The sequence below is a fragment of the Paenibacillus sp. NPDC058177 genome (assembly GCF_042883835.1).
Classification (GTDB): domain Bacteria; phylum Bacillota; class Bacilli; order Paenibacillales; family Paenibacillaceae; genus Paenibacillus_AQ; species Paenibacillus_AQ agri.
Genome location: NZ_JBHVVB010000006.1, coordinates 332,250 through 389,920, shown reverse-complemented (window position 1 = coordinate 389,920; position 57,671 = coordinate 332,250). Strand labels below are relative to the sequence as shown.

The following is a 57,671-nucleotide window of genomic DNA, read 5'->3' as shown; positions in this document are numbered from 1 at the left end:
CAAATTTTCAAATATGAAAGGGATAAAATTAGATGCTGGCCGTGCAGTGTATTTGGCCCCAAATGAGTCTGGTGGCTATCATCCAGAGTTTTATTTCAGTACTGGAGAAACGTGTGTTATTAATATACTGACGCGTGTACTGAATGCGAGTAGAGGAAGTCTTATTTTAATTGATGAAATAGATATTACATTATATCCTGCGGTCCAATTAAACTTATTGCGTTATTTAAGAAAAATTGCTGATGAATTTCGTCACACAATAATATTATCAACGCACTCAATCAACATGATAAAAGATACCGATATACGAGATCTTTATTTTCTTCATTCCCCGGCTATGGATGGGAACATTGAGGTAGAAAACCCGTGCTATCATACATTCGCCCTTAGAGGGATAGCAACCGCAGATGATATCGATTTAGACAATGTGTTTTTCGTCGAAGATGATGAAGCGAAGATCCTGCTTGATGAAGCTATTAAAGCCTACAAGGAATTAGTAAATAAAAAAGCGTTGTACCGCATTCTTCCGATTGGTGGCTGGCCCAATATATTGATTTTCTTAAATAATAATATTGGAATTCTTAAACCAACAACACGAATTGATGTTTTTTTTGACAAGGATGTTGAGATAAGTATTAATGATCTTCGTAAGAAAAGGGACAAAGAAAAATCAGAAATTGAGAAATTAGAGATTTTGAATAAGTATAAGACCAATATCAAATACCTTCCCATTACGCCTGAATCGGGTGTAGTTAAACATTTTGAGAGTAATTATCGTGAAATATCAACTGTTTTGGGCTTGACAACGGATATTAGCAATTTATTTAGAACGACAAAGTACAGCAGTTATACAAACAATAGGCAAGGTGATAAAAAAAGATTTAGTGATATAATAGAACAGATTACACGAAATACTGGTAAAGATAAGATTGAAGCAAAAAAAGCCTTATACAGTGACTACATCAAGAAAAATATACCAATAAGTGCATTACACGAGATGTTTGGTCCTGTTTTTAGATATTAGGCTTTATGTTTGACTCGAGCTGTGTATATGCTACCTGATACAAATCGTTTGGGGAGCCGAACACATTTAGACTGAATCATGGGTGATGATAAGAGGCACAAAGTTCTTAATGTTTAAGCTAACTGGAAACGATAGCGTAATAGAACTACGAAAGCAGCTGATCAAAGTGATCGGCTGCTTTTGTTCAACTGTCGGGCAGGATACTTCAAATATGTGCTAATATATAACAGCATGTTAGAAGGTTGAAATGGGGGGGGACGATATGAAATTTTACATAGCTTCCAGTCTCAAAAACATTGAAAACGTGAGGCGAGTCGCTGAGGATTTGAAAGCACGTGGTTTTCAGCATACTTACGATTGGACTACACAATCGAACGTGGACACCATTACCAAACTTCGTAGTATTGGTCAAGAAGAGGTTTCTGGGGTCTTGGCTGCAGATATAGTAATAGTTATGATCCCAGCAGGGAAAGGAAGCCATGTTGAGTTAGGAATTGCTCTGGGGGCAGGAAAGAAGATTTATTTATACTCATTAACAAATGAATTCAATGAGATCGGAAAGACATGTACTTTTTATCATGTAGATTCAGTTCAACAGAGGATTGGTTCCTTAGAAGACTTAATTAATTCAGTCTGTCTTGAATACCCAACAATATTAAGCTAATGGGGAACGCTAGTTCAACACGCCCCAGCTGATTATTAAAACCTCTCCTTAGAAGCAAACTAGATTTAATAGCTTCTAAAGGGAGGTTTTGTTATGCAATTAAGTGAACTGTGGAGGTTGTATGAAGCTGACAAGCGTATTCAAGGATTCAGTACGAGAACTTTAAAAGCATACGCCCTTCAGCACAAAATGTTGATGCAAGAGCTCGGCAATCTCGATATCATAGAGGTAACGTTAACCCTGTTGGAGGAGTACTTGGCAAAACAAGCTGATCGTTTGAAGCTAAGCAGCCTGGGACACCGAATTCGGTTTTTTCGTTCTCTTTTCCGATACGCTTATGAAGAGACGTATCTGACTTCAAATCCTTCTCTAAATTAAGAGAACCGAAATTAGATAAGCGAATTCCAAAGTTTTTGGTTGAGGAAGACGTCATACACTTAAAAGATCTCGTGTCAATCATTCAGGGAAAGAGCACTGCTGGAGTTTCTCTACAGCACCGGCTGCCGGGATGGAGAGGTGGAGAAGATCAACATCGAGGATCTGAACTGAGAGAACTGCTCAGCAATCGTTAATGGCAAGGGAGCGAAGCAAAGAGAAGTGTACTTTACGACAGAGTGCAAAGTATGGTTAAAGAAGTACCTGGCCAGCCGTGAGGACTCTTGCATAGCCTTATTTGTTACCGATACACATCCAACAAAACGAATGGCCATACCTACGATTAGATGGGCCTTAAAACGGCTTGCAGATCGGGGGAAAATTGAAGCGAACGTATACCCGCATCGCTTTCGACATACATATGGATGCCAGCTCCTTGATAACGGTGCCTCCTTAGATTTTATCCAAGGTATGCTTGGTCATGAAAAAGCATCGACCACTCAAATTTACGCACAGCTTCGCGGCGAACGTCGGAGAGAGCTTTATCGACTATTCTTTTAAGTTTCAAGGGCAGATTTGCCCAATAAAAAAAGATAAGCTAACAACTAATAAAGGGGGAATCTAATGGGGTACTGAATCTCTTTAATTGCAAACTTCGTAAATGAATTGTTAGACGCAGCTGCCAAAAATAATTAAAAGGGGTAATGATATGAAAACTATATTTCTTCGACCTGGAAAAGCGAATACAGAAGCTTTAAATGAGATTTTGTCGGTGATAAAAACTGAAACTGAATTCATCTCAGTTGCCGTTGCTTACTTTACTCATCCTGATATTGCAACAGCTCTTATAGAAAGAACCAAAGAAAATAGAAGGACAAGATTGTTACTAAACACATCTGATATAATTCGTCCGGCTGGTTCGGATTCGGAAGTTATTATTTCAAAGGAACTCCTAAAAGTTATCAACTTTGCTGACTATCAATCCAACCTTGAAATTAAAAGTCTAGGATTAAGAGCAAAGGGGAAATATCAAAACATGCATCATAAATTTATGGTTTCGAGAAACAAAGTGATTTTCGGTTCAGTGAATTGGACATCAGCTGCACTGAATAGTAATTATGAATGTTTGGTGGCTTCAACAGATAAAAAAATAATTGCTGAATTTTTGGATGAATTTAATGAGATTTGGAGAGATGCTCAAGAGTTGTACACTGATAAAGGGCAACTTAGGAGGATAATGTGTCCAAAGTGTGAGGAATCAGATGGTGTTGATTTTGAGAGTTTCGGACCTGTTTGTACCTACTGTGGACATAAATTTAAAATGATATAATTGTGGTTTTTCGAGGAAGTCGGCAGTAAACATCTTCTAACACGGTATTTACGCGGTGTGCCTTACGACCATTAGGCTGCAAGAGGCATTTCGGGGGAATTTGGGTCAGCAGACAACTTGTACGTGGAGGGGCTACTCGGTCCTGGCGGACCTTAAGCCTCTCAAGTCTGTTACGTTATCGGAAAGATGAGCAATACTGTAATTATAATAAAGAACGAGGTGTCGGTATGCCCAACAATAATACTAGATACCAGCAATCAATAGCTGCTGAATTTATTGCATTGAAGGACAGAGTTAAGTTTTTTATTGATGATAATCATTGGGGCGAGGATGGAAGATATAAAGAGATTATATTAATGAATTTTCTCCGACGTGTTCTGCCTGATAACGTAGCCGTCGGTACTGGTTTTGTTAAAAATCGAGCAAGCCAACTAACGGACCAAATTGACATAATTATTTACAAAAAAAACGAGCCTAAACTTTTCTCGGAAGGTGACTTTGTTATTTTAATGCCCGAGAGTGTTTTAGGCATTATAGAGGTGAAATCTAAAGTTACTCCTCAGGTACTTCACGGAAGAAAAAAATATGAGAGAGAGGTTCTTTCAACAATAGATAAATGTCACCTTAACGGTGAAGTCATTGGTAGGACCGATATTTTCAATGGTATATTCTCATATGAAAAACAAATGAGTTTTCGTGGGGGAATACAATCAAATAAACTTATAGACCAATTGAAGGAGAAACAGGGCTATATTAATCACATTTGCTTTGATGATAATATCTTTATGCGATACTGGCCGGAAGGAAACCCTACCGATATGCGCAATGAGAATAGACCATCTCTTAGTTTTTATGACTTGTCTTACGAGAAAGTCTTTCATCAACCTAATACAACTCATTCAGGGCTAGCATTTGGATATTTCATATCTAATTTGCTAGAAACAGTCTACAGGTTAGTTGCATCGAACGTACTTAATGAACAATATTTTGAGTTTTTGTATCCTCTTGAGCATACCAAAGAAGTTCATAGGATGCGGGATTGTGAAATCAGATTAAACTGACAAAATTAATGAAACTAGAGGGCACAACCATCCGTTAACACTGCATTCACGTGGTTATATTGATGGAGCAAATCTAATGTATATATTAATGAACTTTAGTCGTAATTCATTCAACTAACGGGGAACGTTAGTTCAATGAAACAGCGACAGTCTAGTACTTTATTTTCTCGTCCTTGGCTGTCGCTGTTCCAATTTCTAAGGTCAGTCTAAAACTTATTTTATGAAGTCTGGCGGTATAACAATTCGAAAAGCCGCGTGGAATAATGACACCAAGTCTAGTACTTTATTTTCTTTTGACAAAAACAGTCAAATTATAAAGGATTGCATTAACCGGAATAGTCAGTAAATAGGTGATTCCGATACCCAAAATTCCAGAACATGCCCCAATAATAAAGGTTTCTGCATTAAATACCCGTGGTAATATCCTTCTTACGGGCACCCAGTGCGCGAAACACTCCAATTTCTTTCGTCCGTTCCATAACAGAAATGTATGTAATGATTGCAATCATGATCAAAGATACTACTAGTGAAATTGCTGCAAAAGCAATTATCACCAATGTAATACCATCCATAATACTGCCTGATATGTTAGTAACAATAGCCGCGAGGTCAGTATCCATCACCTGATCATTGGTATCACGTCCTTCATTCCACTTGTCTAGATAAGCAACCACCGATTCTTTGGCACTAAAATCAATCGGGTACAGCGATACTGAAGTCGGAATATCTGTTGCTCCCAATGAAGCAAGTGCCTCTTCTTTGGTTACTGAAGCAGTACCTCTCGCCATACTTTCGCCTTGTCCCATCATGCCTAATGGACTTGAACCTACTCCAGCTGCGCCACTTCCTGTAACTACTTCTGATAATACTTGGCTGGTCAATACGTTGAAGCCTACTTTAATCCATGTGATTAAGGATGGTAAGAAAACATCATATGAAGAAAAAGTACCTCAAAAAGTTATGGGTATATCTGATGATGGATTCCAATACGAGATCGCTCATGTTAATGATTGCTTGCGGAAAAAATTAAAAGAGTCGCCAATAATGACATGGAGACAAAGTTTTTCAATAGTCAGACAATGTGATGAACTAAGACGTCAGTGGGGGCTCAAATATCCATTTGAGGAATAGAAAAAATCTGACTATAGATCGGAGAAATAGCGATGAATTATGAAGCGATTAAGGAACAAGAACGGTTATTGCGATTTGATAGATTTACTTATGACACGGGGATTGAAATCGGCTTAAAGATACTTAATGAAGCTAAACGAGAGGGACAGAATTTGGCGGTAGATGTCTCTATATGTGGTCATCAAATCTTTCATGCTTCGTTAGAGGGGACAACTGCTGATAATGACGAATGGTTAAGGAAAAAGAAAAATACCGTTTATCGATTTTATCAAAGTTCATTTGCTATTCAATTAAAGTTGAAAGAAGAAGGGAAGAGGCTTGAAGACGCATTTGCTTTAAGTTCAGCTGATTTTACGGATGCTGGGGGCGGGTTTCCTATAAAAGTAAAGGGTATCGGAATTATTGGAGCTATTGTGCTTACCGGCACTACCCAAGAAGATGAGCATATACGTATTACAAGTTGCTTAAGTGACTATCTAGGTATTCTTGATTGTCCGTAAACTTTAGCGTGGCAGTATTTATTCAATTGTATTCCGTTAGTAAACTGATTAAAACATTCATATAGAATACTAAATAATATCATTAGTTCAGTAATGCCAAATCGATGTCAACCTAACATAAAAAGGTCCTGGATATTATTGGGGTTTTAATAACTCAGGACTTATTAATTATTCTCACAAGTAGAGATTTGAAGAGAAGGTTAAAAAAAAAAAAACTTAAAAACTAGTATGAATCGCGTCGAGCAGTTTAGACAAATTCACTTCTGAATCAGCTTCGTTATAGAATTTTAAAGCTGTATAAACATTTTCTGGAAAAGAGAACTCATTGCGAAAATTACCGAGAATTGAAAGCCAATGGAATGTCACAAAAGGAATTACAACTTTTTTATTTAATTCTTCCCAGTTTTCGAACGAAGAAATAAAGTGAAAGATAGCCCTATAGATTTTAAGAATATCCTTAGATGAAGGTGCATGGAATGATGCAGCCAAATAATACAAACAACGTATACACGCCCATTTATTTGATGAATTCCCCCGTTGTGCATATTCTTTATAGGAAAGTATGTTAATGAACAAGGTATCAATATTAATAATTAAGTTGTTCCATAAATCTGGAGACGAGGCATTATTTTTGAATTGTTTACATAAAGATATGAGTTCCATTGCTAAGACTGCAGTTTGTTTTGGATCTGCAGTTTGTACTTGCAATAATTGAATGGCTGCCAGAAAAACACTATACTCGGCAGCAGATTCTTCAATTCGATCCCAAGATTCACTCGGTTTTGCTCCTAATATAGTATATGAATCTCCTAAATAATTCTCTCCTTGACTACGCATCGAATGGATAATGTACATCTCATAAGCAATATCTAGTGCAATAGCATATTCTTGTTTTTGCAAGAGAATAGGAAGAGCCTGCGCTCCAAGCAACCCTATATTTCTCCTAGCACCTCGCTCTCGTGCTATATCAAACGTACGTAATGTCCACTCGGCAGCTTTATCTGGGTAACCGTAAAATTCATAGAGCTGTGCAAGATGTGCGGGCAAGAAAAAATCGTTTTCTGATTGATAGAATGCTGCTGTAAGCGGACGATGTATCAGGAAAAAGCCTCTTTCAGGTATCGTATATCGTTCTTCATCATTTAAGGATTTTGGGGGTTCCCCATTTGATACCATAGAAAGAAAGTATCCTGAAGCATGTCCGAAAATGACAAAGAGGCTTTTCCAGTCATCTATTGAAAAGTCTGCTTGTAACAGGTATTCCACAGCCTCTTCATATAAAGGGATTTCGTTTTTAATACTTCCTTCAGCCAAGGAAGCTATAAGATGCTCTCCGATCGACTTTACACGTAAGATACTAGGAATAGAATCGTTTAGCTGTGATATTTCGACTGCCTTTCCAGAAAAATAAGTTGAAAGTGCAGGATTTAATAAACCATATGCCTTACTCAATTCAAGATATGAGTGTATTTTTTGATACGGGTAAGAATCTGTTGATGATTTAATAGCATTCGAAAGCCAAGTAATAGCATCAGTAAATTGTTCTTTATAGACATATTGACTACCCATCGCGCCTCTGATGAGGAATTCAACGATTGTATCAATTGAATCCATAGAATCTGCTGTTGAATCAAAACTTGTATTTAAGGAACTTAAAGCCAATTGCTCAGCTCTAACTATTTGATCTTGGTACTCCCCTAAGACAATAATTGCACTTCTAACAGAACAGGCCCATAAGATTTTGAGTTTAAGTTTTTTAGTGCACTCTCTTATTTTTTCCAGAGATATAAGAATTTCATGCCAGTCTTGCTGTTCTTTTGGTTTGCTTGCTTCTCGAAGCCAAAGGCTGTCACAAAAGGTTATAGATGATTCTAAGTATAGATCGCTTTGTGTTGCGTATTGAAGCTGGAATTCTGAAAATTTGTGAAGAGTATTTAACCAGTCATCCAACTGCAAAGCATTTTGGACACCTGCTGCTGTCATCCAAATTATTGTACCTGGATGGATAAGATCAAATTCTTCTTGGTTATTGGTGCTTAATTGGGAGATTTTAAGAGCTCTTAAAATGTGTGCATTTGCTTTTATCGGTGAAATAAGGGCAAGCTGACTAGCAACAAATAAGCTGACATCATAAATGAAAGATTCCTGGGGATCGGCAGCCAGTAATAATAGTTCGATTTTTTCAAGAAGTTCATTTGTGGGTTTGTCCATCCTATTAAAAATGCTGATTTGTTTCATACGGATAGCTAACTTCATTTTTAACTCCATTGTTTCAGGCAAAGGAGTCTCTATCCAAATTAGAGTAAAACCCCAAATATCGTTCCAGGCTTCATGTTTCTCAACCTGCTCAAGACTTAATAATAATACTAAACCTGCTTCGTTATAAGCTTCTGCTCCAACAAAATATCCGAGAGCTCGTATTGCCTCAAAGGGATGAATATCTCGTTTACGAATGATGTCTTGACCTAGCAAAAAGCGTACTTCTTTTATCGTGGTTAAATTAAGATTCATAGGCCCAATTTGAGCGAGTAGAGGTGTGACTTGATAATTTAATTCGAAATCTTTTTGTAACCAAAGCCCTAAAACATCATTTAACCGTTCAAATGGTCTTGCAATTACTGGATTAACTCTGCTAATCATTTGGATTTGCTTGTTGTCAAAAGAAGCTTGGATCAATGTTAATCGATATAAGAATTCTCGGGTTTCGGAATCTTCAAGTTGATTCAAGAGCTCTTGCTGTATGAAGGTATTCAGGTTATTTGCATATTGTCCATTAAACAAAGCGCCAAAAGCTTCAATGTTTATCTGCCAAGTGTGCTCTTGTAAATAATGTACTGCAGCAGTAGCGAGAACGGGATGCCCTTTAGTAAGCGAAGTAACAAGAGTGACAAATTTGCTGTTTTCTAAAACATCCTTTGTAGCTCCAAATTGCGTCATTAATTCCAATAAATCATTTTCATCAAATTTTGGTGCCTCTGTAGAAAAGATAACCCTATCTAGAAGAAATGTTTGAAACGCAGGAGGAAGTGGAAGAGCACTAGTTGTTAAAAGCTTAACATTTGCGTCCTTACATGCTCGGACTAACATAATAAGTTTTTCGTCTAAAATGGTCTTTCCATTAGTTTTTGGTAAATCATCAAGTACAATGAGTGATTTATTACCAATCCTGGCACATACTTGGGCATACCAATCTTGCCAATGTTCTGTAGGAGTAATGCCTGAAATTGAAGATAAAGCTTCATCAATGCGAATACTTGCATAAATAGGAGAAAGATCACGTAAACGGATCCACCCTTTACATACAGAATGTTGATGAGCAATAAGTGATGCAAGTTGTGTTTTTCCGCTACCCAGATCACCGTGCAGAGAAATCATAGTCAGGGTATTTAGATTTTCTAATAATTGACGTACTATTATTTCACGTTGAATAACTCTATCAAATTGTGGAATATCTATCAGCGGTTTTGTTGAGTTAAATCGTAAAGAGGCGTTAAATCCGACCTCCTCTTTTAAAGCTACAAAATGCTTGTCTAAATTCTTAACTTGAGCCTGTTGTGTTTCTAAAGTTCGCTCAATGTGATCAACTCTTGTTTCGATTTCGACCCAAATTCGCTGGATTTTACTAAGCAGCTCTTCATCTTCTGAATATAAAGCGCGTTGAGCTAATACGGCAAAATCGATTTTGTTTAATCGTTTGATTCCACTTGCAGATAATAATTTGAAGACATGGAGAAAAAGTCGTTCATATACTTTGTTAGCTTCATGGTCGGAGAGAGCAATATTTCTTGAAATTAGTAGTTCTTTAATCTTATCTTCCATTTGAGCAAAAGGGGTGTTTGAAGTACTCCAAGTAAATCTCTTGATGAAATCATAAAAATCCTGTTCATCGACATGCTGAAGAAACATCATCCAATTAGACCAAGACTTTTGTTCTATGGATTCTGGTCTAGTGCAGGCTAATAAAAAGTCTTTTATTTTTTGAAGTTGTTCTTGCGACGACTGGTCGGTGATACCATTCATACGAAGCTTTTCCCAGACGGCAATACCGGATATTCTATCTTGAAAGATAGAGGGCCTTTCAATTGTAAATTCGGCGTTTGTTATAAATCGGAAAAAGAGTTGGAGTTCTGAATTTACGCGTCTATGGTCATGAAAATTTATCAAAGCTTCGATTGCTTCTGGAGATCGCAACGTTAAATTCTTTTCTCGATGCTTAATTTGATTCATGACCCGATCGGAATTATCATTTAGCATTCCAACAACGTCGATATCTTCGGCTCTCTCTAATTCAAGGTATTCATTATCCTCAAGCAGTATCCAATTTTCTAGTGACAGATCAACCTGATATACATAACCGCGAATAGTCGACCAAGCATCTCGATCTCTCTTCAAATTAAATATATCCATTGAAAATCATCCCCCTTTAGAGGCGCTCATCATATTTTTATCTGTTCTATTGCCTAAGAATAGGAAGAATATGTTTGTGCTATTATCATATCGCTTTATGTTCAAAATTTACAGTGGATCTAGTACTATGTATTGTGAAACGTACTTTTCTAAAAAGATTTGAAACGTAGAATGGTAATAAAACTGAAGTCTGAACACCTCGGGAAATTTTGATAAGTAGGTTATTTTTGCACTTACTGAATAATTTTACGCAGTATTAGAATGATTTAAATGTTAAAATATGTATAAAGGAGTGAAGATGGTATGGAAGTTGCGTATCTATTAACTGATCGTATTTACTTGGAAGAAGAACGAATATTGCTTGAGGATCAAGAGATTAGCTATAACCTAATTGTTAAATCATTGGAATCAAAATATAGAATACACTCAGATAAAAAGACTTTTACATGTATCTGTTGTAAGCAGCCGGTTAGTATGGTTCTTAGACAAGATAAATTTCATTTTAAGCACCTAGGTGAGGGGTGCCCTAGTTCGGAAAACTATGGACGATATAACAAGCAAATTAAAGAAGAAGAGAATGAACAGCCTCATCGCGTAGGCAAAACAATTATTAGAACTTATCTGGAAGGTCAACTTAGGATACATGATGTAGAGGTGCAAGAAGGTTACAGTTATCGGAAATCATTAAAAATCATTCCTGATCTAATGATTTATTTTCCAAGTGGCGATATTTGGGTTGTTGATTACATAACAGGGAAGAAACAAGTTGAAGCTTATAATTCGTTCATTAAGAAGCGAAAAGAACTATATGAAAATGAAGGATTTAAATATTTCTTTTTTATAGATAAAGCGTGGTTATCATCTGAGCATCCGAGTATAAAGGCGGTCTCACTGTACCCTGCGGAGAATCAAATGTTAATTCAGGTAAAGCAAGATCAGCTATGGGAAGTATTCATTGCAAACTTAATCGCAAAAACAGATGAGGAGTTTTTAATAAAGTACTTATTCGGTCTAGATCAAACATCTAAAGAACAGCTTACATTTGAAATAAGAAGCCTTCTTTATGTCGATCCTTCAGAAGGCACTGCTCTCGTTCAACGGCTTGTGAGACTTGATTCAAAATGGGGGCTAAATATATTCAGAACAGAAATCTCACTAGAAAAAGCTGCCTCTTTGCACTCTTCCAAAAATCATTTTAAATGGATGGGAGAAGATGAAGAAACAAAACGTGCCGAGTTAGAAAGAGAGGTGATTGCTGCTTACAGTAAATTCAAAGAAGAGAAACAGATTAAATTAAATCAAGAACTGAAAGTAAAAAAACATAAAACTGAGTTAGTTAACAAGGTTAATTTAAATTTGCCTAAAACCACTTCGCATTCTACATACCGATTAGCCAACGTTACACCACAATCCAACGCCACACTGAGTGAGTTATTTGTCAAATTGCAAGAACAAACAATTGATATTGATGAGGCTTTAGTACTTTATGATTACTATAAAGGTAGTAAGATCTATAAGAGTAGGGATGAACTCGAGGAAGTCAGGGGTTTAGCTAGAACCATGATGGGGCCAATATCTAATCCTAACTACTTGGACAGAAGGCTTAGAGAGATACTTATTAACCTTGCTCTTCTATAAAAATTGGACGAGGTGCTGAAGACATTTGAATAAAGTGATCCAGACAAACTCAAAGGAATTGTCTGCTTTCTGTACAGCGTATTTCGACTTATTAGGGATAATCTCGCTTTTACAATCTAATGGAAATCAAAAATATTCAGCAGTTCCTATACACTCGATAGGCAAAGATATTTGTTTAATTCTATATCAGATTAATAAAGATATATTTAACTCTTCCTATAAGCTAAATACAGAAATCAAAAAAATCAGGCATAAAGTGAAATTGAGTAGTAGTAACAATCAGAAGATGCATGAAGAAATTTTAGAATTTCATGTTCAGAAATATGGCGACGATGTTAATAACTTAGGTTTCTATTTGGGAGATGGAAGTCTCAAGGGAAGTACACTTTATCCTACGTACCTCTTCTACGATACAACATTATTTAAAAGTGAAAATATAAACAATGCAATCTTTTCTTTTTTTCGGAATGTAGGAGAAACAAGCATACAATTTTTGCTGCACATATCGAATCTTACAGAGGGACGACTTCCCTTTACTGTTCCAGCTTCAATAGTATTAGCGGATAACCAAAGATTTATTGAAAAAGATATTCATCACACTTCACTTTTTACCGGCGACAGAAAAACGGATAGTTTCATTACGAGGTTACTATTGATACAGCAGGAGTTAGTAACCTGCGAATGGCTTAAAACAAATGTTATTAGTGAGAGAAAACTGAATATGAGAAATTCGGGATATATTCTGTTGAGACTACTATCAATGAAAATAGATCAGGTAATGGATAACCTGGAGAACATAAAAAGATTCCTTCCAGAACACTATTCAGAGGTAAACGCAAAAAGTAGTGGTAGGCTGGAGTGTATCTTAGAAGCTTACAGGATGAGTATTTCTGAAGAATGCAGAGTACTTAGAAATTTGCTTCATTATGATGTTAATGGAATTAATTTCTATGGTTTTTTAGCACAGAGAACTGGTAGAAATGAAAATTACATTAATCTTATGGTGGATAAGATTGTTTTAGATTTTGTAACTCCTCTAAGTGATATGCTTTCTGATTATTTTAATATTGTTAATTTAAAGAGTATGGGGGATCTGGAGATGATATTAAATCGTTTGAAGAATATGCTTAGCTGAATCAGTATCAATTATTTAGGGAAATATGAAATGCATCTACGGGAAATAAAAAGTTAATCCTATTGTAATTATATAATACTGCAATCATCCGTATTTTATATTTACTATTTCTGTATTCCATTTATCATTTTTGCGTGATAATCTATTATTGGTAATTATTGTAGAACGATAGGAGAATCTTTCGATGACGGTAACAACAATCCCGGTGAAGGAATGCTTCGGTACAGTCGAACTAGGAAAGGAACTAGTCCCGTCCTTTCCATTCTTAAAAACTACGGACGACACCGCGATCCGCTTTATGAGATTACAGAGCAAAGCAGAGCTTACCGCCGATCCTAGTAGGGGCGTTTTCACCATGTCAGCAACTCATTATTCCAAGTGCAGAGAAGTACTACGACTGGCTAGGGCAGATCGGATGGAGTTACTCGTCACACCTGAGTATTGTATTCCCGGTGCCTTAATAACCGAGATGCTGGAGGATGAATCGTTACAGCCTCGTCTTGGTGCGCTTTGGGTTCTAGCTTGTGAGGGGATGACATTAGATGTCTACGATGAGCATATAATGCGGTGGAAAGACAATGCTGAGGTGGGGCAACGTGCTACAGAAGGAAACCACGAGGCTGAATTTGTCAATTTTATTCTCTATGTGTTCCGTTCGTCCGATAACAGTAAGCTCTGCTTGGTACCACAGTGGAAAATGCAACGAATGAGCGATAAGCGTTTCGTATGTGAAGGGGCTGGATTGTCCGTTGGGAATAAGGTTATCGTGTTTGGAGAAGCAGCAGCCAATCAGCTATTCACTATCGTGTGTGCCGATGCTTTTAAGCCAGGCCTTGTTAACCCCAATTTATGGTTTCCAAATCAAGAGCACAGAAGTTATATTGTACTTCATCCTCAATTAAATCCATCCCCGCGGCATACTGAAATCACCCAATTTAGAAGCTCTTTATTCAAAACAACTGCCGGCAGAGATTTGATATACATTACAGCGAATTGGGCGGAGGGTACGACCCTAACGTTCCAAGGAGGCACACATCACATAGAAAGCCCATGGTCCACAATCTATCGTAGATTCATTAATTATGGAGAGGACCAGGGTTGGATTGATCAGCTCAGGGAAACCCGAAGGCACAATTATGCTCATGGACTCGGATTGGGATTTACCGAACAGCGACTTAAAGTGTGGTACGCTCACAAAATAGAGCATACTGTTCAAATTCTTCTAGTCAAGCCCTATGACGGTGGAGCTGAGATTGCCCAGCCTAAGGAAAAGGTAAGAGTGATCCGAGCATATGTAACCTCAGAGGATCAACATAGCTGGGTAGTGAGCAAACTTCCCTTCGAAGAATCGCTTCCTGCCAGTCTCACAGAGGAGGCAACGGGTGAATTTAGCCATACTATTACTTTGGATATAGAGCAGCGAGACAAGCTGTTTGGTTATTCACTGGGTCACCTTGAGAAGGGCCAACTCGTGCTTACTGGAAATGAACAAAGTGCTAGAATGAGCTACCACATTGACGCTCACTGTGAACCTGAGCGCCAACGTAATGCGGAAATAATTGTTAAACTTATTCAAAGACTGAAACGAAAAGATAGTTTACCATGGGTGTTGAAGCGCTTTCAGGGAAAATTCCTCTATAAGCCTGTCAGTCAAAAACCATTAAATATCATACCAGAGTCTGGGAATGAGCGTAGAGGAGTATTGGTCATCTATACGGAACGGCCAGATAACATGAAGCAGCTTGTCGAGGTTCTCACAAATGAAGACTGGTATCTAGAGGACCGTATCAGCGTATTATCGCAGAATATTCAGGGGGGCGAGTTAGAGTATCCTGAATACAATGATGAGTTCACATCACCTGAGCGCAGCAGCCATAGCATTGAATATACCCATGGGGGCAAAATGAATGGAAGCAATTATTAATTATATACAACAGAGCGGATTAAGCTATATTCGACATCGACGGATGGATGAATATTCGGAGCATATTGGAGAGGTGGATGTGTATGAAGCTGCACACCTCTGGGATCGAACGCTTGTAGCCAATTATATTTTGGTTCCGGCAACTAGCCAGATGCTTTCGGTAATTGCACGTGAGGAGAGAAGCTTTCGAGAATTTGAAGACCATATCGTTGCACCGATTTACTACCGCCTAAAGGGAGATTGGAGCTGGAACCTATATATTTGCTTCGTACTGTCTAAGGATGATTTGGAAGCCATTACACTAGAACAGTTGAACCTGATCCAGCGAGGTAAGCGGTTTGGTAAAAAAATAATTTTAGAAGAAGATCAAGTCGTTCAACGCCTACCTGTAGCGAGGCTGCCAGAACAGATAGACAAAGTGTCGGTAGAGGATCCTCTGCAAGATTGGGTGCGAGCCCTGACGCCTCACGACTTGTTGTTCTGTTTAGACAGTAATAGCCCTAAGAAGATGGAGGATTACTTGGACCACAAGTTGGCTTCAGAGCAGGATAGGCACTTCGAGTATGCTGAAGTCCCTCCAGCAGTCAGGCCAAAGACGCAGATCGGTGCAATGCAAATGGGGAATAAATTCCGGCCTCATTTATTATCGAATACACCACGACTGTCTTTCGCCCAAGTAAACCTGCTAGAAGGTCCTAATGGAATGGGCAAGACCTCCATTCTTGAAAGTATTGAACTGGCTTTCACCGGGAGCATCCAGCGTAATTTACTCGCTGGTTTGGATATATCCGAAGAGTGGGATGGAACCTTGGAGTTTGTAGGTGGAGAAGAGAGCTTGAGCGGCTTGCCGAATGTGGAGGAGCAGAAACTTCGCGAAGCCACTTACTATCAACATAAGGTTGCCCCCCGCAGAAAAGTTAGCCAACTGAACCGTGCTTTTCACCAATATAACTACTTTTCTTCTGAAAAGATTCACCAGTTTTGCTTCAATGCAAGTCAGAAAATTGACTATCGAGGGGCATTCGCACGGGTGATCTTCGGTGAGCAGTTGGAGCGCCATGAGCAATGTTTGAAGTCATATAAAATAGAATTCGAAAAGGCAGAGCGTAGACTTCGTAAAGATGTAGATCAGCTAACAGCTCAAGTTGGAAAGGCCCTTCAAGAAAATAAATATGGGGGGGGACTACTACAGAAGCGTATACATACAGCCGTGGAGACATTGGTGAAATGGCTGAACCATATACACTCCAGTTATCCTCAGCCAGACGTTCCATTTGAAACAGACCAGGTAGAGCTATGGTTCCATCACATTCAGCCTTATTTGCAAGAGCTAGACCTTATAAGTGAAACAATTATCGACATCAAGGTGGATAATATAGATTCCATGACACAATGGAAGGCTGCTCAGGAGCGACTGAAAGCTGAGGAACCGGATATAGCTGAACGTTTGCTAAAGCTTAAGAGTGAATTGCAAATGATACCAAGCTCAGATGAGCTAGAGACACGATTAAGCTCCTTATGGACAAAATTTGAAATTCCTCGTTCACGACAGGAATTATTAAATGAGCTGCAAGCAAAATTTGCTAGCTACGATTACCTTTACGATCAGACCGGCTCAAGAGCATTAAGGTTACAGATAAATAAGAAACGGCACGAAATAAATGAGTTGCTGGGACCGCTTAGAGACGTTTGTGGCCTATACGAGTCACTCATAGCAACTCCCCTTCTGAGTCAGTCCGATACGGAATTTGAGATGCTACGGAACACGGCATATAATGCGCTGTTGGAGACAAAGAGACAGATTGAGGAAATAAATAATCAAGTTAGGCAACGAGAGCAGATAACGTCAAAGCTCCAGCAGATACAATCTGACCTCAAATCTACTGCCCTTTTGTATTTAGATAGCCATCCTGAGGAAAAGAGTTGCCCCCTTTGCGGACATGATCATGAATCCGCAAAGCTATTACTTCAAGCGATTGCAGCCAATATAAAATCCGAGGATGACTTCTTATCTAAGCTGTTACAAGAGGCAAAGGAGTTGGAACTGAAGCTAAGAAGTGAAGAACAAATGTATGCTCGTACTCACGAAGAATGGAGTTTGCGAGAAAAACTTCAAAAGGCAGGCCTTGAACTACGGATACAGGTAGGTCTAGAAGAGGCTCGTAGCCTTCCTGAATTCGCATCTGCGCACGAGGTACAGCATACTCTCCAACTACTTAACACAAGACTTCAATCCCTGATTGAACAGCAAAAGGAGCTGGACGAGCGGAGTTTAGAGTTGGAAGGACGGGGGATAACGCTAGCCGCAATAGAGGGCCTAGAGGAACTAAGAAAGTCTCCTGAGCTGGCATCTTACTATGCGAACGTTGCTCCTGACGAAGATACATATCATCGCCTTCAGTCTTATATAGGTCAAATTATAACAGATAATAGCCATGTCGTAGAACGAGCGAGAGTCAGCTATGTGCAGTTCAAAGAGCATGTAACTGCAATGAATAAACAAAGGGAAGCACTAGAGTCTCAACTTTCAGATGTACAACTGAGAAGCTCACAGCTTGAATTAACCCAAAAGAGACTTTTGGGGTTAGCTGAAAATTACTCAAGGCTACTGAACAAAAATATAATGTTACGTGAAGGGCAATCGTGGAGTGAATGGCGAAGAGGTTTCGATAAATTGTTGGAAGCCTCGAAACAATTAGGTGAAGCTTTGGAGCCAAGAATTCTTCAAGAGCAGCAAACATTAAATCAACTTGAGCTTCAAATGAAGCTGGAAACAACTAGTCAAAAGCTGGAGCGTTGTGTCGAAGCTATCAATATATTATCTGAGCTTAAGGAACTTGCTGCATATGGAGAAGGATTTGTTAGAAGCAATTTTGATGCTATTAGCCATATGTTCGTATCGTTACACTCACCTAATGAATTTGAACGGCTGGAATGGACTGGTGATGATATGATGGCTGTACGAAAGGGCAGTGGGAAGAGAAGCCACATCTATCAACTGAGCACAGGGCAGAGGACATCTGTCATATTAGCTATATTCTTTATCATGCACCTAGTTATGGATTCGGCCCCACCCTTTTTGCTGTTAGATGAACCTGTTGCGCATATGGACGATCTCAACGTAATAGGATTATTAGATTTCTTGCGCCAGTTGACCATTACGAGAGGCACTCAGTTATTCTTCACTACGGCTAATCCGCAAATTGCGGTGCTTTTTCGTCGAAAGTTTAGCATCCTAAAAGATCAATCCCAGGTTTTACAATTAAGTCGTGATGTGGAGGGACCACTTCGTATTAGTAGAGGCTACTTCAAACCGTATGAGGAGAAGTTGATTAAATTAACACCATAAGTAGATAAGAAGGAGCACCTTTTCAGATGAATAGATGGAAAGCTTATTTTTCGGTCGGATTATGGAAGCTTTCGTTCCGGTTCAAGAAATTTTTATCTTTTTGGTTGGCTGCATTTTCTGTTATATGGACATTTACCGAGTTTTCAGGCTACTACTTCACAGTCGACGGCTCCCCATGGAAGCCTAGTGTATGGGTTGTCATTGGCTTAGGAATTGTGGTAGCAATATGGATGAGCAGACCGCTTCTGCGACGAAAGGTGCTGCTGCCTGACCATGAGGTATTGCTGGAAATTGACGTTAATAATCTGTATGCACGGAAGGATGGTTCGTGGATTATTCCATGTAATTGTTGCTTCCTACATTCTCATATCGATGAGCAAGCAATTATTGTTCAGTTCCGCAACCGATTTTTCTCAAGCCCGTCGGAATTTGACCAAGTTTTAGCTCAGGAGCTACAGAATATACCCTACGAGCTAGACACAGTAAGGGGAAATCAAGTTAAGAAATATCCGATTGGCACTGTAATCCAGATTCAACTTCATGGAATAGGCCAGACAGTTTACCTACTAGCGACCAGTGAGCTTAATCCTCAGGGGAAAGGGAATCCGAATCTGAAACACTTGGAGGACTCCCTGAAATCTTTATGGACTTATATTGCTGAGCATGGAAATACCGAACCGATTATAATACCAGTTCTCGGTAGTGGTCGCCACCGCTTAGTTATTAGTCGTTACGTCATTATAGGCATGATTGTAAGGTCATTTATCGCTGGACTTGCACAACGCAAATTTACAAAACGATTAACAATTGTCATGCAGCCTAAAGCCTTTATAGACAACCGATACAATTTAGACGACATTGAAAGCTATTTCTCATCTGCAGGAAAGTTTGAGTGCTAACTGCAAAGGCTTTTCCTCACTCACGTGAGGAGTTTATTCAGCAAAGACAAAGCAGCGGTGGAACTTATCCATCGCTTTTGCTTTGAATATATAGGTCTAACGCCATGAAACAATAAAGTAGCTATCCTGAATAAACTTAGACTTCAGCAGATATCCAAAACATTGTCATGAAAGTCAGTTGTTTAATACGTAAAAAAATTTATACCATACACTACTTATTATCATCCAGTAAGTAATAAAAGGAAAAGCGAGTTCTTATAGAACGAGGAAGATTTGATAACATTATTTTTAGAAGAAGCTGTCCAAATGCATCTAACATTATAAACGATGTTAGGACTTGAAAAGGCTTGTCAATAAAGACCTATTTAAATAATATCTTTAGGTATTAACGAATTATCTCAATAATAATACTCGAAAATACGATTTATCTCATCTATAGTTGTTCATTGTCTCAAGCATATATTGAAAAAAACAGCCTTTTGGCTGTCTTTCAGTCTCATTTATAACCGTTACTCACATCCACAAACCTAAATAACTCTTCAACTCAACAAAGACTGGAAAATGGCGGCTTTTTAACCGATCATGTCCCAGTCTTTTTCTCTGCTTTCCGGGGACACTAAATTATATATAGCATCTTAAGTTATGTTATAATGAATGTCTTACTGCAAATTAAGACGAATAGAGGTCGATTGAGGATGAAGTGCAAAATTAACCGTAATGCAGCTAAAGTTTTAAAAGATATGCTAAACAGTCAAGAAGCTGAAGGAAAGATGATTCGGGTAATTATTACTCAGAATCATGGCGATCACGGCCACTATGATGTAGTACTTGATACACCAACTGAACATGATGAAATTATCGCAACAGATAAGGATATTAATGTATTGTTGGATACACGCGAACCGCTTTTGGATGGTGTTTGGATTCAATACTTTTATGTGCCACAGGAGGGTTTCTTCATCACGAATCCTTCTACGGGATTTCTTGAAAAATAAGCATTGAAGCTTATAGAGATTACAGCAAGCCGAGCAGATTTCAGGTATTCCTGAAGTCTCTCGGCTTTTTTAATTTTAATCCGACTGCTTGTTACCAAGACTCATCCGTGTTGTTAGCCCGCTAAGGACCAGCTGGAATGTGTCTAATAAATATCCACGACAGGGGAGGAGAGTTAGTCCTCATATATTGAACATGAAAAAGAAACCGCCCCTGATGAAATAGTTGAGGGGACCTCCATTTCACCAAAAGGGCGATTTCTTTTGTGGCTACAAAGTTTGCGAGAGCTACACAAGGCGAAGCTATATAAGACGAATAAAAGAAAATAACAAAGAGCGAGAAGGAATGAAGGGGAAGGTTTGGAACTGTAGGAGCGGAAGCTCCCGCCTGAAAGCGTCCGAAAGTCCAAACACTCACCGTAGTGACGATCGAGCCTTAAGTTTGGATCTTATGTTCGTCTTATATACATAATCAATTCGCAGTTTGTTTTCGCATAGCAAGCGATATTATTGCCGGGAGGATTGCAATGGCGACACCAATTGCGCCAACCACGCCGACTGCTTGCAGTGAGAATTTTTCCACAACTAGACCACCAATGACAGCTCCCACAGCCATTCCAAGTTGTACGATGGAGGTGTTCAAGCTCAAAAGAATTCCCGACGCTTTGGGCGCCATGCCAATCAGATACACTTGTTGAGCGGGAAAGGTAGACCAGGCGAAAAATGACCATAACATCAGCAAAGGAAAGACAGCAGCGGTAATATGAGCGAATGCAGTCATAAGGAGCAGAATACCAGCGTGGAACAGCAGGCTTCCAATCAAAGTACGTGGAATCCCCCATTTATCTGCGCCGTATCCTCCAACCTGGGAGCCAAGCAGACTTGCTATACCGAAAGCGAACAGCCCGATACTCACCAGGTTATCGCTCATTCCAGTAATGCTGAGCAGAAATGGTGTGATGAATGTGTAAATGATAGTGTATCCCATGATCCAGAAGAAACTGATCGATAAGGTTAATGAAAGCCGCGGATTTTTCAACAAGGCGAGTTGTTCTCTAAGCGGTACAGCTGCTTCTCCTTTGGACCTTGGAATAGTGAATGAAATGATCAGCATCGCGATCAAGCTGAGTACACCAATTCCGAGGAAAATCATTTTCCAATCGTAGGTGCTGGCAATAACTCTTCCCAGAGGAACGCCCAAAATAAGCGAAAGGTTAAAGCCAAGCAGAACAGTAGCAATGGCGCTGCCTTGTTTGCCTGGTTGGGCCATTTGAGCAGATACCGTTAGCGCAACCACCATAAAGACACCGGTGCCTAATGCTAAGACGACTCGTGCTACAACCAGCATCGTATAGCCGGTGGTTAAGATTGTGATCAGATTTCCTATAAAGAATAGGACCAAAGCAGCCAACATGAGTTTTCTCCGGTCTATTTTTGAGGTAGTCGCAATGAGAATAGGTGTACCAATCGCGTAAGCAATCGAGTAAACCGTAATAAGTTGGCCAGCAGTCGCAAGTATTACGCCTACATCGCTAGAGACCCGATCCAGTATCCCGGATATTACAAATTCTGAAGTCCCCACTAAAAAACTTACAATAGCTAATATATAGATTTTCCACGTGTTATGCATTATTTTGCCCCTTTCGATTTTACATTTCTAGAAACATAGAATTATTAGCTGGAAAAATAGATGTATTTTCTTTCGCATCGTATATTTTTAATCTTTTTAATACCGGAAGTCCAAACATTCCACCGTAGTGACGACCAAGCCTTACGCTCGGATCTGAAGTTCATCTTATTTAGTCAATTCCTTGCGTACAATGGGTGCTACTTTTGTGCCGAAAAGCTCGATCGTTTTTAACAAATCACTGTGAGGCAGCGTACTAAAGTCAACATACAGAAGAAAACGGGTCAAGCCCAGTTGCTGTACTGCACGCACGATTTTTTCGGCCACGTATTCTGGATCTCCAACATAAAGAGCGCCACGAGGGCTCAACGCATCCTCATACGTGCTACGTGAATACGCTGGCCAGCCGCGTTCTTTGCCAATTTGATTCATTTGATCTTCCATGATGGGGAAATACTTTTCTGTAGCTGTTTCGAACGAATTTGCAATAAAACCATGCGAATGACAGGCAATTTGCAAATCATTGAGATTATGCCCTGCTTGTTCAGCAGCTTGACGATATAACTGCACTAGTGGAGCGAAACGCTCCGGCATACCTCCAATAATGGAGAAAATGACTGGAAGACCTAGCTGGCCGGCACGGATGGCCGACTCTGGACTACCGCCAGTAGCAATCCACACAGGAAGCGCAGGCTGTTGCGCACGTGGATATACGCCCATATTTTTAAGTGGTGCACGGAGATTACCTGTCCATGTTATTTTCTCTGCGGATCGGATTTTAAGTAAAAGATCCAGCTTCTCTTCGTATAATTCTTCATAATTGTTCAGGTTATATCCGAAGAGGGGAAAGGATTCGACGAAAGAACCACGTCCAGCCATAATCTCAGCCCGGCCATTGGTTAGGTTATCCAGTGTGGCGAAGTCCTGATAGACACGAACTGGATCGGCAGAAGACAGCACCGTTACGGCACTGGATAGCCGAATATGCTTAGTTGTGGAAGCGGCAGCAGCCAAGATAACTGCTGGAGATGAACTTGTGTAGTCGTTGCGATGATGTTCACCGATGCCATAGACATCAAGGCCAACCTGATCAGCCAGTTGAATCTCTTCAATGGCTTGTCGTAGCCGCTCGGCTGGTAAAACACCTCCAGCTTCAGGTCTGGTATGAAGAAATGTTGTTATTCCAAGTTCGATGCCTTTTGAGTTTTTTTGCATTTTTGCTCGCTCCTTTTTTGTATTCTACATTTCTAGAATAATAGAATTATATCTGAAAAAAATTTACACCAAAATATATGGCGCAAATTTCTCTGCAACTTCGTGATTAACACTATAGTGAATAAACGGACCGCTCTTTCGGGACTGAATTAAGCCTGAATCCGTCAGTTGCTTGAGATGATGTGATAATGTTGAAGCTGCCACGGTTTCAAGGCCTTCACCAATAGCAGTCACACATTGATTACTTTCCCGTACCAGCATCAATGCGATTTTTAGTCGTGTAGGTTCACCTAAAGCCTTGAATACTTTAACAGCTTGCAGTATCTCATTGTCAACTTGAGCCATCATGGTCTCCTTTCTTATCATCATTTCTACTATTCTATAAATATAGAAATGATATTAACATCTTATTTCTACAGTGTAAAGATCAAAATTTAATTTATAATAAATTATGGAGGTGTCTAATGGATTCTATTCGCTTGATCAAAAGTGAAATTCATCGCAATTTAGTTATGGAGATATACGAAGAAGTTATTCAGGATCACGAAGCGATTGGCTTATTGCTTCAAGGTTCGGTAGCAAGAGGTGAATCCTTCGAAACTTCTGATTTGGATATGTACATATTGTTGAAGGAGGGGTTAAGCAGACCCTTTCTAGCAGAATTCAGACAGGGCATTTACGTTGAACTTAAATATTCAGATATAGAGGTGGCGACCCATAAATGTGAAGGTGGACCTATGGGGATGTACAATTTCTTGGATTCAGTCATCCTCCTTGATCACGAAGAGCAGCTCCAACAACTCATAGAACGATCCAAACAGCTTTTCTCCGGGTATAAAACCCCTGTCACAGAAATGAAATCGATAAAATATTGGCTTGAGAGCACTCTGATTAAAATCAAAGCGGCTCAAATGTCAGGAGATGATTTAAAAGCTGCTTTTGTTGCGGGAACTACTTCATGGAAAATCCTCGAAGGGGTTTGGGCAGCCAGCAATAAGCCGATGCCTCCCAATGGTTCAGTCCTGTTTTATCTGAAGGATATGGAGATGCTATCTGATGATCTGAAGAACTTAATTAAAAGTCTCTTCGTTGGAGAGGCCAGGGAACGGATAGAATCCTCCATCCAAATTATCGAATGGGTTACTCTAAGTTTAAATGATCTTATAAATATGCGAGAAAATAAGCCAGTCTCCCCTTAATAAACCGCCCCCCCACTGTTAGTCGTTCTAACAATCGGGTTGCAGTTCACTACCGGAAAACTGGCTTTTATAGTCTCACTTAATACTCTCCCACCAGCGCTCAAACTGCTGCTGATCCTTCCACAGTTCCACCCGCTCGCCGATCATCGGCAATAGCAGATGAAATGTTTTATCCTCACCGTGCTCAGATATTCTGCGAAAAGGCGTGTCCCAGCTATGGATGCTTAGGGCGAACTTTCCGGCATGAACGGGCAGCAGGCTTTTTGCACGCAGGTCTTGCGCTGCCTTTAGCACTTCATTAGGAAACATGTGAATAAATCTCCACTGTGTATTGTATTGCCCATTCTCCAGGATGACGAGATCAAAGGGCCCATACTGCTTACCGACTTCGGCAAAATGAGGCCCGTAGCCGCTATCTCCGCTGTAGAATATTTTTTGACCAGGTGCCTCTATGACAAAGGATAACCACAACGTCCGCTTCTGCCGGTAGTCGCGTCCAGAGTAGTGCCGGGCTGTGACCCCATGCACAGTAAAACCATCACCCAAAGCTACCGTGTCTCCCCAATCCAGCTCCGTGATTATCTCAGGCTTAAATCCCCAATGCTCCAAATGCGATCCTACCCCCAGACCACAGATCACCTGTTTGATTTTTGGCCGCAGAGCCGTGAGCGTTGCATAATCGAGATGATCCCAATGATCATGGGAGATGAACAGGTAATCGATATCCGGCATATCATCAGGGGTATAGTAATTGGTACTGGGAAAGGCTTTTGAGAATGAGACGGGAGCACCTGTCTGACTGAAGATCGGATCGAACAGCATATTTTTACGACCCGTCCTAATAAAAAAGGAGGAATGGCCGAACCATACCATCATTTCCTCATCTTCCTGAAGAACATGAAGGTCAGTCTTCTTTATAGGGACTTTTTGGAGTGGTTTGAGACGCTCCTTGGTAAAGAGTTTCTCTTTTACAACAGTATATAAGTTGGAGTTCTCACTATAGATTGGCGTGGTCAGTACGTTGTGAAACTTTCCATCCCGATAATGTGGAGACTGTTCAATACGGGCAAGCCGGCTCCCGGAGGGCAGCTTTCCAAACGGGGCTTGGTGCAAATACAGAAAGCCAATCAGAATGAGTATCAGAACTACGATAACAATCGTTAATAATAGGGTCATCTTTTCTCCCACCCACAGTAGTTAAATTTGTGTAACTATATAAGTTGAACTTAATAATTAGGCAAGCTGACTGGAGAATGCCTTCTGAATATCAGGACTTCATCAATCAGTAAGGTGTTATTCTTAAGTTCACTTTATGCATGTATTATGTCGTGATTGTATTCAAAATACACCAAATGTACTGTTACCCGACTGTCGGATCTCGATCCCGGTGCGGAAACAATTTGAATTAGGACGATTACCTGAGCTTCCTGCCTTTTGGCTGGGGCTTTTTTTGTATTAATTTAGCAGCAACCGTTGCATCCTAAAAAAATATTAGACGTGATGAAAAATATCGGAGGGCTCAGTTGTATTTAAAGTGAAAGGAGGTGGTGAGGTGTACACTTCATTTGATATCAATGAATCGGTACGACGGGCCCTGGACTTATATTCTCAAAGCATGATTAAGATTGCGTTCACTTACCTAAAAAATGTGGCTGATGCAGAAGAGGTGACGCAAGAGGTGTTTCTAACCTACCTGCAAAAACGTCCGGCCTTTGAAAATAACGAGCATGAAAAGGCATGGCTTATCCGAACAACGATCAATAAAAGCAAGAATATGCTGAAAACCGGCTGGTTTAAAAGTAGAAATCCGGTCCCGGAGGATCTGAGCTACCTCCCGAAAGAAGAAAACGAGGTCTTACAGGCCGTGCTGGCCTTGGATAAAAAATATCGTATCCCCATTCATCTGCACTATTACGAAGGCTATTCGATTCAGGAAATCGCCGAGATTATGCAAGCGAAGCCGGCAACAGTGGGCACATGGCTTGCGCGTGGACGCCTTCTTTTAAAAGAAAAGATTGGAGGTCTGGAAGATGAAGAAATCAGTTTATAAATCAGCGATGTCTCATGTGAAGACAAGTGAAGATTTCAAAGAGGCAACCTATCAGAAGCTGTTATCAGAGATGGATAATTCAAAAAACACTAATATAAATAATCCTAAGGAGCGGGTAAATATGCAAACAGCAAAGAAGAGAACAGTAAAAGGTTGGACAATTGGGATCGCAGCATGTGCCATATTAGCGGTAGGTACTTTTACAATGAACCAGAGTACACTTTTCAACACGCAGTCACCATCGGCTGTGAACACCACGAAACCCCCAGTTACAGGCAAAGCTGCAGTGAACATCGAGGGCGTAATCTCTGAGGTAAGTGCGGACGGCAAGAGCTTCAAGGTAGGTGACCTGTGGGTGACGGTAACAGATGCAACGGAACTGGGCATCAAAGGCCCGACCGCAGCGGAGCCATCAGAGGAACTTCTACAAAAAGAATTTAAAGTGGGCAATATCGTCTCCGGCTATACCTCTCAGGATGTCAGCACAGGGAAAGTGACGGCGGACAACATCTACAACAATATGGCTCCGCAAAAAGACACCAGCGGTAATGCGGCCACCACAGGCAAAGCTGCGGTCAATATTGAGGGTGTAATCTCTGAGGTAAGTGCGGACGGCAAGAGCTTCAAGGTAGGTGACCTGTGGGTGACGGTAACAGACGCGACGAAACTGGGCATCAAAGGCCCAACTGCGGCAGAGCCATCCGAAGAGTTGCTGCAAAAGGAATTCAAAGTAGGCAATATCGTCTCAGGTTATACCTCTCAGGATGTCAGCACAGGGAAAGTGACGGCGGACAATATCTACAACAATATGGCTCCGCAGAAGGACGCTCAATAAGCGGAAAGTGAGATTGCTGTAGGCGCAAATCAGGACATTTTCCTTTAGGATAAAAGATTCTCCCGTTCCCCATACTAACGTAAAGGGATGGAGGTGAATGTCATGCCCAAGAACAGTGCAGATCCGAAGTATGATCGGGCGAATAATCGTGCAGATAAGAAGAACAACCAGCAGAATCACGCTCATTTCACAGAGGAGCCTCAGACGTTGACCAACAATAAGGCTGAGGATTATGTGCCAAGTCTTAACCATATCTCCAAAAATGAATCCTAGAGACACCAAGGCTGCCCTTCCGTCGTTATTCGACAGGAGGGCAACCTTTTTTGTGCTGAATCATTAATAGGCTAAGTGGTTCATGCCATAAGAAGTTAGCGGCATTTATATTTTTCTCAGCGGCCAGAGTAGTACTTCAAGTCGCTCGGTGTAGGTCAGAAGCGAAGGCTCCGGTTCGTGTACGAGCCCTAGTGCTTGGGTTGAAGTATGGCAATCCAGATAGAGCTTGGCTTCCTGTAGAGGCCATGGTTGGTGGTGGATGTCACCGACATATAGCTGTCCTTTCGAACTGGCAGTATACAGGCAGTACCGTTCTGTTAGCCAGTGAAGGAGAGTCCCGGGCAGGGCATGTACTGGCGTGGATTGGACAGCTGAGTAGACACCGTTAAATAGGGCTTCTCCATGTGCGGTCTGCCTTTTGCTGATGTATCGGATACTCTGTCCTTCGGACTGAAGAGACATCTCTGCATATCTATACGGCAAGTAGGTGAGGGCGCGAGCACCGGTAACAGCAGGCAGACTGGAGGCATCCATATTCAGAAAAAAGACGCCCGGCTTGCCGTCTTTAATTACATAGGTACGAATATTAAGCTCCAGAAATGAGTGGACAAAAGGAAGGGGAGGCAACCCCCTGACGAGCAGCGGGTCCATCCGAAAGGGAACGACACTAATCCAGGGTCTCCCTTCCCATTGCTGCAAGTCCAGACCCGGAGGAATAAACGGAGCAACAGAAGCTTCGTTCACAGGCCAATGGGCGAACAAGACCTTATTCCAGCCTTGCTTCATCATCCACGGCCCTTTGGGCAAGGGATAAGGACGATGAGATGTATGTGCAAGAATTTTATGGATATTCAAGATGTGATGCCCTCCCAATCGTGAAGACGAGATGTGTTACTTTTAAAATCCCCAAATGCTCCGGCAACTACACAGTTTCTACATACTTGTTGGTTAAATGGTCGGAGGGGACCGAGCTTACCGGAGGATTAACGACGAAACGATACGTAGAGGAGTTCCCGAGGGGCGTTCTTTTTCTTAGTAGTTCTATAAGTCTTTCTAACTAGTAATAATTACCTATAAAAGCGTCGTTTAGTATGGTAAAGTTAGTGTTATCTATGATTTCCTGTGCTGGAATATTATTCAGGATATAGATTATTAATGATAGAGAAAATGGAGTGAGATAAGGTGAAATTTAGGAAAACAATGCAGCTGGCTATGGCCATTATCCTGCTGTTCGGAAGTTTGAGTCTTTGGGCCGGTGGGGCTAAGGCTAAGGCGAATGATATTTTGCCTGAATTTAAAGAAGGTAACAATTTTATCTATATTCTGAAGGATGGGGACGGGCAAAGCCGTGAGTTCACGTTTACAACGTATAATAAATTAACGGCTGATAATACGAAGATAAGGTTGTACAACAACCAGGTAGAAATTGATCCTCAAAACTATACTGTGGATTATGATCGTAATACCATTACGTTGAATAAAACGCCAGACCCGGGCGCCGAGCTTTATTTTACCTATAGCATCCATCCGACCTTTGAATGGAGAGAGTTGATCTCTGGATCAACCTATATTGGGAATACTTTAATTGGAGTGGACGGATCAACGAAGGTTTTTAAATTAACCACAAATTATATCCTTAATTCCAATAAGAAAGTTAGCTTATACATAGACGGTACTAAGGTGCCGACCTCGGAATTTACTTTCAATCTAGAAACTCAACGGATTACCCTTTCGGAGAAGCGTAAGGCACCTAGTGCCGAGTCCAAGGTTTATTTTTATTTTCCTGTCACTTCTATTGTGGGAACCAAAGCGTCTGGCGATGTTGCACAGGCAAATCCTTCGCTACCGCCAAATGGAATTGAAACACCAATCGGAACGGAGTCACCAGTTCCATCGGTTGAATCACCAATTGAAACGGAGCCACCAGTTGTATGGGTTGAACCAGAATTCCATATCCCTAGCGGAGAGAGTTATCCGGGTCAAATTACTCTGGGTGGTAACGGTAAAATCACCATAAATGTGACAACGGTGGTCATTCAACCAACATATACGACTTATCTTATGGTCAAAAATGCGAGTAATGAAGTTGTTAGGCAAATTCGGGTAACTCCAGGAAAATCCGTGACGTATACGCTGAACACGCAGCTAGGCCTTACTACGGGGGGGTACTATATTTATCTCAAGACCGTGAATCAATCTGGCGGATTGGCGGCATCGGTGCCACAATTTGTGCCGATAAATCTCGAGTCGAAAATTCAGGTGTTCGTAGAAGGGAAAATGCAAGCTTATACGCAAGCGCCTGTAAATGTAAACGGAAATGTACTGGTACCTTTTCGGGCGATTTTCGAATCCCTGGGTGCCACGGTGAAATGGGATAGCGCTACTCAGACTGTCACGGCAACTAAAGAAGGAAAGACGATTGTTCTTAAGATCGGATCTACTACCGCCTATGTAAATGGAGTACCCGTGACACTAAGTGCAGCTCCTCAGTTAATCAACGGCAGCACGATGGTGCCGATTCGATTCGTGAGCGAGGCACTTGGCGGATTAGTAGAGTGGAGCAAGAGCTCCAGTTCCGTTATTGTTTTTCAAAATACGCCTTCCATTCCTACAACCGCTGAGAGCGAGAAGCCTGCTCAGTCGGAAGCTACCAGTACATCACCGATCCTACAGAAAATATCTCAAGGCATTACCGCACCCACGGATATTGTATTCGTTATGGATGTGACAGGCAGCATGGGCGAAGTGATTGGTTATGTCAAAGAGACGGTGAAGAAGTTCGCTGATTCCGTTCCATCCGGTTCGAATTTCTCCATCGTAGCTTATCGGGACATTAATTATAGAAGCACATATAAAGATTTGGAGTTCTTCCCTTTCACTAATGATAAGAATGTTTTAAAGACGAACCTTAGCAAGCTGGTTGCGGCTGGCGGAGGGGATGAGAACGAATCTGGATTGGAAGCCATCCATATGGCTGCTCAGCAGCTGGCAGGACGTAAGAATGCAAAAAGGATTATTTTTATTACAGATGCACCTGTGCATGATAAAGGCGCTTCAATGGGGAAAACAAACCTCTCTCTTGGTCAGATTATAAATGAGCTGAAGACTAACAAGATTACCTTAGATGCAATTGCTCCAATGAACGGATTAGCAAATACGCAAATTATTCAGCTTGTAAATGCAGGTAAAGGAAAGATATATGATATCAAAAAGGCTTCGGTAACCTTGTTGGAAAAATAAAATAAGCTAATGAAAAAGCCGCAGAAATGATCTGCGGCTATTTTCTTCTATTACGGTCATATGTGGATACAGGAATGGAAGAACATTGCAAATTTTATATTGAAATCGATTTCATCGGCAACTATAATGGATTTAACAACCAATGAAAGCGTGATCAAATGAAGGATAGTAAAATCATAGATGTAGCGCAAAAAGCGAAGGTATCTCCCGCCACGGTTTCCAGAGTGCTCAACGGAAGCTCACTCGTAACGGAGAAGACGCAGAAGAAGGTGCTTCAAGCCATCCAGGAATTGAACTACACGCCGAATGCAATGGGAAAACAGCTTCGGTCGCGCAGGACGATGACTTTAGGTGTGGTGGTCAGGGATATCAGGGTTTCCTATAATGCAGAAATTATAAAGGGCATCGAGAACATGGCGAATACCCTGGGATACAAGATCCTGATCTGTGACTCACAGAATGAGAAGGAGAAAGAGGTAGAACTGCTCTCTCTGTTGCAGAACCGCACGGTGGATGGCTTAATTCTGGTGACCCCGCAGCTAAGCGACGAGGAGATTACCTCTTTTGCAGATGATGAGTATACGATTGGATTGATTGGCCGCCGAATTGAACATCCCGACATCCCTTGCTCCTTTACTGATAACAGGAGAATTGGCCGGGAAGTTGTAGAGCATCTGTTGGAAGCGGGACATCGCAGGATGGCGTTTCTCTGTGGGTTTGCCGATGCGACGGACAGTATTGAACGGCTGGAGGGTTATAAGGAAGGGCTTGCAGAGGCAGGCTTACCTTTTCTGCCTGAGCTGATAGACAACGGGAACTTCTCCGAGGATGACGGGTATGAAGCGTTTAAGCGGATTTGGGCGGGAAGCGGGGAGTTTACAGCTGTTTTCGCAGCCAATGACGAGATGGCGCTTGGTGTATACAAAGCTTGTGCCGAGCTTGGAATTTCCATTCCCGAACGCATGGCTGTTGTCGGGGTAGACAATATTCGGATTACTAATTATGTGGAGCCGAGGCTGAGCTCTGTAGAGCAGCCCTTATATGAGATGGGGGCGTTGCTTGCTGAGAAGCTGATCGGGCAGATCAAGGGCGATGAAGAAACCGGGCCACAGCTTATGCAGATTCGTTCGACACTCGTGATCAAAGGATCTTCGGGAAAAGGGGGCTAGGTGGTGCTTAAAATGCTGCGCGGGAAAGACACCAAGTATTACGGGAAGTTTTTTTCTGTGATGACGGTGACGATCTTTCTGACAATTTCAATCCTGTCGGGAATTCTGTATTTGAATTTTGAACGGATCGCATTGAATCAATCCTATGAGCAGACGATGGACAGCCTGGACCAGACAACACAAGAGGTCTCCGTGATGACCTTGACTGCTTCGACCTTTGCGAAGCAAATACACAACGATCAGAACATCGCTGACCTGCTGAATTTCCCCAATGTGAGCGCCATGGAAATCTCCGATGCGGTCAAGCAGATGAACAACTACAGGGAAACCTCGCCGTTTATTGATTCCATTTATATTTATAATGCGGTGGCGCACACCTTCTATGTTAGCTCAGACATGAGTGTCCCTTCGGTCTTCAGTGAGGAAGAATTTTATGACCAGGATATGAAGGAAATGCTGAAGCATATTGGGGACTACAACACGATGTCGCCTATTCCCCGTAAGCTGCGGATTGAAGGGCTAGCCGGGAATATCGCCGAGAAGGAACGCGACACGTACACCTTTTTACTGTATGACACGCTCGCCAAGCAGACTCCCCGCAATGCTGTAGTCGTTAATATTAAGGAAACCCAACTGCACAAACACATCGACGGTTCATTGACCAATGATGCCGCGAACACATTTCTCATCGACAAGGACGGTTTGCTAGTCTCCAACAGCTGGACTACACCCATGCTGACTGATATGAAAGGCACACCTTATATTGACCGCATCCTGAACAGTGGCGAGCCATCGGGTTATTTTCCGATGAAAGTCGGCGGTATCAAATCGCTAGTGACTTATAGCGAGCCCGATAACCTGGGCTGGCGGTATATCCGCATTGTTCCCTATACGCTGATCAGCGAACGGATCGACAACATGCGCACCAAGACCTTTTATACAGCAGGTCTTATTCTGCTCGCCGGGCTTGCGCTTTCCTTTGTGGTGTCAAAGCGCCTGTTCGCAGGAATCAACAAGAAGCTGTCCCGTCTTGTGAACCTCGAATCGGAACAGCGGGAGAGCCAGCAGGCCGTGCGTTCTGAATATATGAGAGGTTTGCTTAGCGGGTGTACCCGCAGTGACCCTTTAAGGGTCAAAGAGATGTTCCTGCGCTACGGAATCGGGCTGGACCCGGACCGTTCTCTGCGCGTATTTTTGATTACGATAGATGACTACCGGGCTTTGGTGGATCAGTACCAGCCGGAGGACCGCAAGCTGCTGCGCTATGGCATCCTTAATATTGCGCATGAACTGCTGATTAGTGCCGGACTTTCGGCAGCAACTGCTGACCTTGGAGATAATCGTGCCGTGATCATCATCCAGCCGGCGGATGCGGAGGTCGATGATAAGGAGATTTACAGGCGTTATGCGGGACTTATCCAAGAGGCTGTGACCCAGTATTTGAAGCTGTCCATCACGATATCTTCAAGCCTTAACGGAAAGGGCGTTCAGTCCTTGCATACCTTGTTTGAGCAGGCTGTCGAAGCTTCTTTTAGCCGGGTCTTCAGTGGTGCGGGGAGTTATATTGATGCAGAGACGGTCGAGATGAACAAGACCCGGAGCTATGAATATCCGATTCACAAGGAAAAGCAGCTGATCGACGAATTAATGCTGGGCCGAATTTCAGAAACTAAGCGGCTGTTTACTGATATTATCGGCGACACCGCCAACTATTCCTACATCTCATATCAGCTGGCGATCTCCCATCTGACCTATGCGCTGCAGAATGCGATCCGCACAATCCGGCAGCATTCTGCTGCCTCGGAGGAGCTTGCGGTTCCATCGCTGGATCTCTATAATCACACGCGAGTAGACACAATGGCAGAGCTAATGGAGCGCTATATGTCTCTGTTCGATTTGCTGGAGAAGCATATGGATGAGAAGCGGAAGAATCGGCAGGATGATCTGCCGGGACGCATCAAACGGATGATTGACGAGCGTTATGCGGATCAGAATCTGTCGCTAGAGATGTTGGCGGATGAAATGGGCATGTCAGCCACGTATATCGGTCGTGTATTTAAGCAGCATACCTTCCAGACCATTCTCAGCTACATCCAAGAGGTGCGAATGAACAAAATTCGCGAACTGCTGACACATAGCGATGATTGTATCGGCGATATCGCCGAGTCAGCTGGTTTTACCAATAATCCGTATTTCTATAAAGCCTTTAAGAAGCACAATGGTGTAACACCAGCCGAATACCGGAGGAATAGCAGACAACAGAAAGAGGATGAGGGTGGAGAGGGTGCGATTCTTGCCTGAACCACTTCAGCGGCACACTTTGAGGAAGGCTCGGGCAGGTACCCGGCCTTCCTTTTTTATCGGGACGAAATCTCGAAAACCCTTGGTATGACTGGGGTGTGTCAGAAAAAAAGAGTGAGTTCGGAAAAGAGTAGTGCCCCTTTTCGCTGAAAAGTGAGTCACATCGGGTATGGTTAGTTGCTGGGTTCCCCGCGGTCTTATAGTATTGGCATTGCAGCCGGAGAACAGCACCGGAGAGTGCAATATTTGATAAAGAAGGTTGAGGGAGGCTATACGATTATGTCTGGAAAAGGCGGATTGATCCGGGAGCTTAATCGAAACAAAGTATTGTTTCTGATGGTAGCTCCAACATTGCTGTTTTTCATCGTCTTCAGTTACATTCCTATGGTTGGTGTGTATTACGCCTTTACGAAATTTGATTTTGACGGGGGACTATTTGGAAGCGAATTCATTGGACTTAAAAATTTCGAGTTTCTGTTCAAGTCAGGCATCCTTTGGGATTTGACGAAAAATACAGTGCTCTACAATCTGGCGTTTATTATTCTCGGCAACATCATGCAGATCATCTGTGCGATATTTTTGGCCCAGTTGACCAGCAAGTGGTTCAAGAAGACCGCACAATCGCTGATGTTTCTTCCATACTTTCTGTCATGGGTACTCGTTGGGGCGTTCGTGTTCAACCTCTTCTCCGATCTTGGGGTAGTCAACAGTGTGCTGACCCAGCTTGGTCTACAGACCTACGATTTCTACCTTCAGACCGCTCCATGGAAATACATTATCGTGTTCTTCAACATCTGGAAGGGCATTGGTTACGGAACAGTCATTTATCTGGCGGCGATCATGAGTATCAGCGAGGACTATTATGAAGCGGCCAAAATTGACGGAGCCAACATTTTTCAACAGATTCGGCGGATTACGCTTCCACTGCTCATGCCGACCTTTATCCTGCTGATCATGTTCAGTCTCGGCGGTATTTTGAAAGGACAGTTTGATCTCTTCTATCAAATTATCGGCAACAACGGCATGCTGTACGAAGCTACGGATATCATCGATACTTACGTATTCCGCTCTCTGACAATCAACTTCGATATCGGGATGGGGACGGCGGCGGGTCTGTATCAATCCTTCTTCGGATTCGTTCTGATCATGACGGTGAACTACATTATTAAAAAGACGCACGAAGAATACGCGTTGTTCTAAGGGGGGATAAGCATGGGTACTGAAGTAGAAAAGCTGCCAGGAGTGCGCAGAAAGAAAACCGGCTCCAAAATCAAGCAAGACAAAGCAACCATTGCCTTTAATATTATCGGGTACACGTTACTGGCCCTGATTTCCATCATCTGTCTGGTGCCCTTTTGGCTAATTGTCGCGGGTTCGTTCACGGATGAGCTGGAGATTATCTCGGAAGGCTTCAAATTGTTCCCGAGTACAATCTCATTCGAAGCTTACCGCTCGGTGTTCAGTACACCGGAACAAATCTACCGTGCATACGGTGTGACGATCGGCGTGACGGTAGCAGGTTCGCTACTGGGATTGTTCCTGACCTCAATGGCGGGCTATGCGCTTTCCCGTAAAGATTTTCTCTATCGCAACAGCCTGTCGTTCTTCATTTACTTCACAACCCTGTTCAGTGGTGGTTTGATTCCATGGTACATCATGATGACCAAATACCTGGGTCTTAAAGATAGCTACTGGGCACTGATTCTGCCGCCACTGCTTAGTGCTTGGAATATCATTTTGATGCGAAGCTTCATGAAGTCCATCCCGGAATCTATTGTGGAATCTGCCAAAATCGATGGTGCTGGGGATTTCCTGATTTACCGGAAGCTCATTCTGCCGCTCTCGACACCGGGTCTGGCGACCATCGGGTTATTCCTTGCTCTCGGTTACTGGAACGATTGGTTCAACGCCAACATGTTCATCACAACCGGCGATAAATATCCGCTGCAATTCCTGTTGTACAAAATTCTGTCCAGCGCCGCGGTGCTACAGACGAATAACGGGTCGTATCTGGCGGCCAATGTTGTTCCACCTACCGAAACACTTAAGATGGCTGTGGCCGTTGTGGTTACAGGGCCGGTCGTTCTGCTCTACCCGTTCGTTCAGCGCTATTTCGTGAAGGGACTTACAGTAGGAGCTGTTAAAGGTTAGAACCGGATTCCCGGCTAACATAGCATGAGGCTTGAAAAATAGTGGGTTTAATGAGACAAACTTTTAAGGAGGAGTCAATGATGAGAAAGGTAACCAAGAGATTAACGCTCGTACTTGTCATGTCTTTACTGATCTCGCTGCTCGCAGCCTGCGGGGGCGGTAACAACAACAGTGCGGCACCGGAAAAAGAGAAAAACAACGGTAATACCGCACCGGCGCAAGGTGAAGCGGGCCCGGACACGTCGAAGAAGGTCAAGTTGACCTGGTATCTGGTTGGTGATGCCCATAAGGATCAGGACAAGATCGTTGCAGAATGGAATAAAATGCTGGAGAAGGATCTGAACACAACCGTTGACCTGAAGTTTACTACGTGGAATGACTGGTTGACCAAATACAACCTGCTGCTGACCTCCGGCGAGAAGATTGACATGATCTTCGCATCCAACTGGGCGGATTTCTACAAGCTGGCGAAACAGGGTGCATTCAAGAATTTGAAAGACCTACTGCCAACTTATGCACCAGTAACTTGGGCTAATGTGCCGAAGCAGGACTGGGATGCAGTAACGGTAAGTGATGGTATCTTTGCTGTACCGAACACGAATCCGGAGTATACGCCACTTGGCTATGTGTATCGTGAAGACTGGCGCAAAGAGCTCAATCTGCCGGAGTTTACTGATCTGAATTCCATTGAGGCCTATATGGATGCTGTTAAAACACAGAAGAAAGTGACACCGATCAACGGTGCTGCTTATGAGAACGTCAATGACCTGTTCAAGTTCTGGACAGATACGCAAATGATTACTGGTGAGATCGTTGGTGCAACTTCCTACGCAACACCGCGCGATATTCAGATCATTCCGTTCACGGATCAATACGAAGCTTGGGTTAAGAAAATGAAAGAATGGGAGCAGAAGGGCTTCTGGAACAAGAACTCGCTGTCCTCGAAACAGGAAGCCGGCGACTTCATCAAGACGGGTCAAGGTGCGATCTACTGGCGTAACCCGTCCAGTGCGGGCGGATTTATCAACGAAGTGCAGGCCAAAGGCCTCAAAATGGAAATAGGGTTCTTCCCGTTCACCCGCTTCCATAACTATGTCATTCCTACATTGCCGATTGCGAACGGTATGGCGATTCCAAAGAGCTCGGATAATGCGGAACGTTCCTTGATGGTACTCGATAAGCTGCGCAATGATCCTGCTTACTACAACTTAATGACTTATGGTATCGAAGGCACGCACTGGGCAAAAGGTGATGATGATAAGACCATTGTCATTCCGGCACCAGGTGTTGACCTGAACGTTACACCACGCTATGACATCGCAAGCTGGGGCTGGCGTGTAGAAGAGAACATTAAGAAAGAAAAAGGCGGCTGGGAAGGCCTCGACAAGCTGAAGGAAGAATTCAAACCGATCAGCAAGCCGGATATTCTCGGACAGATTTATCTGGATTACGATCCGGTCAAAACCGAGCTGGCTGCTGTTAACCAGGTATTTGAGCAATACGGAAAACCGCTGATGCTGGGCTTGACCGCTGATGTGGATGCATCCTTGAAAGTTTACCGCGATAAGCTGAAAGCGGCTGGTGTAGAGAAGCTGCTGGCTTATGTGCAGGGTGAAGCCAACAAGTATTTTGATGAAAAAGGAATCCAATAGAACAGGTGCCACGGGTTGGTAGTACCTAACGGTGCTGTCATCCCGGCACTAAAGGGAGCGACGAATTCATTTCGCCGCTTTTTTTCTTGAATACGTAAGAGAACAAGGAGAGATGACTGCAATGAACTATGAGAACAAACCGGTAGAAACGGTGGAAGTCTGGTTCAGCTCGGAGCAGGACCCGGGCAAGGAAAGCTGGTTTAAGGGTCCGCAAGAGCATACATATCACCTGAGCCAGCAAGCTGATTTGAATTGGGCCGTTCCCAGCCCCGCTGAATATGAAGATGAAGAGCTGACCACCCTGATTGTATCGCCGGAACTTACCTATCAGAAGATTCTCGGCATTGGAACCTCTCTGGAAGAGACGACCGTTTGCAATTTGTCGCTGATGAGTGCAGACGAGCGGGAGGGCATCCTGAAGCAGCTCAGTCATACTGAGGATGGTATCGGCTTCAATCTGTTCCGCATTACACTGGGAACCTCTGATTTTACAGCCGAGCGATTCTATACATATGATGATATGCCTGATGGGGAGAGTGATTTTGAACTGAAGCATTTTTCGATTCAAAAGGATATCGACCTCTCCATCATCGCTACGATTAAGGAACTGCTGGCGCTGGCACCAGATACGCTGCTGATCGCTTCACCGTGGAGCCCTCCCGCTTGGATGAAGACAAGCGGGAGCCTGAAACGCGGCCGCCTGAAGGAAGGCCGCGAGTATACAGATGCCTTGGCGAAGTATTATCGCCTGGCCATTCAGGCGTATCGGGAGCAGGGCATCCCGATCTATGCGATGACCCTGCAGAACGAGCCGCTGCTGGAGACGGATTATCCGAGCTGCCATATGCCGCCGGAGCGGCAGAAGGAGCTGGCGGTGGCGCTGGCGAAGGAATTCACAGCGCATGGACTGGATACGAAGCTTTGGATTTTCGACCATAACTTCGATGAGGTGTGGAATTATGTGGCGCCGATTCTGAATGATGCTGAAGCAGGCGCCGGGGTTCACGGCATTGCGTTGCACGATTATGAAGGCGAACCGGAGGTCATGAGCAAAATTCATGCCGCTTACCCCGATAAGCCGATCTATCTGACGGAGCGATCGCTGTGGGGGACTAGTGGCGCGGACCGGATGGCCCGCTACTTCCGGAATTATGCCAGCAGCTATAACGCCTGGGTCACGATGCTTAACAGCCGTATTGCCCCTCATCAATGGCTAGGGACGCCTGGACCAACGATGTTTATCCAGGATGCTAATGAAGCAGACCGCTACTGGAGAACCCCTGAATATTCCCTGCTGGGCCAGTACAGCAGGTTTGTCCGGCGGGGAGCTGTTCGAATCGGTAGCAGCTACGGCTCCGTCGACACCGTCACTAATGTGGCTTTCCGCAACGAAGATGGCTCGCTTGTGGCCGTGGTCATTAACCAGACGCAATCGGCACAGCCATTTCGCATTCTGTGCGCTGGCCGGCAGTTCGTCACAGTGCTCCCGCCGCAATCCGTCGGAACGTATCGCTGGTGGGATCAAGGCTGACGCATTGTCACAGTATAAAACTTATATAATTCAAGCCCTTCGCATCCTATTGAGGATGCGGAGGGCTTTTGCGTGGATGGAGAGGGCGGAGGCCTGCCCATTATGTTTGAATCCTTAGAGCGGCTATATTATGCTATATAAGCCGAACAAAAGAAAGTAACAAAAAGCGAGAAGGAACGCAGGGGGAAGTTTGGAACTGTAGGAGCGGTAGCGACCGCCTAAAAGCTTTCCGAAGGAAAGCTCGCGACGGAAGCATAGGCTGTCTCCAGATTTCAACCGCAAACAGCGGTATAATTAAAAGAAATCTGGAGACAACAGCGGCCGGAAGTCCAAACATTCCACCGTAGTGACGACTGAGCCTTACGTTCGGTTCTTAAGTTCGTCTAATATAGATTGACAAGACATTATGAGGAGAAACGTAACGGAGGAGAGGAGCATGCGGATGAAAAAGAGAACGGCAATGATTGTGGGGATGATCCTCATGCTCGTATTATTGTCAGGCTGTGCGAAAGGGAGCGCGCATGTTACGGTTCACAAAAATGGCAGTGTCGACCTTGCTGTCCATGTGAAGCTGGATTCCCGCACAGAGTCGCTAATCAGTGGCAAAGCTGAACAAATGCTGACAGACAAGCTGGCGGAGTCAGGTATAGAGCTCCACAAGGTGCAGGATGGCAAAGACGTGGACTATCAATTTATGAAAAGTTATTCCTCTATAGAGGAATTGAAAGCACAGCCCAGTGGGAGCATGAACATAGTCGATGCCAAAGTCATTACAGACCCCAAATGGCTGTACACCAAGTATGATCTGGAGGTTCAGCCCACGCTGAGCGCTTATTCTGAGCAGATTATAGATAGCCTTGGGATGTTGAATATCCCCAAATCGTTTGTGCGGATGTTTATGGAGAGCTTTGCTTTTGATTTTCAATTGACGCTGCCGGTGAATGTCTATGGGCCGAACAATGCTACCTCACAGGATGGCCGGACCTTGACCTGGCACATGTCACTCGGAAATCCCGAGCCGCTAAAACTGGTGGTTTATGCACCTAATATCAAGAATATCGTCATCACATTAGTAGCTGTTATCGTGATTCTGGTCTTGTTGATTACGTTGTGGTTCCGCAGAAAAAGAGGCCGGGATACACGTAAATTGGCATAATCCCAGTTGCAAATGAATGAGTTCATTTGTTATAATTAGTACCAAGTACTAATACTAGATGCTAAATAACGAGGTGAATGAATTGACAGGTGCGAAGATTACAGCTATCGGGACCTATGTTCCCGCGCAGAGGCTCACCAATGCCGATTTGGAAAAGATGGTAGATACCAATGATGAGTGGATCGTCCAGCGAACGGGTATCCGGGAGCGCAGAATCAGCCGCAAGGATGAATTCACCAGTGATTTATGTGTAGCTGCTGCAGAGGATTTGGCGAAGCGATACGGAAAAAATCTTCAGGATGTAGACATGATAATTGTCGCTACAAGCACGCCTGACTTTCCTTTTCCCTCCGTGGCTGCCTTGATACAGAACCGCCTGGGGATTTCGCAGACCGCTGGAGCCATCGATCTGAGTGCAGCTTGTGCCGGATTTGTCTACGGATTGCATATGGCCAATGGTCTTGTGGCTTCCGGACTGCATCGCAAGGTGCTGGTGCTGGGTGCGGATTCTCTTTCTAAAATTACAGATTACACTGACCGCAGTACCTGTATCCTGTTCGGTGATGGAGCTGGAGCGGTACTGGTGGAAAGCGGGGCCAGTTCTACCGGCTTCCTCGGCTTTCATATGGGGAGTGACGGCAGCGGTGGGCATCATGTATACCGTACAGGGCTATCCTCCAAAATTGAAGATATCGAGCTTGTGGATACCAAGCTGCTTGTGCAGAATGGGCGGGAGGTCTTCCGCTGGGCGGTTCGGACCGTACCACAAGGTGTGGAGCAATTGCTGGCCAAGGCAGGAACGACTCTTGCGAATGTGGACTGGTTTATTCCACACAGCGCTAACCTGCGGATGATCGAGCCGATTTGTGAGCGGATGAATTACCCGCTGGAGCAGGCGCTGTACAGTCTCGTTCATTTCGGCAACACGTCTGCTGCTTCTATCCCATTGGCGCTTGATCTGGGCATCCGGGAAGGCAAGGTCCAGAACGGTCAGACCGTCCTTATGTATGGTTTTGGCGCAGGGCTGACGCAGGTCGGGCAATTGGTGAAGCTGGAGCTCGATGAACAAGTGGCTGAACCTACGCCATTGTAAGGTGATCTTAATGTAAAAAGCGTAAGTGGGCCTATCCCGCCCCCGTTGCGCTAACATAAACAAACAGCCTGCCCTCGCATGTATCATGCTGGGGCAGGCTGTTTGGCTTTGCCGTCGTCAATTCTCCCGGCTGGCGGCAAAAGAGATGTCATCCTTGATCGTGCAGGTGACTGCCACAGGATTCGCGGACGATGAGTGCTGGCTCCACAACGAAGGAGCCGCCCTCGGACTGATTGTTGATCATGTCGTAGAGCATATGAGCGGCGAGAATCCCGAGCCGTTCTTTGTTCTGGCGGATCGTCGTCAGCGTTGGCGTCGTATATTTGCAGGCTTCAATGTCGTCGCAGCCGACCATAGCAATATCCTCTGGTATGCGTAGTCCATGTTCCTTCAATGCGCGGATCGCGCCAAGCGCCAGCAGGTCCGAGGCAGCGAAGATGGCCTTGGGCAAAGAGCCGGATTGAATCAGTTTCTGCATGGCGTCATAGCCGCTAGGCTCGAAGAAATCATCGCCATGAACGAACCAATTCTTATTGATATTCATGCCGAAGCCCTCAATGGCTTTAATGTATCCGGCTTCCCGCTGGTTGGAGATATCCGAATTGGCGGTGCTTCCGATAAAACCAAGCTCCCGGTAACCGAGCAGGTAGAAATGCTCAACAACCTTGGAGGAGATCTGATAGTTATCCGAGGTCACGTACCCCGATTTTTTACCCTTCAGCTCTAGATCTACCCCGATACAAGGTATGCTACTCATATCCAGTTCCTGAATGGCCGGCTCCATTTCTTCCCCTGAAATGATCACACAGCCGTCTACATGAAAATGAACACAGCGGGAAAAGTAATCGCCGCCGCTTAAGAATTTCTCATTGGAAAAGAAGATCAGATCATAGCCGAGCACACCCATCTGTTTCTTGAAGGCATTGAGTACGGCGAGAAAAAAGGGATGGGTAAAATCAACATTCAGCTCCCCGGCAAAAATAACACCGATCAGGCTGGATTTTTTAGTTGCCAGCGTCTTGGCGGAGTTGGAAGGAGAGTACCCGGTTTGTTCGATGATCTCCATCACTCGTTGCTTCGTTTTTTCGGAGACATCCGGGTAATTATTCATAATTTTAGATACTGTTGAGACCGATACGCCGGCCATTTCGGCAATCTTTTTGATATTCAACTGCAATGAAAAAGCCACCCTCCGGCTATATAAATTGAACTAAAGAAAAAACGGAAAAGGGAGAAGGAGTGAAGGAGAAGATTGGAACTGTAGGAGCGAAGCGCTCGCCTAATAGCTTTCCAAAGGAAAGCTAGCATCGGAAGCATAGGCTGTCTCCGGATTTCAACCGCTAAAAGCGGTTAATTTAGAAGAAATCTAGAGACAACAGCGACCGAAAGTCCAAGCTTCACCGGAGCGATGCCGATTCTTATGGTAGTATCTTAAGTTCAATGTATATAGAAATATAATTATGAAAAGGGCTGGATGCCAGCGCTTTCTTCAGTCGCATTTTCAAGTAAAATCTGGCACGAAAACAATTATATTTAAGTTTATGCTGAATGCCAAGGCAAGTCAAACGATAATGTTGGACCATTGAACAAAGTATACTCTTACAAAGCTGGATCACGCATCTGCTACAAAAAAGAGGTTCCCGCACAGCCATATATAAATTGGCTGACAAGAACCTCTAACAATTGTGGCCCTGCTATGTTTCTTTAGGAATCAACTCGAAGATTTTACCACTTTCCAGTGCTTCAATCAGCTTTAACAGCCAGCGGTAATATTTAACCGCCTCTCCGATCTTTTCCTCGTCGTTGTCCAGCAGCTTCAGCAGCTCTGCGTCATCGCTGTACTCTGCCTTCATATCCTTGATTTCATTCATGGATTTGGAAAGGGCATTCATGTTGCCCTCAACGGCTTTTCTCCATTTAATTGAGAAGTAATCGCTGAAATTCTGATGCCAGTCCGGAACCACCTCGAATAAATCCTTACGTGTGCCTTTTCCCCATACTTTATCAATCATTTTGAGGTCCAGCAGGGTACGGACGCCTGTACTCATGGATGTCTTGCTCATCCCCATAGTTTTACTAAGCTCGTCCAGCGTTACCGGACCCTGATTAAAGTACATATACCCGTATAAATGCCCTATAGACAGGGTGATACCGTATAAGTCCATATTTTTACCGATGGAATCAATGACTCGTTCCCGGGCTTTGCTGATTTTCTCGATTTGTTCGGGCGCAAGCCCTTCTAAATCATTCATGATGTCCCTCCTGAGGATTAGGCTAATAGACTGCAAACCTCTACTGTGTATTGTAATCAAATCATGGTTAATAAGTAAAGAATTCGAGACGAAAGGAATATGGCGTAAAACAGAGTATTCTTTGCGTATAGTTTGTAAAGTTAAAACTGTACACTAAATTTTATCCGAATATGCGCTTTGCATCTTTTTTCATAAGTCCGGTAGACTATTAGAAGTGAACTAACCCGATACAGAAACGGGAGAAGGAGGTCAGCATGCCTATTATAGAGGTGAAACAGCTAACCAAAGTATTCGGTCATGATGCGGGCCGTGCGCTTCCATTATTGGAACAAGGGTGGTCCAAAGAGAAGATCGCTCAGGAAGTCAAGCTGACTGTCGGTGTCAATAAGGCCGAATTCAGTATTGAAGAAGGAGAAATATTCGTCATTATGGGGTTGTCAGGCAGTGGTAAATCAACCCTGGTTCGTCTGTTGAACCGTTTGATTGAGCCTACTGGGGGGCAAGTTCTTTTTAAAGGGAACGATGTAGTTGGGATGAACCCCGAGCAGCTCCGGCAGTTCCGGCGCAAGAATATCGGTATGGTATTCCAGAAATTTGCGTTGTTCCCGCACCGGACGGTGCTGGCGAATGCGGAATATGGCCTTGAAGTGCAGGGCGTGGAGAAAAAGAAAAGAACCGAGCTCGCTATGCAGGCCCTGGAACTCGTCGGTCTGAAAGGCTGGGAGCATCATCGCCCGGATCAGCTCAGCGGCGGGATGCAGCAACGGGTTGGTTTGGCCCGCGGGCTGGCCAATGATCCAGACATTCTGCTTATGGACGAGGCGTTCAGCGCTCTTGATCCACTGATCCGCAAGGATATGCAGCAGGAACTGCTGGAGCTTCAGGCGAGAGTGAAGAAGACGATTGTGTTCATCACGCATGATCTGGATGAGGCACTGCGGATTGGTGACCGGATCGCGCTGATGAAGGATGGCGTCATTGTGCAGATTGGTACGCCAGAAGAGATTCTGATTCAGCCTGCCAATAAATACGTGGAACGTTTTGTAGAGGATGTGGATCTGTCCAAGGTACTGACCGCTGCGCATGTGATGCGCCAGCCAGAGATGGTCAGACCTGAGCGCGGTCCCCGCGTGGCGCTGCAATTAATGCGCGATAGTGGCGTGTCCAGTCTATATGTTGCAGATAAAGAGATGAAGCTCCAAGGTGTCGTAACGGCCGAAGATGCGGCCCAAGCGATCAAAGAGAATAAAACGATACTTGAAGTGCTGCGGCGGGAAATCCCCCGTGTGCACCCCGATACTTTGCTCAATGATTTGTTCGAGCTGATGTCGGAGACACATTTGCCGGTAGCTGTAGTGGATGAATCCGATCGACTCAAGGGAATTGTCATTAAAGGTGCCGTTCTTTCAGCGCTTGCCGGCAACGCAGTTCCGGAAGGAGAGCACGTGTAATGAACATTCCTAAGATACCACTGGGCCAAGGTGTTGAATGGCTCGAAAAATGGCTAACGACATATTTCGGTCCCGTGTTTGATGTAATACATGCAGTAATCGGCGGCATGGTGAAGGGAATCGAGAATATTCTCACGTTCCTGCCAGCGCTTGTTCTTATTGTGATTATTGCTGCACTGGCCTACTGGATTGGCAAATGGAGAATGGCACTTTTTGCGGTCATCGGCCTGCTGCTGATCGATAACCTCGGTTTATGGGGACCTTCGATGCAGTCACTGGCGCTTGTTCTGGCCGCTTCTATTCTGGCGGTGCTGATAGGCGTTCCCATCGGTATTCTATGTGCGCAGAGCAATGCGGTGAAGAATACAATTACACCTATTCTGGACTTTATGCAGACGATGCCGGCCTTTGTGTATCTTCTGCCTGCGGTATCCTTTTTCTCGCTGGGTGTAGTCCCAGGTGTAATTGCTTCGATTATCTTTGCCATCCCGCCAACGATTCGCCTGACGAATCTCGGGATCCGGCAAGTCTCGCCTGAACTGGTGGAGGCGGCGGATGCCTTTGGATCGACACCGTCACAGAAGCTGTTCAAGCTGCAATTACCGATCGCGTTGCCGACGATTATGGCGGGGATTAACCAAACGATCATGCTATCTCTGTCGATGGTTGTAATCTCATCGATGATCGGTGCGCAGGGTGTTGGGGCACTGGTCTACCGTGCGGTATCGCAGGCGAAGACCGGAGCGGGCTTTGAAGCAGGGATCGCCATCGTGGTGATTGCCATTCTGCTCGACCGCCTCACTCAGAACGCATTGAAACCAAAACAAAGATAGGAGTGTTTCCTTATAATGAAGAAAAAAAGCTTAGGATTGATGCTGACAGCCTTATTAGTAGCGGTTCTCGCCGGATGTTCGGCAGAGAGCAATGATAAGGTAAAGCTGGCTTATGTCGCCTGGGATTCGGAAATTGCCAGTACAAATGTAGTTAAAGAAGTGCTGGAAGCGAAGCTCGGGGTTAATGTAGAAATGTTGCAAGTGGATGCCGGACCGATGTGGGCCGGAGTGGCAGACGGCAGTGCCGATGCCATGGTTGCTGCCTGGCTGCCAGGTACGCATGCTTCCTATCTTGAAAAATACGGGAATGATATCGAGGACCTTGGCGTAAACTTGAATGGAACAAAGGTTGGGCTTGCCGTTCCAGCCTACATGAACATCCAATCGATTGAGGATTTGAAGAGTGCCGAGACCGGTGCCGAACTGGATCATAAGATTATCGGTATTGAGCCGGGTGCAGGAATCATGACCACTACGGAAAAAGCGATTGAGTCCTACGGACTTGGTGATTATACGCTGGTGGAGAGCTCTTCTGCCGCTATGGCGCAGGAACTGCAAAAAGCTTATAACAACAACAAACCTATCGTCGTGACTGGCTGGACACCGCACTGGATGTTTGCCAATATGGATCTCCGGTATTTGGAGGATCCGAAGAATGTGTATGGTGGAGATGAACAAATCCATACCATGGTCCGCAAAGGCTTGAAGGATGATATGCCGAAGGTCTACAAGTTCCTCGATCAATTCGAGTGGACACCGGAGGATATGGCTGAGGTTATGGTTCAGATTCAGGGCGGCAAGTCTCCTGAAGAGGCGGCCAAGGCTTGGGTAGAGAGTAACCCCGATAAAGTAGCAACCTGGACAGCAGGGATCGAATAACTGTTTTTGCAGTTATTTTGAAGATGTGCTATGATAAAAGTCAATAGATACAATTTTGTAACCTTTGTAGAATGACTGTTCCTGACATGTAATCTATATATCACGTTATATTCAATAAACACCCCGTAAAGGGGTGTTTTTCTTGGAATGTGTTTTGAAGTAACAGCTTTTTCAAGGGAATTGATCGTATTTAAGGATGCAGCCTGTAAGGAGTCAAGAGAGGAGAACACTCCATTGACAGAGATAATAAATTCATGGATAGATTGGCTGCTGCAAACCCTTGGCCTGACTGGGCCTTACGTTTTGCTTGTTACGGTTCCTCTGACGCTGCTGCAAAGTCTGTTCGGTTTTTTCCCTCTTGCCATTCTGATTGTACTGCATGTGTCGGTATTTGATGTGATTGGCGGGATGCTGATCAGCTGGCTGGCCTGCAATCTGGGTGGAATCCTGGTGTATTTTCTGTGCCGGCGGTACCTGTTTGATTGGTTTGACCGCAAATGGAGAAAGAAACTGAAACGTTACGATAAATGGCAGCGCAATATGGATCGTTACGGCATCTGGACCCTTGTGCTGCTGCGCACCATTCCCATTATTCCAAGTAATATCATCAATCTGATGTCGGCGGTCTCGCCGCTTTCTACGGCCTCATTCATCTGGGGAACAGTGCTCGGTAACCTATCCTATATCTGGCTGTTCGGGACGCTGAGTTCAACGCTGATTGTGCCCAAGGAAGAGTGGGGCGTCTACTTGACCTGGTATTCGGTGTTCATGGTCGTTCTGATCGCTGTTTTTGTCAGAAGGCATTGGGATCATCTGCAGGAAGATAAGCGAAGCCGTATGGGCTGAGAACGATTAGAGTACGATCAGAGGATTGGCTTATGTCAAAATCAAGAAGAACGTTATCCCGCAGGTCTAGCGGGTGACGTTCTTCTTTTTTGTCCCGCTCCCGAATATCTTATACTAAGCGGCGGCTTGACCGCCGGGCCAGGCGGGAGGGATAAACGCAATGGGCAGAAATAAAAAATGGGGGAGCCGGCGGATCCGAGTGCCTGACTTCGGCCGCTTGCGGTTGCCCAAAATCAGCTGGGACGGTATTCCGCGTCCGAACGGAAGAAGAGCGGCCTTTAAGGCGCGACCCAGCAAAACGACGACCATCCGGCCGCAGTCTGCACGGTTTGAGGCCAAGCGGAGCAGGCGTCCTGCAAAATTATTCAGCCGTGGGGAACGGCAGCCATCCTCCAGTGCAGGCAACCGGAGAAAGTCAGGTAGCAGGCGAAAATTATGGTTGATCCTCTCGTTGTTGCTGCTGCTCGGATTATTCCAGAGCATCCGGTATGTGGAGCAGCATTTGAAGCCCCCCATCGTGCATCTGGCGCAGATTCGCGTCAAGCAGATCGCTACAGAATCCATCAACAAGGCCATTACTTCCCAGGTAGCCAGCGGAGGTAATGCCGAAGAGTTGATTGACTGGAAGACAGACAAGAACGGCAAAATATCGGGATTTATGCTGAATTACGCCGAACATATGAGAATTACCTCGCAAGCAGCAACTGTCATTCAGTCCACCTTGCAGGAATTGCATAACAAACGTGAGCGTATCCCGCTAGGTCAGGCGCTGGGCAGCCCACTGATTGCCTCCTTCGGTCCGGATATTCCCATTACGATTGAACCGCAGGGCGCAGTCAAAGTAGAACTGGCTACACGTCAGAAAAATGCCGGAATCAACATGATTCTGGTAGAGGTTTATATCCATATCGTGACCGAGGTGGCCGTTGTCATTCCGTTTGACATGCAGCCACAGGTGGTGGATACAGAGATTCCTGTGTCATATTTGATGGTCGTAGGAGATGTACCGATGTATTACTATGACAATCAAGGTCAGCCTGTCTTGCAGAACGGCAGCAGTGCACCTGGCATTGCTATTCCTGCGCCGCAAATTGGCGGGGAGAAGGAAGATGCTGGCGTTCAGGGGAACGAGAATAGCGGCAGTGTGAATACCGGTCCCCCTGTTCCTACAGCCATTCCGGAGATCAGCGGGAGTAGCAGTGCGCCAGTTAATAACAATAGCGGTGTGAGCAGCGGTACAATAAATTCGCATTGATGCAGAAACGAACTATGGTATATTCCGTTTCACATTCTTCTTAACAGTGAAAAAGAGGGGCGCCTCCCCAACTAAAAGCATTTTTGTACCTTATTTTTCGTTAATTTAGGTAAATGAGGGAAATAAGTGCATTTTTGTACCTTATTTTTCGGAAAAACACGATGAACTCGATGTTCTGGAAGATTTAAGGTACAATATTGCACTTAATATGCAGTAACCCTTACCTAAAGAGAATTTAAGGTACGAAAATGCCGTTAATTACATTGCGATATAGATAGTGCGCTATTGCGGACGGATAGTCATTAGCACGCTGAACATAGAAAAGCCACAGACCGCCGATTCGGCGGTCTGTTTGACGTGGTGCATAGAAAATAAAGGGAAAACACAAGCTATCATCATATTGACCAAATCACCAAAGGAAAAGAGGGAGCGTTATGGATAGCTGCTTGTTCATCCACGGCTTCACAGGAGGCGAGCATGAGATTGCGCCGTTGTCCAGCTATATGGAGCAGCATCATTACCGGTCCCGGACATTCACATTGAAGGGACATGGGGGAACAAGAGCGGATTTGCTTAAGACGAGCCGGCATGACTGGCAGCAAAGCGCTGAAGAGGAGCTAAACATGCTGCTGGCGAGCAATAAGCGAGTGCATCTGATTGGTTTTTCTACTGGAGCGCTGATCGCTTCCCATCTGTCAGTACGCTATAAGGAACGGATTCGTTCGCTGACGCTGCTGTCGACGCCTGTGTTTCCGCTGAATCTTGTGGAAATGATCAAGACGCTGGGCGACCCTGCCATGCTCAAGCAATACATCAGCAAAATTCGCTCCACACCGCCGAAAGCCACGAGAGAGTTTCAGCGACTGGTTCGCGAGAGCTTCGAGATCTATCCGCATATTGAGACGCCGACCTTGATTGTGCAGGGCAAAAGGGATCATTTGGTCAAAAGCAGAAGCGCCAGTTATCTACACAATACGATCCCCTCGACCCGCAAGCAAATGCTTATCGCTGGTAAGAGTGGACATATGCTCTGCCATGACGATGATAAGCATGAAACGATGCGTGAGGTACTGCAGTTTATTCAAAGCACGGGTACCGAAAGATAAATTCACACCGTATTAAAATCCGGTGTCTTATTTATTTTTATTTCGACGTGCTCTGTACTCCTGGTTTTCCCATTGTTTAAGTAATGGATAAGGATCAAACGCCCATTCGGTAATCCCTCTGTCTTTGTAAATGCCAAAATGCAAATGTGGAGGGAATTTCCCCTGTGTGCCTGGACTGCCATAGCCCGAGCTGCCGACCCAGCCAATCGTCTGGCCAGGTTGTACGATATCTCCCTGCGCGAGCTTCTTGTCATACCCCGTCAGATGAGCGTAGTAATGGTAGCGGTTATCGATATCGCGTATCCCGATCCGCCAGCCGCCGTAGCGGTTCCAGCCCTTTGTCTCCACAATACCGTAGCAAGTGCTGCGTACAGGCGTACCGTGCGGAGTGAACAGGTCGGTACCTTCATGAATACGTGCTCCGCCCCAGCTGCGTCCCGTCCCCCAAGTGCTGCGATAGGCATACGTATTTCCCAGGGGCAGTGGAAAAGCGTTCCCGGACAGGTCCAGCCGTCCGAAATGCTCGTACAGTTTGGCGAATTGGTTAATTCGCTGCGATGCCCGGCCATTATGATAATACTCCCAAATTGCGATACTGAAATCGCTGGAGGATTGTCCATAATGCAACAGATGGCGGGCCATGCTGTAAAGTACATCTGCATCACTGCCAGGGTCGGCCCGGCCGTCCCCTGAGCCGTCGGAGCCAAAGCCGCCGAAGAAGCTGATGGATTGTGGTGAAGTGTCCTCCTGATCAGGATTCAAAGGTCCTGACCATAGGGGAGGCGGGATGGTGATTCCGGTCAGCTTGGTGAGATGTTGGGGTGCTGTTTTGCTTTTTTTGGCGACGGTACGCTCATATTGATCAATGGCCGCAAAACGGAACCAGGGGATGCCAGTTGCTGCACTAATCTGCTCATATAGTTCTCTGCGAGCCGAGAGTAAAGCGGCTTTATCGGTGGGAATGACATCTGTTTTGGAACTCACCGATGCTTGGGGGCTTTGTGTTCCCATACTGGCCGCTTGTGCAGCGGGAAGATGAAGTCCGCTCCATAGAATGGTGGCCGCGGACATGCACCAGAATGATTTTTGCACGAGATGATTGTGAAATAGGGTCCGCATAGGACTACCTCCTTTGTCCGGGCATGGTGTTTGTCTTGGAATGAACCCACTTGCCTTAATAAAGGGCCGTTTAGTGTCGCTCTTTTTCTATAGATTGAAGCAAATGTGATCGTTTTATCCGTTATTGCCTAAAGGTACCAGACGTACCAAGAGTGCCTTTTGGGCCGCGCTTATTTCTGCCTTGGATTTTTCACAAAAACAGGCATTACCCCGGCGCACATGCTATAATATGAGGCAGCAACTTTAACGCGGCAATCGATTATTACACAGGCGAAAGTGGGGGTTATTCACTTTGACTACAAAAGGCGCTAAACAACCCAAGCCGGATTGGATTAAAATCAAGCTAACTACCGGTGATAACTACCAGGATATTAAAAGCATGATGCGTTCTAAAACTTTGCATACGGTATGTGAGGAGGCTCGTTGTCCAAACATTTATGAATGCTGGGCCAACCGGACAGCAACGTTTATGATTTTGGGTGATATCTGTACGCGGGCCTGCCGCTTTTGCGCAGTTAATACCGGTATGCCAACAGAGCTGGATTTGCAAGAGCCTGAGCGTGTGGCTGAAGCCGCAGAAAGCATGGGTCTTCGCCACTGTGTTGTGACAAGTGTAGCCAGAGATGATCTGAAGGATGGCGGTGCCCGGATTTTTGCCGAGACTGTTGCGGCGATTCGTAAGCGTCTTCCTCTATGTAGTGTGGAAGTGTTAATCCCCGACTTCCTGGGTGACCGGGATAGCCTGGAGATTGTGATGAACAGCAAGCCTGATATTCTAAATCACAATATTGAGACTGTAGAGCGGATGTCTGACCGTGTCCGGGCCAAAGCCAAGTATCGCCGCTCCCTGGAGCTGCTTAAGCGTGCCAAGGAGATGCAGCCTGAGATTCCTACCAAATCCAGCATCATGTTGGGTGTGGGGGAGGAGTGGGACGAGATTTTGCAGGCGATGGACGACCTTCGTGCCGTGGATTGTGATATTCTCACACTTGGTCAGTACCTGCAGCCTTCACCGAAGCATCTGAATGTGGAGAAATACTATCCGCCTGAGGAATTCGCCCGGTTGAAGGAAGAGGGCATGAAGCGTGGCTTCAGCCACGTTGAATCTGGCCCGTTAGTGCGCAGCTCCTACCATGCGCATGAGCAGGTCAAATCCGCCGCTAATGCCCGTGAGGAGCGTGCGGTGACTTTGGGCTAACCGTGACGAAGTCGCGAAGGCTCTAAGCTGTTAGGTATCCGTGACGAAGTCACGAAGAAGTTTTAAATCTCTTATGTTTCCCGTGACGTAGTCACGAAGAAGTTTTGAATCTTTTATGTTTCCCGTGACGCGGTCACGAAAAATGATGGAGAGCTGAAAGAGCGACAGCGATTTGAAGCTCTCCAATAAACTAAGCATAGCGAGGCGAGGCCAACGGCCAGCGGAGCGAGCGCAAGGCAGCTAAGGAGCGTTAGCGTACTTAGCTAGTCCCCCTGTGCTCCCACGCTAGCGTTGATGGAGTCATGGAGGGAATTTTGGAACTGGAGGAGCGTAGCGCTCGTCTAAAAGCTTTCTGGAGGAAAGCTAGCTTCGGAAGCAGACGCTGTGGTCCAATTTCAACCGCATAGCGGTTACAAATGAAGAAATTGGACCACAACAGCGACCGTAAGTCCAAAATTCCCGCAATGACGGCCGATCAACGCTCCCCTCTTCTAATGAAAGGCAGGCGACAAAAAGCTTGATCGTTATAGGCGGAAAAGGCTACGAGCTGATGCTGGACCACAAAGACGGATGGAATCCGGAGGCTTTTCGCGGGAGATACAGCGAAGTGCTGGAACGATACGATTACATCGTCGGCGACTGGGGTTACAGCCAATTGCGTCTGAAGGGCTTTTACCGGGACAACCATCCAAAGGTGAACCGGGATACAGCAATTTCAGGCATGGTGGATTATATTAATGAATATTGCAATTTTGGCTGCGCCTATTTTGTGCTGCAAAAATCGAAAGAACAGCCAAAAGAAGGCATGTACAAGGATATTCTGATCAAAGATCCGCAGATTCAGATTGCGGAGAATGAGCCATCAGAAGAGATGACACAAGAGCAGGCTGTGCGCCAAGCGTCAGCCCAGGAGAATACAGGCCGTGAGCATTCCGGAAGATCGAATTCCAATGCTGCTAAAGAAGCATCGGGAAGAGACAATCAGGTGAAGGATAAGCCTGTTCGGGAGCATCAAAGTAAGAATCATCGTGCTAAAGAGGGACAAGGGAAGAAACCGGGCCGCGAGCGAGATCGTGATCGTAACTCCCAAGGAAAGCGGGAAGGCCAGCCGCCAAGCGGCCAACAGAACACGCCGAACCCCCAGAACGCTCCAAAGCCTCAAAACCAGCAAAACCAACAAAACCAGCAAAACCAACAAAACCAACAAAACCAACAAAACCAACAAAACCAACAAAACCAACAAAATCCTCTAGGCTCCCAAGCTTCTCAGGACCCGCAGGGTTAAGCAGGGGTTGGCAAGGCTATGCACCTTCTAATATCATTTATGTAATCAAAAGGGACTGTTCCACTGTAGTGATTCTACAGGAGAACAGTCCCTTTAGTTTAGATAACGTTTATTTTACAGATAATTTCAATTTGTTCTGAGCAGCATTATAACTCCACGCCAGTGCAGGGAATTTCTGCTTGAAGGCGTTCAGATCAATATAGGTCTCACCATCTTTGGAGAGGGCCGCCTTGGAGGCAATGGTGAATCCGGAAGCAACACCCGCAACGTTGGTTACGACAACTTTTTTATTTTTTGCGTCCCATGCGAGTTCACCCTCCACGAGAGCGGAGAGCACGCGTGCAGAAGCATAAATAGTGTTCCCTTGCTTGATCAAGCCGACGTTGCCGGCCAAAGGCACTCCATTGATATCCAGGATATGATTATCTCCGGAGGCTTCAATCGTGGACAATCCTGCAATTTTAAGTGCGGTGATCAGCTGTGCCGTTTTACCCTGCACCTCAATCGTCGGAGTAAGTCCGATATGGTTAAAATCTTCCTTGGTAGGCGTCAAATACTTCTGTGTAGTGAGCTTAAGCATATCACCATTGGACATGGGCAGTAGGCTCTGGATTCGCGCCTTCCCGAAGGAACGTGTACCTACAACGGTAGCGATTTTGTTATCCCGTAGCGCCCCGGTTAAGGCTTCAGAAGCGCTGGCCGTATAAGCGTTTGTTAGAATGACAACTGGTACCCCTATTTTACTACCATTCGTAATGGTTACCGGAGTCAGCTTACCAGTCTGGTCTGAGGTGTACATCATGATGCCCTTGTCCATGAACATGGAAGCAATATTGTAGGCCGAATCCATATAACCGCCCACGTTATCACGAAGATCCAGCACCATCGATTTCATGCCTGCCGTACGCATTTTTTTCAATACTTGGGCAAATTCCTCGTCTGCGGTTTGGGTAAAGCCGCTCAGGCTGACATAAGCGATTTTGGGACCGATGATCTGTCCGGTAACGGCAGTCGAAGTAATCTCTCCCCGCGTCACGCGAATGGATTTAGAAACCCCGTCACGCTGAATGAGCAGGGTTACTTTGGTCCCTGGCGCTCCGCTCAGCTCATCGCCTTCAGTTTCTTCAACGGGTACGCCATCCACTTTGAGAATGACATCGCCACGTTTAAGACCGGCTTTCTCAGCAGGTGATCCTGCGATTACTTCTTCAATGTATAGCTCAGTAGTTGTATATTGCAGTTTGACCCCGATGCCTACAAATTCAAGATCAACCTGATGGGAGAAATCCGCTGCCTCATCGGCATCGAAATACTGACTGTACGGATCGCCCAGCGTGTTGACCATGCCATCGATGGCACCGCGAATCAAGGTATCCTTGTCTACACCTGAAAGATTGTAATTCTCCAAATATTGCATAACTTCGTTGATAAGATCTTCATTCGAGGCCGCCTTGACAGAATCGGCCGCTGAAGCAACCGGTGCCAGTACAAGCGTCAGGGCCAGACAGCCGCTAAGGAGAGCGGTCATAACTTTTCCGGATTTCATAAAATGCACACGCCCTTTATATAAATTTTAAAGTTGCTTGTTGGAAACCACATAGCTGGTGTCGATGGTCCAGGCTCCATTTGCCGATTTGGACAGAACGTAGATCGCCCCAGTTTGGAAGCTGGCTCTCTCGCCTGCTTCTTTTACCTTACTCTCTACATAGACAGCGGCTTCCCCGGCATTATAGTAGAAGATATTAGAGACGATCGGGGTATAAGTAAGATCATAGGAATCAAAAAACTCTTCGAAATCCCCTATAAGGAACTCGTCATTTTCTGCTCCGTTTGACGTCATTGTTGTTACAACCTTATTGGCATTTTTCTCATTCATGTACTGGAAGTATTTCGTAATATTATTCAAAATGGCAGTGGAATCGTCTTGAAGCACATTCGCGGGCTTCAGGCCTTGCTCACGGGTTAAGAGAACAGCACTATCCTGACTTTCCACCTCGGAGATTTTCCATTTTCCACCTAGTCGAACAAGGGTATATAAGTATTCGTACTTCTGATCAGGGAAGTAACTCCCGCCTAACCGGCGGTTGGTTTCTGTTGTATAGACCGTTGCCTCATCGGCTTTCAAATCAATGATTTCGACTTTGTCGATAGTATTGCTCTGATCGAATCTCTTAAATTGTTCCTTGAGGTCTGCGATCGAATCATCGCTAATGGAGTCCGGATCAACCAGGGAGAAGTATTTCTCGGCATTTTTTTCATTGTGGTACTTGTTAGCCAGCTTGATTACTTCTGTAATCGCTATGCCTTCAGCAGCGGAGTCAGTAGTTGAGGCTTGAATGTTGACCGTACGAGAGGACGGATTCCATACAGCTGTTCCGCCTGTCGCTTCAGCTATGAAACGCAAGGGTATGTATGTGGTTCCTGCCTTGGCTACAGGTGCAATGGGGAGTTTAGTAGCGGTTCCGTTAACCATGGCTACCTTGCTGCCAATTTTAAGGCTGACGGATAAGCTTTTTCCTGTACCGGTGACGGTTCCGGTCTTCGCATCCCAGAGTACCTTAAGTCCCAGTTTTTCGAAAACAACGCGGAAAGGTACCAGTATGGTGTTATTCTGCAGATATGGAGCCCCTGAGGTAAAAGGGACCTTGCTGCCATTAATGTAGACTTCAATCGGTTTCTCGGCCGCAAAAGCGGGAATGGCCATAACGAGGGCTAGTAGACTCGCGACCATAACGGTTAATAGTTTTTTCAACAGATTCTCTCCTTTAATATGGAACACTTTGTAAAATAGGCTCATTATACCATTTGAATTCTCTCTAGTCTATCGAATCATGTTAGCTGTATTCGGTAGTTTTGTCAGCATGAAAAAGCCGGAGATGCAATGATCCCCGGCCCTTGTGTTTAGTACAATTATGCGGGTCAAAACTGGGCCGTCCCGGTGTTTGACCTAAACGAGAAAAGCTTCGCGAACACGGTTCCAGAACGGGAACGGGCGGTAGCGGGCAAAGCTGATTTTTTTGGAGGATACCTGACAGCGCACGGAAATCAGATCATCGACCGGTATATTGACATGGTCCACTGTTAATAGCAGACGCTGCTCTTTGCGTGAAAAGATATCGGTGTGATGATGCTTCGGCAGCAGTAGTGGTGAACCCATCGTGCGGAACACACGGTTGTTGATGGAAGCAATTTCCGAAATCTGCAGAGCCTCAATGGTAGGGTGAACCATAGCACCGCCAAGGCTTTTATTATATGCGGTACTGCCGGAAGGTGTGGAGATACAAATTCCGTCCCCCCGGAACATCTCAAACGACACGTCATTAATGTCAATCTGGATGACTACGGTACCATCCACTCCTTTAAGGGTGAATTCATTCAGCGCAATATGGGAGGTGGACCCGGATTTCTTGTGAATTTCCAGTTCCAACAGAGGGTACTGCACAATTCTCGGCTTCTTCGGATTTCCATCTTCCGTTCCGCACATATAGTCGATCAGGGTAGGCAACTCCTGCGCCTTCCAGTCAGC

The 57,671-nt window shown here is 44.5% G+C and carries 48 protein-coding genes (2 of these 48 cut by a window edge); 35 read left to right on the top strand and 13 right to left on the bottom strand.

The window, feature by feature from the left end; translation table 11 throughout:
• The 6 genes from ACFVU8_RS23240 to ACFVU8_RS23215 form a co-directional block, all read left to right on the top strand.
• On the top strand, positions 1–1,024 hold the 3' portion of the coding sequence (locus ACFVU8_RS23240) for an AAA family ATPase (RefSeq protein ID WP_387430457.1). The gene continues 455 nt to the left of window position 1, outside the view; only the last 1,024 of its 1,479 coding nucleotides appear in the window; the start codon falls outside the window, past its left edge; the stop codon is at positions 1,022–1,024.
• A 262-nt stretch (positions 1,025–1,286) separates the two neighbouring features.
• Complete coding sequence (locus ACFVU8_RS23235) at positions 1,287–1,688, top strand: nucleoside 2-deoxyribosyltransferase (protein ID WP_387430455.1); 402 nt, start codon at positions 1,287–1,289, stop codon at positions 1,686–1,688.
• Positions 1,689–1,781: 93 nt separating this feature from the next.
• Positions 1,782–2,066, top strand: coding sequence for an integrase (locus ACFVU8_RS23230; protein ID WP_387430453.1), 285 nt, complete (start codon positions 1,782–1,784; stop codon positions 2,064–2,066).
• A 219-nt stretch (positions 2,067–2,285) separates the two neighbouring features.
• Positions 2,286–2,624 carry a tyrosine-type recombinase/integrase gene (locus ACFVU8_RS23225; protein ID WP_387430451.1) on the top strand — a complete coding sequence of 113 codons (339 nt, stop codon included), beginning with the start codon at positions 2,286–2,288 and terminating at the stop codon, positions 2,622–2,624.
• A 148-nt stretch (positions 2,625–2,772) separates the two neighbouring features.
• Entirely contained in the window at positions 2,773–3,393 is a 621-nt protein-coding gene (locus ACFVU8_RS23220) for a phospholipase D-like domain-containing protein (RefSeq protein WP_387430449.1), read from the top strand.
• 227 nt (positions 3,394–3,620) lie between these two features.
• Positions 3,621–4,454 (top strand): DUF6602 domain-containing protein, encoded by an 834-nt coding sequence (locus ACFVU8_RS23215; protein ID WP_387430447.1) that lies wholly within the window; start codon positions 3,621–3,623, stop codon positions 4,452–4,454.
• Positions 4,455–4,858: 404 nt separating this feature from the next.
• On the opposite strand, the gene ACFVU8_RS23210 is transcribed toward ACFVU8_RS23215, so the two are convergent.
• Complete coding sequence (locus tag ACFVU8_RS23210) at positions 4,859–5,335, bottom strand: ABC transporter permease (protein ID WP_387430445.1); 477 nt, start codon at positions 5,333–5,335, stop codon at positions 4,859–4,861.
• Positions 5,336–5,339: 4 nt separating this feature from the next.
• Between ACFVU8_RS23210 and ACFVU8_RS23205 the strand changes: the two genes are divergently transcribed.
• The gene (locus ACFVU8_RS23205) at positions 5,340–5,585 is read left to right on the top strand and encodes a hypothetical protein (protein ID WP_387430443.1); all 246 of its coding nucleotides are present in this window, start codon (positions 5,340–5,342) and stop codon (positions 5,583–5,585) included.
• A gap of 32 nt (positions 5,586–5,617) precedes the next feature.
• Positions 5,618–6,085, top strand: coding sequence for a heme-degrading domain-containing protein (locus ACFVU8_RS23200; RefSeq protein WP_387430441.1), 468 nt, complete (start codon positions 5,618–5,620; stop codon positions 6,083–6,085).
• Between the two features lie 216 nt (positions 6,086–6,301).
• Here ACFVU8_RS23200 and ACFVU8_RS23195 read toward each other — a convergent pair whose 3' ends face one another.
• Positions 6,302–10,492, bottom strand: a complete 4,191-nt coding sequence (locus ACFVU8_RS23195; protein WP_387430439.1) for a hypothetical protein — start codon at positions 10,490–10,492, stop codon at positions 6,302–6,304.
• 303 nt (positions 10,493–10,795) lie between these two features.
• Here ACFVU8_RS23195 and ACFVU8_RS23190 point away from each other — a divergent pair, with 303 nt between their 5' ends.
• The 6 genes from ACFVU8_RS23190 (at position 10,796) to ACFVU8_RS23165 (ending at position 20,432) form a co-directional block, all read left to right on the top strand.
• On the top strand, positions 10,796–12,130 hold the full coding sequence (locus ACFVU8_RS23190) for a competence protein CoiA family protein (RefSeq protein ID WP_387430437.1): 1,335 nt from the start codon (positions 10,796–10,798) through the stop codon (positions 12,128–12,130).
• A gap of 25 nt (positions 12,131–12,155) precedes the next feature.
• Complete coding sequence (locus tag ACFVU8_RS23185; protein WP_387430435.1) at positions 12,156–13,265, top strand: hypothetical protein; 1,110 nt, start codon at positions 12,156–12,158, stop codon at positions 13,263–13,265.
• 184 nt (positions 13,266–13,449) lie between these two features.
• Positions 13,450–15,189, top strand: a complete 1,740-nt coding sequence (locus ACFVU8_RS23180) for a hypothetical protein (protein ID WP_387430433.1) — start codon at positions 13,450–13,452, stop codon at positions 15,187–15,189.
• Positions 15,173–18,538, top strand: coding sequence for a hypothetical protein (locus ACFVU8_RS23175; RefSeq protein WP_387430431.1), 3,366 nt, complete (start codon positions 15,173–15,175; stop codon positions 18,536–18,538). The genes ACFVU8_RS23180 and ACFVU8_RS23175 overlap by 17 nt, the downstream gene beginning before the upstream one ends.
• A 26-nt stretch (positions 18,539–18,564) precedes the next feature.
• The gene (locus ACFVU8_RS23170) at positions 18,565–19,437 is read left to right on the top strand and encodes a macro domain-containing protein (RefSeq protein ID WP_387430429.1); all 873 of its coding nucleotides are present in this window, start codon (positions 18,565–18,567) and stop codon (positions 19,435–19,437) included.
• A 695-nt stretch (positions 19,438–20,132) separates the two neighbouring features.
• Complete coding sequence (locus ACFVU8_RS23165; RefSeq protein WP_379467839.1) at positions 20,133–20,432, top strand: iron-sulfur cluster assembly accessory protein; 300 nt, start codon at positions 20,133–20,135, stop codon at positions 20,430–20,432.
• A 469-nt stretch (positions 20,433–20,901) separates the two neighbouring features.
• On the opposite strand, the gene ACFVU8_RS23160 is transcribed toward ACFVU8_RS23165, so the two are convergent.
• From ACFVU8_RS23160 to ACFVU8_RS23150, 3 genes are all read right to left on the bottom strand, one after another.
• Complete coding sequence (locus tag ACFVU8_RS23160; protein WP_387430427.1) at positions 20,902–22,059, bottom strand: MFS transporter; 1,158 nt, start codon at positions 22,057–22,059, stop codon at positions 20,902–20,904.
• A gap of 165 nt (positions 22,060–22,224) precedes the next feature.
• Positions 22,225–23,271: an LLM class flavin-dependent oxidoreductase gene (locus ACFVU8_RS23155; protein WP_387430425.1), complete on the bottom strand. Its 1,047-nt coding sequence runs from the start codon at positions 23,269–23,271 to the stop codon at positions 22,225–22,227.
• A gap of 63 nt (positions 23,272–23,334) precedes the next feature.
• Positions 23,335–23,616, bottom strand: coding sequence for an ArsR/SmtB family transcription factor (locus tag ACFVU8_RS23150; RefSeq protein WP_175371449.1), 282 nt, complete (start codon positions 23,614–23,616; stop codon positions 23,335–23,337).
• 119 nt (positions 23,617–23,735) lie between these two features.
• Here ACFVU8_RS23150 and ACFVU8_RS23145 point away from each other — a divergent pair, with 119 nt between their 5' ends.
• Positions 23,736–24,470: a nucleotidyltransferase domain-containing protein gene (locus ACFVU8_RS23145; protein ID WP_387430423.1), complete on the top strand. Its 735-nt coding sequence runs from the start codon at positions 23,736–23,738 to the stop codon at positions 24,468–24,470.
• Positions 24,471–24,545: 75 nt separating this feature from the next.
• Here the strand turns inward: ACFVU8_RS23145 and ACFVU8_RS23140 are convergent, their stop codons facing one another.
• Positions 24,546–25,646: an MBL fold metallo-hydrolase gene (locus tag ACFVU8_RS23140; RefSeq protein WP_379467845.1), complete on the bottom strand. Its 1,101-nt coding sequence runs from the start codon at positions 25,644–25,646 to the stop codon at positions 24,546–24,548.
• Positions 25,647–26,022: 376 nt separating this feature from the next.
• Between ACFVU8_RS23140 and ACFVU8_RS23135 the strand changes: the two genes are divergently transcribed.
• The 3 genes from ACFVU8_RS23135 to ACFVU8_RS23125 all read left to right on the top strand — a co-directional run bounded on the left by ACFVU8_RS23135 (position 26,023) and on the right by ACFVU8_RS23125 (position 27,628).
• Positions 26,023–26,520: an RNA polymerase sigma factor gene (locus tag ACFVU8_RS23135; RefSeq protein WP_175371432.1), complete on the top strand. Its 498-nt coding sequence runs from the start codon at positions 26,023–26,025 to the stop codon at positions 26,518–26,520.
• Positions 26,501–27,355: a DUF5666 domain-containing protein gene (locus tag ACFVU8_RS23130; RefSeq protein WP_387430421.1), complete on the top strand. Its 855-nt coding sequence runs from the start codon at positions 26,501–26,503 to the stop codon at positions 27,353–27,355. Before ACFVU8_RS23135 ends, ACFVU8_RS23130 begins: the two co-directional genes overlap by 20 nt.
• A 102-nt stretch (positions 27,356–27,457) precedes the next feature.
• A complete protein-coding gene (locus ACFVU8_RS23125) occupies positions 27,458–27,628 on the top strand; it encodes a hypothetical protein (RefSeq protein ID WP_175371430.1) in 171 nt (56 codons plus the stop codon).
• 105 nt (positions 27,629–27,733) lie between these two features.
• Here ACFVU8_RS23125 and ACFVU8_RS23120 read toward each other — a convergent pair whose 3' ends face one another.
• Positions 27,734–28,483 (bottom strand): YqjF family protein, encoded by a 750-nt coding sequence (locus ACFVU8_RS23120; RefSeq protein WP_387430419.1) that lies wholly within the window; start codon positions 28,481–28,483, stop codon positions 27,734–27,736.
• 327 nt (positions 28,484–28,810) lie between these two features.
• Here ACFVU8_RS23120 and ACFVU8_RS23115 point away from each other — a divergent pair, with 327 nt between their 5' ends.
• The 9 genes from ACFVU8_RS23115 (at position 28,811) to ACFVU8_RS23075 (ending at position 41,921) form a co-directional block, all read left to right on the top strand.
• Entirely contained in the window at positions 28,811–30,868 is a 2,058-nt protein-coding gene (locus tag ACFVU8_RS23115; protein ID WP_387430417.1) for a stalk domain-containing protein, read from the top strand.
• Between the two features lie 158 nt (positions 30,869–31,026).
• On the top strand, positions 31,027–32,037 hold the full coding sequence (locus ACFVU8_RS23110; RefSeq protein ID WP_387430415.1) for a LacI family DNA-binding transcriptional regulator: 1,011 nt from the start codon (positions 31,027–31,029) through the stop codon (positions 32,035–32,037).
• A gap of 12 nt (positions 32,038–32,049) precedes the next feature.
• Entirely contained in the window at positions 32,050–34,338 is a 2,289-nt protein-coding gene (locus tag ACFVU8_RS23105) for a helix-turn-helix domain-containing protein (RefSeq protein ID WP_387430536.1), read from the top strand.
• Between the two features lie 279 nt (positions 34,339–34,617).
• On the top strand, positions 34,618–35,538 hold the full coding sequence (locus tag ACFVU8_RS23100) for an ABC transporter permease (RefSeq protein WP_175371425.1): 921 nt from the start codon (positions 34,618–34,620) through the stop codon (positions 35,536–35,538).
• A 12-nt stretch (positions 35,539–35,550) separates the two neighbouring features.
• Positions 35,551–36,489 carry a carbohydrate ABC transporter permease gene (locus ACFVU8_RS23095; protein ID WP_066376197.1) on the top strand — a complete coding sequence of 313 codons (939 nt, stop codon included), beginning with the start codon at positions 35,551–35,553 and terminating at the stop codon, positions 36,487–36,489.
• A 77-nt stretch (positions 36,490–36,566) separates the two neighbouring features.
• Positions 36,567–38,141, top strand: coding sequence for an extracellular solute-binding protein (locus ACFVU8_RS23090; protein WP_379467860.1), 1,575 nt, complete (start codon positions 36,567–36,569; stop codon positions 38,139–38,141).
• A 121-nt stretch (positions 38,142–38,262) separates the two neighbouring features.
• Positions 38,263–39,672 carry a glycoside hydrolase family 30 protein gene (locus ACFVU8_RS23085; RefSeq protein WP_387430413.1) on the top strand — a complete coding sequence of 470 codons (1,410 nt, stop codon included), beginning with the start codon at positions 38,263–38,265 and terminating at the stop codon, positions 39,670–39,672.
• A 442-nt stretch (positions 39,673–40,114) separates the two neighbouring features.
• Positions 40,115–40,828 carry a hypothetical protein gene (locus tag ACFVU8_RS23080; RefSeq protein ID WP_387430411.1) on the top strand — a complete coding sequence of 238 codons (714 nt, stop codon included), beginning with the start codon at positions 40,115–40,117 and terminating at the stop codon, positions 40,826–40,828.
• Between the two features lie 58 nt (positions 40,829–40,886).
• Complete coding sequence (locus tag ACFVU8_RS23075; RefSeq protein WP_387430409.1) at positions 40,887–41,921, top strand: ketoacyl-ACP synthase III; 1,035 nt, start codon at positions 40,887–40,889, stop codon at positions 41,919–41,921.
• 148 nt (positions 41,922–42,069) lie between these two features.
• Here the strand turns inward: ACFVU8_RS23075 and ACFVU8_RS23070 are convergent, their stop codons facing one another.
• On the bottom strand, positions 42,070–43,092 hold the full coding sequence (locus tag ACFVU8_RS23070) for a LacI family DNA-binding transcriptional regulator (protein ID WP_379468036.1): 1,023 nt from the start codon (positions 43,090–43,092) through the stop codon (positions 42,070–42,072).
• Between the two features lie 523 nt (positions 43,093–43,615).
• The gene (locus tag ACFVU8_RS23065; protein WP_175371421.1) at positions 43,616–44,173 is read right to left on the bottom strand and encodes a GbsR/MarR family transcriptional regulator; all 558 of its coding nucleotides are present in this window, start codon (positions 44,171–44,173) and stop codon (positions 43,616–43,618) included.
• Between the two features lie 254 nt (positions 44,174–44,427).
• On the opposite strand from ACFVU8_RS23065, the gene ACFVU8_RS23060 reads away from it, so the two are divergent.
• The 6 genes from ACFVU8_RS23060 (at position 44,428) to ACFVU8_RS23035 (ending at position 50,543) form a co-directional block, all read left to right on the top strand.
• A complete protein-coding gene (locus ACFVU8_RS23060) occupies positions 44,428–45,624 on the top strand; it encodes a quaternary amine ABC transporter ATP-binding protein (RefSeq protein WP_379467870.1) in 1,197 nt (398 codons plus the stop codon).
• Positions 45,624–46,457, top strand: a complete 834-nt coding sequence (locus ACFVU8_RS23055; RefSeq protein ID WP_066376245.1) for an ABC transporter permease — start codon at positions 45,624–45,626, stop codon at positions 46,455–46,457. Before ACFVU8_RS23060 ends, ACFVU8_RS23055 begins: the two co-directional genes overlap by 1 nt.
• 15 nt (positions 46,458–46,472) lie before the next feature.
• Positions 46,473–47,336, top strand: a complete 864-nt coding sequence (locus tag ACFVU8_RS23050; protein WP_387430407.1) for a glycine betaine ABC transporter substrate-binding protein — start codon at positions 46,473–46,475, stop codon at positions 47,334–47,336.
• Between the two features lie 234 nt (positions 47,337–47,570).
• Positions 47,571–48,182: a TVP38/TMEM64 family protein gene (locus ACFVU8_RS23045; RefSeq protein WP_379467875.1), complete on the top strand. Its 612-nt coding sequence runs from the start codon at positions 47,571–47,573 to the stop codon at positions 48,180–48,182.
• 160 nt (positions 48,183–48,342) lie between these two features.
• Positions 48,343–49,437, top strand: coding sequence for a sporulation protein YunB (yunB, locus tag ACFVU8_RS23040; RefSeq protein WP_387430405.1), 1,095 nt, complete (start codon positions 48,343–48,345; stop codon positions 49,435–49,437).
• A gap of 434 nt (positions 49,438–49,871) precedes the next feature.
• Positions 49,872–50,543: an alpha/beta hydrolase gene (locus ACFVU8_RS23035; RefSeq protein ID WP_387430403.1), complete on the top strand. Its 672-nt coding sequence runs from the start codon at positions 49,872–49,874 to the stop codon at positions 50,541–50,543.
• A 27-nt stretch (positions 50,544–50,570) separates the two neighbouring features.
• On the opposite strand, the gene ACFVU8_RS23030 is transcribed toward ACFVU8_RS23035, so the two are convergent.
• A complete protein-coding gene (locus ACFVU8_RS23030) occupies positions 50,571–51,662 on the bottom strand; it encodes a M23 family metallopeptidase (RefSeq protein WP_387430401.1) in 1,092 nt (363 codons plus the stop codon).
• A gap of 292 nt (positions 51,663–51,954) precedes the next feature.
• Here ACFVU8_RS23030 and lipA point away from each other — a divergent pair, with 292 nt between their 5' ends.
• On the top strand, positions 51,955–52,860 hold the full coding sequence (gene lipA, locus ACFVU8_RS23025) for a lipoyl synthase (RefSeq protein WP_175371414.1): 906 nt from the start codon (positions 51,955–51,957) through the stop codon (positions 52,858–52,860).
• 517 nt (positions 52,861–53,377) lie between these two features.
• A complete protein-coding gene (locus ACFVU8_RS23020; protein WP_387430399.1) occupies positions 53,378–54,145 on the top strand; it encodes a YutD family protein in 768 nt (255 codons plus the stop codon).
• A 109-nt stretch (positions 54,146–54,254) separates the two neighbouring features.
• On the opposite strand, the gene ACFVU8_RS23015 is transcribed toward ACFVU8_RS23020, so the two are convergent.
• The 3 genes from ACFVU8_RS23015 to ACFVU8_RS23005 form a co-directional block, all read right to left on the bottom strand.
• Positions 54,255–55,691, bottom strand: a complete 1,437-nt coding sequence (locus ACFVU8_RS23015) for a S41 family peptidase (RefSeq protein WP_379467885.1) — start codon at positions 55,689–55,691, stop codon at positions 54,255–54,257.
• Positions 55,692–55,718: 27 nt separating this feature from the next.
• The gene (locus ACFVU8_RS23010) at positions 55,719–56,897 is read right to left on the bottom strand and encodes a stalk domain-containing protein (protein ID WP_387430397.1); all 1,179 of its coding nucleotides are present in this window, start codon (positions 56,895–56,897) and stop codon (positions 55,719–55,721) included.
• A gap of 195 nt (positions 56,898–57,092) precedes the next feature.
• Positions 57,093–57,671: the 3' portion of an NAD kinase gene (locus ACFVU8_RS23005; protein WP_379467889.1), read on the bottom strand. 225 nt of this gene lie beyond the right edge of the window; 579 of the gene's 804 nt are visible here — the last part of the coding sequence; its start codon lies beyond the right edge, outside the window — the gene reads right to left on this strand; its stop codon occupies positions 57,093–57,095.

Bases quoted from the DNA above. Each gene is read 5' to 3' on its own strand.
- ACFVU8_RS23235 (WP_387430455.1), top strand. From the start codon at position 1,287: ATGAAATTTTACATAGCTTCCAGTCTCAAAAACATTGAAAACGTGAGG.
- ACFVU8_RS23230 (WP_387430453.1), top strand. From the start codon at position 1,782: ATGCAATTAAGTGAACTGTGGAGGTTGTATGAAGCTGACAAGCGTATT.
- ACFVU8_RS23220 (WP_387430449.1), top strand. From the start codon at position 2,773: ATGAAAACTATATTTCTTCGACCTGGAAAAGCGAATACAGAAGCTTTA.
- ACFVU8_RS23215 (WP_387430447.1), top strand. From the start codon at position 3,621: ATGCCCAACAATAATACTAGATACCAGCAATCAATAGCTGCTGAATTT.
- ACFVU8_RS23200 (WP_387430441.1), top strand. From the start codon at position 5,618: ATGAATTATGAAGCGATTAAGGAACAAGAACGGTTATTGCGATTTGAT.
- ACFVU8_RS23195 (WP_387430439.1), bottom strand. From the start codon at position 10,492: ATGGATATATTTAATTTGAAGAGAGATCGAGATGCTTGGTCGACTATT.
- ACFVU8_RS23190 (WP_387430437.1), top strand. From the start codon at position 10,796: ATGGAAGTTGCGTATCTATTAACTGATCGTATTTACTTGGAAGAAGAA.
- ACFVU8_RS23180 (WP_387430433.1), top strand. From the start codon at position 13,450: ATGACGGTAACAACAATCCCGGTGAAGGAATGCTTCGGTACAGTCGAA.
- ACFVU8_RS23175 (WP_387430431.1), top strand. From the start codon at position 15,173: ATGGAAGCAATTATTAATTATATACAACAGAGCGGATTAAGCTATATT.
- ACFVU8_RS23170 (WP_387430429.1), top strand. From the start codon at position 18,565: ATGAATAGATGGAAAGCTTATTTTTCGGTCGGATTATGGAAGCTTTCG.
- ACFVU8_RS23165 (WP_379467839.1), top strand. From the start codon at position 20,133: ATGAAGTGCAAAATTAACCGTAATGCAGCTAAAGTTTTAAAAGATATG.
- ACFVU8_RS23160 (WP_387430427.1), bottom strand. From the start codon at position 22,059: ATGCATAACACGTGGAAAATCTATATATTAGCTATTGTAAGTTTTTTA.
- ACFVU8_RS23155 (WP_387430425.1), bottom strand. From the start codon at position 23,271: ATGCAAAAAAACTCAAAAGGCATCGAACTTGGAATAACAACATTTCTT.
- ACFVU8_RS23150 (WP_175371449.1), bottom strand. From the start codon at position 23,616: ATGGCTCAAGTTGACAATGAGATACTGCAAGCTGTTAAAGTATTCAAG.
- ACFVU8_RS23145 (WP_387430423.1), top strand. From the start codon at position 23,736: ATGGATTCTATTCGCTTGATCAAAAGTGAAATTCATCGCAATTTAGTT.
- ACFVU8_RS23140 (WP_379467845.1), bottom strand. From the start codon at position 25,646: ATGACCCTATTATTAACGATTGTTATCGTAGTTCTGATACTCATTCTG.
- ACFVU8_RS23130 (WP_387430421.1), top strand. From the start codon at position 26,501: ATGAAGAAATCAGTTTATAAATCAGCGATGTCTCATGTGAAGACAAGT.
- ACFVU8_RS23125 (WP_175371430.1), top strand. From the start codon at position 27,458: ATGCCCAAGAACAGTGCAGATCCGAAGTATGATCGGGCGAATAATCGT.
- ACFVU8_RS23110 (WP_387430415.1), top strand. From the start codon at position 31,027: ATGAAGGATAGTAAAATCATAGATGTAGCGCAAAAAGCGAAGGTATCT.
- ACFVU8_RS23105 (WP_387430536.1), top strand. From the start codon at position 32,050: ATGCTGCGCGGGAAAGACACCAAGTATTACGGGAAGTTTTTTTCTGTG.
- ACFVU8_RS23100 (WP_175371425.1), top strand. From the start codon at position 34,618: ATGTCTGGAAAAGGCGGATTGATCCGGGAGCTTAATCGAAACAAAGTA.
- ACFVU8_RS23095 (WP_066376197.1), top strand. From the start codon at position 35,551: ATGGGTACTGAAGTAGAAAAGCTGCCAGGAGTGCGCAGAAAGAAAACC.
- ACFVU8_RS23090 (WP_379467860.1), top strand. From the start codon at position 36,567: ATGATGAGAAAGGTAACCAAGAGATTAACGCTCGTACTTGTCATGTCT.
- ACFVU8_RS23085 (WP_387430413.1), top strand. From the start codon at position 38,263: ATGAACTATGAGAACAAACCGGTAGAAACGGTGGAAGTCTGGTTCAGC.
- ACFVU8_RS23080 (WP_387430411.1), top strand. From the start codon at position 40,115: ATGAAAAAGAGAACGGCAATGATTGTGGGGATGATCCTCATGCTCGTA.
- ACFVU8_RS23075 (WP_387430409.1), top strand. From the start codon at position 40,887: ATGCTAAATAACGAGGTGAATGAATTGACAGGTGCGAAGATTACAGCT.
- ACFVU8_RS23065 (WP_175371421.1), bottom strand. From the start codon at position 44,173: ATGAATGATTTAGAAGGGCTTGCGCCCGAACAAATCGAGAAAATCAGC.
- ACFVU8_RS23060 (WP_379467870.1), top strand. From the start codon at position 44,428: ATGCCTATTATAGAGGTGAAACAGCTAACCAAAGTATTCGGTCATGAT.
- ACFVU8_RS23055 (WP_066376245.1), top strand. From the start codon at position 45,624: ATGAACATTCCTAAGATACCACTGGGCCAAGGTGTTGAATGGCTCGAA.
- ACFVU8_RS23050 (WP_387430407.1), top strand. From the start codon at position 46,473: ATGAAGAAAAAAAGCTTAGGATTGATGCTGACAGCCTTATTAGTAGCG.
- yunB (WP_387430405.1), top strand. From the start codon at position 48,343: ATGGGCAGAAATAAAAAATGGGGGAGCCGGCGGATCCGAGTGCCTGAC.
- ACFVU8_RS23035 (WP_387430403.1), top strand. From the start codon at position 49,872: ATGGATAGCTGCTTGTTCATCCACGGCTTCACAGGAGGCGAGCATGAG.
- ACFVU8_RS23030 (WP_387430401.1), bottom strand. From the start codon at position 51,662: ATGCGGACCCTATTTCACAATCATCTCGTGCAAAAATCATTCTGGTGC.
- ACFVU8_RS23015 (WP_379467885.1), bottom strand. From the start codon at position 55,691: ATGAAATCCGGAAAAGTTATGACCGCTCTCCTTAGCGGCTGTCTGGCC.